We start from the raw sequence: 57,671 nt of genomic DNA on the forward strand, positions 1-57,671 counted from the left end.
TCAAACATTTCAGTAGCAATCATTCCAATTAAATGTAAATCGTTAGGTACGGCGTCAAATTTACCAACGGTCAGTAAATCGATATTATTTTCTTCGCCGTATTGTTTTAATATAAGCGCCTGTTTCATAACAGATTCTGCATAACCACCCGCTTTATTTTCCCAAAGCCAAAGCCAGGTTTCAGAAGAATGCGAAAAAGATCCTAAAACCTGCATTGGAAATGTAAGATTCTCTCCAAAAGTTATTTCTTCACTGTCCATATTCACATTCCAGGAAAGTCCGCCGGTTACATCATAAAGATTTCTTTGTTTTTCTAAAGCCAAAGCGCCATATTTTTCTAAAAAATCATTCTCAGAAGTAAAGTGTTTGCTGTTATTTTGTTGATTAGTAGTTGAAGCTGTATTTTCTTCTTTCTTTTTAAAAAGATTGTTGAATAGTCCCATTTTGTTATGATTTTTTAGAATTTTAAAATTGATGTTTTCAAATATAAGACTTTTGAAATAAGTGAGAAAAATAGTAGTTAAATATAAAAGTTGTATAACAGACTATTTTTTAAAAATGAACTCCTGATGCCATTTCAAATATTCAATTTTAGGAGAATTTTGTAATGGTTTTCTAAAAGAAAGATCTGAAGTATGACATTTTACACTTTGTTTTAGTTTTTTAGAAACCAGAACATCGTTTTCGTTTAGGGTTATAAAACCTTTATCAAAGAGCTTATCATGCATAATGCACAAAAGAATACAATTTTCTAACTCTAAACGTTTTGTTTTGTCAACACTCCAGGGAACAATATGACTCGCAATTAATAATTCGGGTTGATCAATTTCGCAAAAAGCACATTTATGATTGTAATTTTCCAGCAAATATTCTTTTAAAACATCCTGATATACTCTTACTTTAACCGTTGCATTTTTGTCAGTATCCTTTTTATTCGGATTTATTGGTTTTCTTTCAATCAGATTTTTAGCTTCACGTATGGTTTCGATAAAATTTTCAATAAGTTGTCTTGCCTTTTCATCTAAAACCGAAATGTTATCGTAGTTTTTACCAAGCAAACCTTTGTGTTCGTTTCTGATATTAAAATGATGCAGAATATCCATCGTAACATATCCGCCTCCGTTTGCGTTTGCAGGAATACCCAAAATCTCCCTTTGTATGGATCTGTGGCTTTGTTTGTTGACCAAATAAGCATACAAAACTTTAAAGAGGGTATAATCGTCAATATTTTTATTTCTCATTATCCGGGTTTGATTGTTACTGAAGTTTTCAAATATATGATTTTTGGAATAAGTAAGAAAAGTATTAAGTGTAATTTGTTTTGCTTTTGGATAAAAAATGAATTGCGTCCAGCTTTAGCTGGATGATAAAATTTTAAGAAAGAAAAAGGCTTTAGCCAAATCTGTGAAAGTTTGGCTAAAGCCTTTTTCAATTCGTACTTTGTTCCCCTGGCTAAAGCCAGGGGCTATTGAAATTACTTTGAGATTTGTTAGAAACAAGATTTTATTTAAGCTCATTGTAATTTTCTATAAAACTAGAAAGTCTTGTTTCGTCGATTGAAAAATCTTCTTTAATGATATTATATTTAGCGAAGACAAAAATTAAATCATTTCGTCCTATAATTTTTTTGTTTGAAAATTGTTTCCCGGATGGAAGGAAAGTTATAATACTAGAGAATTTTCCATCTCCAATGGAAGTAATTTCACCTTTTATAATTTCTTTATTGCTTAAGTTTAAAATTATAAAGTTATTTCCCTCTTTGGTATAATTGTATGCGTGTTTATTATTTAAAACAATTTTATTCGTTTCAAAAGCAATGGCTTGTATTATTTGTTCTTCATTTTTTTGAGCAAATAATGTACTGTTAGAAAATATAATCGTTAGAAAAAGAATGATAAGTTTTAGAATTTTCATAATTGGTTTTTATTAGATCGTATTTTGTTTTAGTTAATTTTCGAGAAAGTTCGGCACACAAAGCTTTGCGTTCTTATCAGAAGCCAAACCCAATCAAATCCAAAAAAATCTTAGCGTTCTTTGCGTTAAAAAATATGCGCTATCAAAAAAACTAAAGCAATCGATAAACAGGATACTGCATATGCGCCTTTTCATAATAAACAGAATGTTTGTAAATCCAATCCAACTGCGCTTCGGCGTTTGTCGCGAAAGCAGAATCATTTTGTTTTTTAGCTTCTAATTCTGCTTTCAAAGATGGGTTTTCTTTTAAAAGTTGTCCAGCCGTATCTTCAAAAATATATTCAGAATAATGTTCTTTTTGCTGTAAAATAGGATCGAAGAAATTCCAGTTAAAAAACGAATCAACGCCTTCTGGTTCAAAAGCTTCTAGAAGATATTTTACACCTTTTTGGTTGGTTGGAATAATGTAATCTCCTTTGGCGAAAGCCATTTTAATGATTTTAGACGTTACTGTTGTATTTCTATGTAAATAATGTCCTTCGTATGCAGACGGAACCGTTTTAAAATCCGCAATTCTGTAGCTTTCAACTTCTATAATGGTGTCGTTTTTAATTTGTTTAAGCGAGATATTATTGTTTTTCAAAAGCTCAATAATATTCCAATAACCTCTTGGAATAATATACGCCGTTGGAATCACCACTTCTTTAGCCGATTTAAATTCTTTAATGTACGGAACGTCTTTTTTATAAGGTTTTGTTCTGTCATAATACAAACGATTTCCGGTTGTAGCTTCGCTTTTTTTGTAACCTGCTTCATATCCTAAAAACGAAAAAGTAGTTGCTTTTGTACTGTCTAATTCCCATTTTAAAGTATAGGATTTTTTAGGCTGATACTGCTCTAAATTCTTTACTCTTAAATCCTTTAGCTTTTGGTAATTCGAATCGGTAAAATCCAAAGTCGATTTCATGTATTCATAAGTCATTTTTACACGTTCGGCATATTTTTTCAGCATGTGGGTTTCAACTACAAAACCAATCGTATTAAACAGCGAAGTATAACCCGTTGTATATCGTGGACTGTCTACAAACTGACCGAAACCTTTGTCGGGAGTATCTTTAAACGAATCGACATAAGGTGTAGTTTCAATTTTCTTTTTCTGAAGATCTTTTACCAAAGCTGGCATCATTTCGTTATTCATAAAATCGCCTAAAACTTTCCCTAGTTTATTGTGCTCTGTCATGATATAAGTCAGTTTGTATTGGTAATCAGAACCATTACTCACATGATTGTCAATAAAAACATCAGCATTTATTTTTTGGAAAATCTCAATAAAACTTTTAGTATTTCGCGTATCCGATTTCATCATATCACGATTCAAATCATAGTTTCTCGCATTTCCTCTAAAACCATAAATTTCTGGACCGTCCTGATTGGCGCGCGTTGTCGAATTTCGGTTTAAAGCCCCGCCAATATTGTAGACAGGAATCGTAACCAAAACAGTGTTTTTTGGCGCTTTCATTTTCCCTGTCACTAAATCTCTGTAAAATTGCATTGTAGCGTCGATTCCATCTGGTTCTCCTGCGTGGATTCCGTTATTTACAAATAGAACCGCTTTGGTTTCCTGAATTTTGTCAAAATCGAATTCCTTATCAGGATTAAAGGTAATCATGTGCAAAGGTTCGCCGGAATCCGTCAGTCCCATTTCTTTTATTTGAATCGTCGGAAAATCATTCGCCAGCATTTTCCAATAAGCAATCGTTTCCTGATAAGAAGCCGATTGATTACCATTTCCTTTCTCAAAAAACGTATCGTATTTTTTATTGTTTTGCGCAGTAATAGTTATAGTTAGAAGTGAGAAGAGAAATGTAAAAAGTTTCATGGTTTTGGTTTTTAAAGGAATCAAATATAGAGAAATTTAGATTTAAAAAGTTAGCCACGAATTTCACGAATTAACACGAATTGATTAGTGGAAATTTGTGCAATTTGTGGCAAAAAACATTTTCTCGCGACTGAAAACTGTAACTGTGACTGTAAACTGAATACTAAAAACTCTACACTGCCAACTATTTTATCTACTTTTGCAAAATGAACAAAAAACACCATTCCAACGATATACTTTCCAATTTAGGAATCGAAAACCTAAACGAAATGCAGGAAACTGCAAAAGAGGTCATTCTTCACGATAATAACACTTTATTGCTTTCTCCAACAGGATCTGGAAAAACACTGGCGTTTTTGCTTCCTGTTTTGGAATTATTGCAGCCTGAGATTTTATCGGTACAGTGTTTAATTTTGGTTCCGTCACGTGAATTGGGGCTTCAGATTGAGCAGGTTTGGAAAAAAATGGGAACGCCATACAAAGTCAATATTTGTTACGGCGGACATTCAATTGACACTGAAATTAAAAATTTAAGCAATCCTCCCGCAGTTTTAATTGGAACACCTGGAAGAATTGCAGATCATATTGACAGAGAAACTTTCAGAACAGATAAAATTCAGACTTTGATTTTAGATGAGTTTGATAAATCGCTTCAATTGGGATTTCATGAGCAGATGTCTTTTATCATCGGGAGATTACCGAAAGTCAATAAAAGAGTTTTAGTTTCTGCTACATCCGATATTGAGATTCCGAAATACACCAAAGTTGTAAATCCGACTGTTTTAGATTTTATTCCAGAAGAAGAGGAAAAAGAAAACCTTTCGATGAAAATGGTGCTTTCGCCAGCTAAAGATAAATTACAGAGTTTGTTCAATTTAATTTGTTCATTGAAATCAGAATCGGCTATTATTTTCTGTAACCATCGTGATGCTGCAGAGCGTATTAGTGATACTTTAAACGAAAAAGGAATCTATTCTGTGTATTATCATGGTGGTATGGATCAGGAAGAGCGGGAGCGTGCTTTAATTCAGTTTAGAAACGGAAGTGTAACCTATTTAGTGACAACCGATTTGGCAGCCAGAGGTTTGGATATTCCGGAAATGAAACACGTTATTCATTATCACTTACCTTTAAAAGAAGACGAATTTACGCATAGAAACGGACGTACAGCTCGTATGCAGGCAACGGGAACTGCATATATTATCATTCATGAAAGTGAAAAACAATTGGACTACATTGATTATGAAATGGATGTTTTGGATGTTGAAGGAAATATTTCGCTGCCAAAACCACCACAATTTCAGACTATCTACATCAGTGGCGGGAAGAAAACAAAACTGAATAAATTCGATATTGTTGGTTTCTTTTCTCAAAAAGGAAAACTGGAAAAAGACGATTTAGGTTTAATTGAAGTAAAAGATTTTGTTTCGTTTGCGGCAGTTAAATACAATAAAGTAAAAGACCTTTTGAAAAATATCAAGGACGAAAAGATGAAAGGCAAGAAGTTTAAAATTGAAGTTGCCCGAAATGTCATCAAAAAAGTAGAAGAAGAGAAAAGAGCTAAGTATTGATTTTAGATAATTAAGAGGATAGATACGAGAAGCAAGATGTAGTATGAAGATTGGAATTTGTAATTTTAATTTTTGTTGTTTATTTTATTGTATTTCAATAGTTTAGAGTTGTGTGGCTAAGTTTTACAATTTTATGTTAAAAAAATAACGAATTGATAGGTGTTTTTTCAATATTTCTATGTTTTTTTGTGTTCGTAAAATTGTAACCCCAAATACTATATGAAAAAGATTATTACTCTTGCCGCATTGTTTTTTACTTTTATTTCGTTTGCACAGGTTAAGGTACTAGAAACAGTTCCTGTAGAAAAATTAGGAAAAGTAAATAATAATTACATTCAGAAAATTGGTGACGAATACACTGTGTATTACACTATCGTTCAAAGTGATGATGATTCGACTTTGAGAAAATTTTCATTCAAAAACATCGATAATGCTTATAACTCTTTATACAACATTATCATGGGCGGATTTACAGCTTCTCCGTTGTACGATATCAAATTAGAGTTACCTAACAACTACATTTGGTTACACTACACAGGAAATGTTGTTCCGGACAAGGCTACAGTTCAGTTTATGGTTTCTGGTAAAGAAAGAGATGCTGCAACAAACAACGTTTCTGAGCCATTCGTAAAAGATCAAATCAATAAATTATTCCAAAAATAATTTTCTAAGAGAATAATATTTAAAAAGCCCGTTCATAAACTGAACGGGCTTTTTTTGTGTTTCAAGTCTCAGGTTTTAAGTTGATAAACTTTGTCTTTAAATTTTACCGCAAAGGGCGCTAAGTTTTTTTATTTGTGAGGCTTTTAAAAAGCGCAAAGTTCGCAAAGCTTTGCGCTAACAAAACCCTTGCGAACTTCGCGTAAATCTTTGCGTGCTTTGCGGTTAAGACTAAAATCTTAGAATCTTAGTAACTTAGAACCTCAGCATCTTTTAAATTAAATCTTTTTCACATACTGTGTAATAATCACAATTTGCTGTCCATCAACTTTTCCCTCAATATATTCAGCGTTTTCGTGGTCTAAACGAATGTTTCTCACAGCGGTTCCTTGTTTGGCAACCATGCTCGATCCTTTTACTTTAAGATCTTTGATTAAAACAACAGAATCTCCGTGTTGTAGTACTACGCCGTTACTGTCACGGTGAACCAGTTTATTTTCGTCATCTTCACCTTCTCCGGTTGCTTTTGCCCATTCGAGAATATCTTCTTCCAGATACATCATGTCTAATAATTCCTGAGGCCATCCGGCAGCGCGCATACGGCTTAACATTCTCCAGGCCACAACCTGAACCGGAATATTTTCGTTCCACATGCTGTCATTAAGGCATCTCCAGTGATTTAAATCGACGTTGTCCGGATTTTCAATTTGGTCAATACAGGTATTACAGGCTAATATAGCTTCATCAATTCCGCCTTTTTTTGTTGGCAGTACCTGATAAACTTTTAAATTCTCTTCAGCACCACAAAGCTCGCATTTACCGCCACTTCGTTTGCTCAATTCTCTTTCGATACTCATTTTTTGGTGTTTATTTTAAAAATGCGAAATTACTTATAATTTACTTCGCTTGCAAGTTTATGCTCAGGTTTAAAAATTATTGGAACCGTTGGATAATTGTAATTTTTTGAAGCACAAATCTATGTATTTCAAGAACCTTTTTTTTAGGTTATTTTTCTTTTACTCTAACGGCTTTCGGAACCAATTGTTCATATTCTCCTCCATGACGCAATACATCACGGACAATGCTTGAACTGATAAAAGAGGTACTTGCAGCAGTCAACAAGAAAACGGTTTCTATTTTCGAGAGTTTTCTGTTGGTGTGTGCAATGGCTTTTTCGAATTCGAAATCAGCCGGGTTGCGAAGACCTCTTAAAATGAAATTGGCTTTTTCTTTTTTAGCTAAATCAATTGTTAATCCTTCATAAGTAATCACCGAAACTTTTGGTTCGTCTTTGAAAGTTTCTTCAATAAAACGTTTTCTTTCTTCTAATGAAAACATGTATTTTTTTTCGGCATTGACACCAATTGCAATTACAATTTCATCAAATAAAGGAATTCCTCTTTTGATAATGTCTTCGTGTCCAAGTGTAATAGGGTCAAATGATCCCGGGAATATAGCTTTTCGCATTTTATTTTCTTTTTAAGGTTCAAAGCTACAAAGACGCAAAGGCGCAAAGTTTTTAGAAATTAATCGAAGCTTTGTTTGAGGTTTATATGTTAGGTTATTCTTTTGGTGTTGATTGCTTCTACCCATTCATCTTTTTTGCAGATTTCACAGTTTGCTGTTCCTATTGTTACTTCTTGCGTATGACCACAGAAAGAACAGGCATAGATTCCATCAGCGGGAATAAATTTGCTTTTTGCGTTAAATAAGGAAGGTAAAATGGGTAAGCCGTGTTTTACTTTTTCGTCCGGATAATAAAAGACACTGATTTCGCCGCTGGTTTCTATAAAAGCGTGTTTTACCTGTCCTAAATGCTCAATTGATTTGATACGCAGTTCTGCAAAAAACTCATCTTGTGCTAAGCTTTCTTTCCTAAAACTGGATATTGAGAATTTCCCATCATTAATTAAACATTCGGTCTTGCCTTCTATAAATTCTTCAAACTTTTTGCTTTTGCCTGTCAGCCAGGTTACGGTTCTGTACAAAATAATAATTACTGTAAAAACAATGGCAGCAGGGACTATCCCGACATCTTCATAAAACATTGGATCGCCCGCAGCAGAGCCTAATGCAATAATAATTACAGTTTCAAAAATTGACAATTGTTTGACACCTCTTTTTCCTGCCAGTTTTAAAGTCAGTAATAAAATCGTAAACATTACTGTTGAACGGAATATTACTTCCAGAATAAACGTTTCCGGTAAGCTGTTAAAAAAGAGTCTGTCCCATTCAAAGATTTGTTTCATTTTTTTTCTTTAGAGGTTCAAAAGTGCAGAGTTACAAAGGTTCAAAGGTTATTATCAGATCGCTAAATCTGACAGTTGTAAAAAATAAGGTGCTAAAACCTTAGAATCTTAGCACCTTAGTATCTTAGTGACTTATTTTAAAGCTAACTCAATTGCGTTTGTAAACAAATCTTCCAGAGAAATCCCTGCTGCTTTTGCTTGCTGCGGAATCAAACTTTCTGTTGTTAAACCTGGAATAGTATTCATTTCAAGCATATGAGGTTCGTCATTTACGATAATGAATTCGCTTCTTGAGAACCCTTTCATTTTTAAAACTTCGTAAGCACGTTTTGCTGTATCTGCTACTTTTTTAGTTAGTTCGTCAGAGATTCTTGCTGGCGTGATTTCTTGTGATTTTCCTTCGTATTTTGCTTCGTAATCAAAGAAATCATTGTCTGAAACGATTTCTGTAATTGGAAGAACTTTAATTTCGCCTTGGTAATTGATTACACCTACAGAAACCTCAGTTCCGTCAAGGAAACTCTCGATGATGATTTCGTTGTCTTCTTTGTAAGCTACTTCAATTGCAATTGGAAGTTCAGCCTCAGTTTTTACTTTTGAAATTCCGAAACTTGAACCTGCTTTGTTTGGTTTTACGAAACATGGCAATCCTACTTTTTTAACGATTTCAGCTGTATTGATTTCGTCTCCTTTGTTCAAATAGTAAGAAACCGCAGTTTTGATTCCGTATGGTTTTAAAACTGATAATAAATCTCTTTTATTGAATGTCAGAGCCGATTGATAATAATCGCAAGAAGATTGTGGCATGCCGATTAATTCAAAATAAGCCTGCATTAATCCGTCTTCACCAGGAGTTCCGTGTATAGCATTGAAAACACAGTCAAAAGTGATTTTTTCGCCGTTTACCGTTACAGAAAAGTCATTTCGATCAATTGGGAATTCGGCATCTTTATCGTCTACATAAACCCATTTTTCTTTAAAAATATGGATTCGGAATCCGTTGTATTTTGTTTTATCAAGATATTGATACACGACATTCCCGCTGATTAATGATATTTTGTATTCGCTGGAATAGCCGCCCATGATGATGGCAATGTTTTTCATGTTTTTGTTTCAGGTTTTAATTTGTTTCAAGTTTCAGGTTTAGCGAAAAATCGTTTAAATCTGTTTTGAAACTTTATTTGATATATGATTTTTAAATAAATAACGTTCTTATGAAACCGAGAGTTCTAGCCCTGATAGAAGCGGCATCCTTTTGTGCCGGGGTTCGGCGCAAAAGATACAGCGGATAGCAGGAAACAGCTCCAGAAAATTGAAATGAGGAATTTAAAAAAATCCATATTCCAAAGTTCTTTGTTTTAAACAAAATTATCATTTTTTTTGAAACGAAATACTTTATCTTTGTCGCTATTAAAAATAAATTTATGAGTTTACGAAAGTATTTAACAAGCCGAGTTTTTTTCTTGCAATTGCTTGCGGCCGCAGCCATTATCGCGGCAATTGGTTATTTATTTATGCATTGGTTGACTTTTACGACCGATCATGGACACGAAATCGAGGTTCCGAATTTGTCTAAATTAACTGAGGAGCAAGTTGAAAATAAATTGGACGAATTGGATTTGGACTACGTTCTATTGGATAGTGTTGATTACAGAAGTGAATACCCAAAATATAGTGTTGTAGAGCAGGATCCGCTTCCTGGAACAATGGTAAAAGTGGGAAGAAAGATTTATATTAAGATTAATGCGTCAGGTTTTTCTTCTGTTAAAATTCCTGATTTAATTGAAAAAACATATCGTGAAGCGGTACCAACGTTAAAAGCGTTAGGACTTGAGCCGGGAACAATTACGTATATTCCGAACCTTGGAAAAGATATGGTTTTGGAAATGCGTTTAAAAGGCAGAAATTTAAAAGTAGGAGACCGTGTTTTGAAAGCGTCTAAAATCGATTTGGTTTTAGGTGACGGAAAAGCAAGTTATGTAGATGATAGCCAGGCAGACAGTACTGCAGTGCCTGTAGAAACCCCACAAGATGAACAATAATATTGAAGAAAATTTAGATCTGGAAGACGAATTATTTGAGCATTACAGATTTGAAGTTCCAAAAGGTCAGGCGTTTTTGCGTATTGACAAATATTTAATGTATTTGATTCCGAATGCCACGCGAAATAAAATTCAGAATGCGGCAACGAACGGAAATATCTTTGTCAATGATATTCCGGTAAAATCAAATTATAAAGTAAAACCTTTTGATGTGATAACCGTGATGTTGTCGCATCCTCCATTTGAAAACCATATTCTTCCTGAGGATATTCCGTTGAATATTGTTTATGAAGATGATGCTCTTTTATTGATTAATAAAGAACCAGGAATGGTTGTGCATCCAGGTCACGGAAATTATACCGGAACTTTGGTAAATGCTTTGGCGCATCATTTTGATAATTTGCCAATGAATAGCAGCGAACGTCCAGGTTTGGTGCACCGAATTGATAAAGATACTTCCGGACTTTTGGTTGTTGCCAAAACGGAAGCTGCTATGACGCATTTGGCAAAACAGTTTGAAGCTAAAACCACCGAAAGAGAATATATTGCTTTGGTTTGGGGAAATGTTGCTCAAGAAAGTGGTACAATTGAAGGAAACCTTGCCAGACATTTAAAAGACCGTATGCAAATGGCAGTTTTTGATGATCCTGAAATTGGAAAACCTGCTATTACGCATTATAAAGTTTTGGAACGTTTTGGTTATGTGACTTTGATTTCTTGTAAACTGGAAACTGGAAGAACACATCAGATTCGTGCACACATGAAGCATATTGGTCATCCGTTATTTAATGATGAACGTTATGGTGGTCATTTGATTTTGAAAGGAACGACTTTTACGAAATACAAACAGTTTATCGAAAATTGTTTTAAAGCTTTACCTCGTCAGGCACTTCATGCGAAAACGCTTGGATTTGTTCACCCAAATACGGGAGAAATGATGCGTTTTGATACGGAATTGCCAGACGATTTTAAAGAGTGTATCGAAAAATGGCGTAATTATGTGAAATCGCATAATACTGACGATGAGAATTAATTTTTTAGAAAATAGAGAATAGATTAAAGAATATAGAAAAAGCTCCTTTTTTGGAGCTTTTTTGTTTTTACCATAATTTTTCGTTGCAATTTTCTGTAGAGACGCACCGCAGTGCGTCTAACGTATTGTGAATATTCGTTGCGGAGACGCACTGCAGTGCGCCTCTACGGATATGCTTTGTGTTAGAATATTAACAAGGGATATTTTGTCCCTATTAATTTAATTATTATAGTGATTTGATTGCTAAATCGGTTATTTTAACTTCTCCGTTGGTTATGAAACCTAGTTTTCCTTTTTGGCTTAGATTGCTTTTTTCAAGAGAACATTCTAACGTTGTTTTATTATCTACAGAAAAGAATAATTGATTGTTTAAGACTTTAATTTTTACATTATACCATTTGTTGTTTTCTAATTGCATTGGTTTTCTAAACAATGTTTTCCCACCTCTTTTGCCATACGAATCGTCTTTTTTATCATAGACACCGTCTCCAATTACTATGTTCTGGTCAATTTGGTATAAGTAAGTTCTAATGTATTTTCCTTTATTTAAATTGAGCATGATTTCAAATAAGGATTCTTCAATCATGTTGACTTTAAAATCGATTTCATAATTTTTGGGAAGTCGTTTTTTAGATTCCATTACTCCCCAATGCAACGGTACTCCATGTCCGATTAAGGTATCTTTTTTCAGAAACCATTCATTTAAATCGCAATGTGATTTGAATTGAGAAGCTTTGGTGATTTTATATTCTTTTTTTGCTGTTGAAATGGCGCTGGAACATGAAATCAAGATTAGTTGTAAAAGAAGAAATACTGTAAATTTTGTTTTCATTTAATTTAATTCGGAATGATATTTTATTTGTCCAGTTGAGCCTGTTTCAGATGGTAGAAGTTCGAATACTGAAGTAGGAGCAAGGCCTTGTTCAATTCTATGTGAAACATACAGAATAGAAACGTTTGTTTCTTGTTTAATAGTATTGATTAACTGAATTACCAAATCTACATTTTCGTCGTCTAAGCCTTCTACGGGTTCGTCTAAAATTAATAATGGCGGGTGTTTTAAAACGGCACGAACAATTAATCCAACTCTTTGCTGACCGATTGAAAGATCAATGAAACGTTTTTTACGCAAATGTGTCATTTCGATTACTTCCAGCCATTGCGTCACGATATTTTTTTGGTGTGTTGTAGGTTCTGTATAAAGTCCGATTTGGTCAAAGAAACCTGAAAGAATCATTTGTTCCAAAGTATGACCTTTCTGAAACAAATCCATCATGGCAGTCGTATAAATGCCGATTTGTTTTTTGATGTCCCAAACGCTTTCTCCGGTTCCTTTTTTTCTTCCGAATAAAAATAAATTTTGTCCAAAACCTTTTGGGTTATCTCCTGTAATTAAGGATAAAATAGTGCTTTTTCCGGAACCGTTTGGACCAATTAACTGCCAGAATTCTCCTTGTTTGATGGTCCATGAAATGTTGTCGAGAATTTTTCTATCGTCATAACTTACCGAAACATTTTCCATTCTGATTAATTCATTGTCAGGAAAAGTATGGACTTCGGTTGCTTTTGGAATTGCAGTTGTATTTAAGGTTTTGAAATGATTTTCGCTTTTTACGAATGGATGCAGTTCAAATGTATTGTCTTTGATCTGTGCTTTGTTGGGAACAAATTCTAATACATCAACTGTACGGTTTAAAAGCTGAATAATGGCAATATCATTCGTCAGATCTTTTAATGAGTCGGCTAAAATTACTCTTGACGCCTGATCTAAATGGTCGAACGGATTATCGAAAATGATAAAATCCGGTTTTTGATTGATACAGTATTTTAAAAACTCTTTTTTGCGTTCGCCTGAAGAAAACGTTCTGAGTTGTCTGTTTGAAGTAGTTGAAGCTTCTACGCTGTCGTATTGAAATTCTTTTTCGATGAATTTTTCGATTGCAATATCAGAAAACAGTATTCCTTTTTGAGTGTTAAAAATGGCTAATTCTCCATTTGCTTCGCCGTTTAATATGTTGTCTATTAGCTTTTTTTTATTTACCTGATTAGATAAAAGTATATCCCAGTGTTGCATTGTAATTTTTATTTATATTATTTTTTTGCCACAGATTTCACAGATTAAAGTGATTTTTTTAGCCACGAATTTTCACAAATTTTCACAAATTTTTTATTAATTATAATTCGTGAAAATTTGTGTAATTCGTGGCAACGCATTTTTTTAATCTATTAATCCCGATAGACATCGGGAGTGGCTAAATATTATTTTATTCTAATTTTTTTGTTACCATTTCGCGGTCATTTCTGGACCATTCGCTCCACGATCCGACATATAATTTCGGAATTGGAAGTCTTGCATAATCCATTGCTAATAGGGTGTGACAAGCTGTAACTCCAGATCCGCAATGTACGATTATGTTTTCGTCTTTTTTATCTCCAATTACGGATTTGTATTTTTGAGCTAATTCTTCAGCAGATTTAAAGAATCCGTTTTCATCCAAATTTTCAGTTAGCGGAACATTTATTGCGCCGGGAATATGTCCGGCGATTAAATCCAGCGGTTCTGTCAGTCCATCAAACCTGTTTTTATCCCGAACATCAATGACAAGATTTTGATCGTTTTTACGTGCTTTTTCGACTTCTTCAATATCAGCTAGTGGTAATTGCCATTCTTTAATCGGGTAAGTTGTTTTTGAGAATGTTTCAGTCCCCGAATTAGTTGGAAAGCCATTTTGTAATGCTGTTTGATAACCACCATTTAATACCTGAATTCTTTCGTGTCCTACAGCACGCATCATCCACCAGAATCGTGCAGCGAAATTAGAACCATTTTTATCATCATAAACAATGATATGCTCAGATGGCAAAATTCCCAAATTTGAAAGAGTTTCTGCAAATTGCTCTATAGTTGGTAACGGATGTCTTCCTCCATTTGCAGGATTTTCTGGAACTAAAGCCAAATCCAGATTTAAATCTACAAAACGGGCGCCTTTTAGATGTTCTTTCTGATAAACGTCAAAAGCATTCGAACCCCCTCTGGCATCAATTAAAATGATTTCAGAAAGATTTAGCTTGTATAATTCTTCAGCAGAAATTATTGGAGAAATAGAAGTTGACATTTTATTGTTTTTTTGAATTACCGAGCCAAAGCAATGCATTCAGAATCATTTGACTTTGTGTTTTGTTTTCAAAGGTGTACGATAATGTTTTGTTGGTTTTGCCTTCATAATCAATATCATTGTGTCCCATGTTTACGTACAACATTTTGTATTTTTTATTAGCCCACACAACCGGATAATAACCACTGTGCCAGATTTCATGTTGTTTTGGTCCTGTTCCTAAGGGAAAACTGGATTCGTCGATAGCTAGTAAAATCTCGATATCAGGATTTTTAGTTAAATCATTAGACCAGCGATACCATTCGTTTGGAGCGGAACTGAAAGTCTTTGGCAGATTTTTAGTAACAGGATGCTGATTTTCCACTCGTAAAACTGCCGAAGTAGGTCTCCAGGTATTACTGCCATATTCGCCGGATCCCAAAAAAGTATTGTGGTACCAGTTCCAATCCTGATTGTAACTTGAGTTATTCAAAGCAAAAGCAGCAAAATGAAATCCGATAAAACCACCGCCATTTTCCATATATTTCTGAAAAGCTTCGCGCTGTTCTTTCTTTTCAGGACGTGTGTCCAGAAATAAAACGACTTTGTATTGGGCTAAAAATTTCGCGTTTAGATTATCCCAATTGCTGGTTGAATCGTATTGAAAATGATTTTCTTCTGCCAGTTTGGGAAACCATTTATTGGCTTCGTGAACAAAGCTGATGTGTGCCTGATCGTTTTTGGCGGTATAAAAAGCAATAACTTTAAATTTTGGTTTTTCGTTTTTATTTTGAGAAAAGCCAAAGAAAGAAATGGCTAACATAAAAATGAAAATAATTCTCTTGATAGTGGTTTGAAGGTTTTGGTTAGAAATAGTCATCAAAGTAATACAGATTAGCTTGGAATTTTTTCGATCAAAATTTCATTTTCAGCTTTGTCAAAATAAGTGCAGGTCATTTCGACAATATCTACACGCCATTTTGCAATTCCACATTGTGCGCAATGATTACAGAAAGTCATATAATCGGTTTCGCCATGCTGATGTTTTACCAGATTTTCTATAAAAAGTTCTTTATTTGGAAAATTGGCTACTTTTATTTCAGGGTATTTTTCTTCGGCTTCAGCGGTATAATTATTTAAGCCGTAATAAACAACACTTCCATCGTGAACATAAGTGTCATATCCTTTAACGCCTAAAATGATTAAGTCCTGAATATAATTTGGAAAATCTGCTCCAGTTTTTACTTTAGCATGTGCTTCTTTTATTTGATCTATTGTAAACATATTTATATAGTTTTAGGTTAGGTTTTTTTGCCATTAATTACTCGAATTTCCACGAATTAAACTTTTGCCACAGATTAAAAAGATTAAAATGATTTAATCTGTGTTAATCTTTTTAATCTGTGGCAAAATCAAAAAGAAATTCGTGCAAATTCGTGTAATTCGTGGCAAACAAAAAAAATATTATTTCAAAAATACGATTAATGATTTTATAAACGGATCAAAAGATTCAATATGTGGTAAATGTCCGGTATTTGGAATTTCTACCAGTTTTGAATTCGGAATTGCCTTTTGTGTTTTTTTGCCCAATTCGGCATAATTCCCCATTGTTTTCTTAATTTCTGCTGAAACTAAAGGTTTTCCTAAAGCCGTTTTGTCTCTTGTTCCAATGATTAAAAGCGTCGGACTTTTAATATTTTTAAATTCATATAAAACAGGCTGCGTAAAAATCATATCATACAAAAGAGCAGAGTTCCATGCCACACGATCATAATTCGGAGCAGTTGTCCAGCCTGCTCCTAGTTCTGCCCATTTTTGATAATCGGCATTCCATTTTCCGTCATAATAATTGGCCATTTGGTATTTTTTGATGCCCTCGTAATTTTGTTTCAATTCCGATTCGTACCACCAGTCAACAGGTTTGTACGGAACAATTAGTTTCCAGTCTTCCAAACCAATTGGGTTTTCTAAAACTAATTTTTCTGTAGTTTCAGGATATAATAATGCAAAACGCGTTGCGAGCATTCCACCCATTGAATGACCTAAAACAGTCGTTTTTTGGATTCCTAAATGATCTAAAAGCTGTTTGGTGTTTTGGGCTAACTGCTGAAAAGTATATTGGAAATTATCCGGTTTTGTCGATTTTCCAAAACCAATCTGATCCGGAACAATGACACGAAATCCTTCTTTTGTTAAGGCTTTTATCGTCGTTTCCCAATAAGCGCCATTGAAATTTTTTCCGTGAAGCAGTACAATATTTTTATTATTGTAATTGCTTGGTTTGATATCCATATAAGCCATTTTAAGTGCTTGGCGCTGATTGCTTAACTCTAAAAACTGGACAGGAAAAGGATATTCGTAATTGGTTAAATTAATGTCTAATTGCTTGATTTTCTGTTCTTGTGCCAAACAAAAAACGGGCAATAAAAGTATGAAGAGTTTTAAGTTTTTCATTTCAAAACGGTTTTTTATTAAGAGATATAAAATTACCGCTATGCATTTTTAAAACCAAAAAATACATTCTTAAAGTTATTACAAAAAAGCGATTGAGTTAATAATTAAGCCATTACAGCAATAATGTTGAGGGCAACTCTTCCGAGGTCTTTATCTCCCGTAATTTCTACTTTTTCAAGCACATCAATTGGTGACATTCCTTTAGAAAATAAAAGCCATGCATCCTGCGGATTAATTTTTACCGTTGCAGTCGTTTCGCCTTCAAAAGAATTAATAAATTCCCAGTTGTTTTCTTTTTTAATGATGTTCCATTCCCCGCCAATTTCTGATGTAACAATCAGTTTCACAATTGTGTTTATTGGAGCTTTTGTATTCCTGTAAGTATGCGGTAACGCCTGCATAAAGATCTCGATAAATGGATGGAATAATTCTTTAGTCATTAAAGCTGGTTTTCCAACCGCATCTCTAATTTGTTGCTGATGCAGAAATTTTTCGGTGTATTCTCTAGCAATATGAAACCAGTTTAACGAAGTTTCCTGTCCCGCCCAAGCCACAGAAAATATCGCATCTTCAAACGGATTTAATGTTTGTAAATGTTCCGAATATTCTTTTCCGGTGCTCTCCAGTAAACTAATTAATACGGTTGGACTTAGTCTTTTTGTAGCGTTCGTCCAAGTCATATTCAGCTGATTTAGGAAATCGACCAAATCTTGGTATGAAGTAATGTTTTCTGGATTTTCTCCAAAATACCGATCTCTGGAAATCGATAATCCTCTTAAATTTCCATCTAATAAATGAGATGCAACATCTTTAACTTTCCATTTTTTTGCTACAGTTTGGGCACTCCATTCTTCTTCTGTTAATGATTTTAAAAGATCGATTAATAAAGTATCCAGAATAGGGAAGAGGTGTAAAGTCTGAATTGGAATTATTTCTGAAGATTTCATTTATTTTATTTTTGATCAGGGATTTTGAAATCGCTATTTTTTAAAGTTACAACGCGCTGTGGGTATGGAATATCAATATTATTTTCGTCAAATCTTTTTTTGATGCTTTGCAGTAAATCACAATACATTACAAAACCGTCTGTAGAATTTTTTGCCCAAGCCCAAGCTTTTAGATTGACGCTTGAATCGGCTAAAGCCACTACGCGTGCAACTACCAAAGGAGTTTTTTCTTTTTTGGCTTCAGCAGTTCGGGTATCAATAAAAAGGGGATGTTTGGCTATTTCATCTTTCATTATCTCCAATGCTTTTTCCATGTCAGAATCGTAACCGATCCCAATTTCGATTATTTTACAGCATTTGGTATCATGCATATTGGTATTGACAATAATCTGTGCACTGATTACAGAATTCGGGATTATAATTCGGTTGTTTTCGGCATCTTTCAAAACAACCTGTCGCAGATTTATATCTTCAACGGTTCCAACAAAATTATTGATAGTAATTTTATCATTGATTTTAAAAGGTTTAAAAATCACTAAAAAAATACCGCTTACAATGTTACTCAAAGCTTGTTGAGAAGCCAGACCGGCAACAAGAGAAATAACACCGGCACCCGCTAAAAAGGAATGCCCAATGATTTTAAATTCAGGAATCTGAATCAACGCAAAAGCAAATCCCAGAATGTAAATTATCGTTATAATTAAATGTTTTAGGAACTTGAAACCAGTCGCATCATACTCTTTATTGGTTTCTTTTTTATATAAAAAATAACGAAGTACACGATCTGTAATTGCGCCAAGAATGATTGTAATTATTGCAATTATTGCTATAAAAATACCTATTCTGAAATCTTTTATATAATCAATCATAATTTCTGATTTTGAGAAAAAAAATCCAAAAAACAAATGATAGAATATTGCTTTTTGGATTTTATAAAGTTAAGATAAAAATCTACCTGTTGTGTGAAATTAATTGAAACACATAGAGACATAGATTTTTGCATTCACCAAAGGCATTTCACTCCTAATAAAACACATAGCTATGTGTTAGAAACTAGTTTCTTTTGATTTCCTTTTTTAGATAAAAACAGAACTATGTTTCTATGTGTTTAATTAACCGCCATCAAATTAAAAATATTAGTGTTTTAGAGCCCTACAAAATCATCGCTTTTAGGGAAAATACTCAATGCCTGAATCGCAATTTCAGGAGTTGGAGAAGCCAGTTTACGCAGTTTAGTGTCCATCCAGGCTCCGTCAACCGTAATAGTTGCACAAAGTGTATCGTCTTCTCTTCTAAACTCATGAATTATTGACCAGCGCGAAGCATCGGCTTTCATTTTTGAGGTTTTGGTGTGAATGAAGATTTTATCCGAAAGTTTTAATTCTTTTCTAAAAACACATTCTTCTCTAAATAAAACAGGTCCAAAACCTTGTGTCTGCATTACTTTTAAAGTTAATCCTAATTCCTCAAGGATTTCGATACGATGCTGTGCACCAAAATCGTAATATGCACTGTGACGAACGTGAAAATTAGGGTCAAGATCTGACCAGCGAAAAGATATTTCTTTTGTAAATGAAGCCATTTTGTAATTGTAATTTTAATTTGAAACCGAAATTACGAATAAAAATCAATCGTTTTTTCAATTGATTATTTTTTTGATTTTTTAATGATTTTAAAATTATTTATGAAATGTAATTTTAGATGGTCAGCTTCGATTGAATTTTCTTTTGTTTTGAAAGAACAAGTAAAGAATCCGCAATTGTTTTTGTTTCTTGGGGTGAAAAATTTGGGCTAAAATATTTAATGTAAGAAAGTAATTCGTCTAGACCTAGGATTTTTACAAATTGGAATTGTTCCTTTGGAGAAATGTTTGTAAAAACAATAATATTTTTGAGAGGTATTTTTCTATTGCCCCAGTGTTGTCTCGTTAAATTCCAAGCTGATTTGTTCATTTGGCTTTCGAGTAATTTGTATAAACCGAAGTTAGTTCTAAGAATTTGTGCAACAGGAGATCTTAAATCTAAATTTTCTATAGAATCATTGCTCCAATTTTTTGTTTCAATTATAAAAATACCAAAAGAAGAAATCAAAAGGTGGTCAATTTGAATGGATTTAATAAAATCTCCTTTGTTTTTTAAAGGAACTTCAAATGTGTAGCAAAAATCATTTATTAATACGTAGTCATCAGATAGTTTCTTAAGGATATTTTCTACTTTATGTTCACCAATTGCTCCGTAAATTGTATTATTTAATTTTTTAATGGTTTCGGTTTTTCTTTCCAGTTTTTGTAAATCTTGAAAACTACTTTGATCTACGACATTTTGAAAGTTTTCTGAAATGTAATTCAGATGTTCTTTCTTTTTTGAAAAGTATTTTTTTTGCTTGATATTTAAAGATTTTAATTTTGATAGGAAAAACAAATTGAACAAACCAAAATTGTGCATTAATTATAAGATTGTTCAAATAGTCTTTTATAGTAGGAATTATTTTGTTGTTGGTTTTTGGAAGCTCCTCAATTTCTCGATTTAAATCATCAAGTTTTTGTCTTAATTGTTGTTTATAATTAATGACTTTTTGTGGTATAGAAATTTCTAATTCTGAAAGTTCATTTTCTAAACAATTAATTTCATCAGTTACTATCTTTTTATGCTCTGATACGATTTTTTGTTTTTTGAAATTATAATTTTTTTGGAAATCGATTAATTCATTTAAAGAACTAAATTCATCAATATTGTTATTGATTAATTCGAATTGTATATTATACAGGCATCCAATTGTATTATAAGTTAGACACATATTTTTTAGATTAATTACAATTTCATCTTTGATAATTCAATCTCTAGTTTGTCAAAATTTTCTTCATTTTTATCTACAACATAAGGTTTAAGTTTTTGACATTCTTCCTTTGTTTCAAAAAGCATTTTAAAAACGACTTTTGTCTCATTTTCAGAAAGAGCATCAAAGGTTGCTAATATTTGAAAAAGTGGTTTAGAATGGCGTTTCCAGGCAATAAGATTCGGTTTTTCTATTTTGATGAATTCGACATCGTTTTCATAGTTTCCTTTTTCAGAACCGTGCATAGTGAATTTCCATATTCCGCCTTCGCGAAAGTCAAACTCATGAAAAGTATTGGTGAAACCATTCGGTCCCCACCAATTTTTTAAATGTTTAGGCTCGCTCCAGGCTTTAAAAACAAGTTCTTGCGAAAAATTTAAAACTCGTGTCGTAACAATTTCTGAATCTGGCGTTGTGGAAAGGATTTCTGAAGTCATTTTTTTATTCTTGAGGTTCTTCAAAGTTGTCGTAATAGGTAAAATCCTTGGCGATTTTTCCGTTTTCAATTGTAAAAATGGTGCAGATCGGCAATTCAAATTTGGATTTATCGGGAGCAGTTCCGGTAGAAACAAACTCTACGATAATATGTTTTTCGCCCGAAAGATAAATTTGCAGGATTTTATCATGAACATCCGGAAACATATCACTCAGTTCTGTATATTTTGTGATGATTTGCTGATGCGATTGTTTTACAATTCCGTTTCCGAGAGAAGGATCTTTAAAATCGGCATTTTCAACATACATTTCTGCCATTTCTTTCCATTTGTGCTGATTAAAAAGCTTGAAATATTCTTTAACTAGTTTTTCATTTTCGGATGAAGATACTGGATTCATTTTTTCAGATTTTGCATTATTACAGGAGTAAAAGGAGATGAAAATAATAAGAACGATAAAACTGTTTTTCATATCAGTTATTTTTAGAATAATAGAAAACTAATTTAGTAATTGTTTTTCAATTTGTTGATTTTCAGTGTCTTTTTTCTGTTTTTCTTTTTTATTTAATGTTCTGACAATCCACGGAAGTGTAAGTCCTTGTCCAATTAGAGTAAAAAGAACAACAGCAACAGAAATAAAAATTATGGCATTTCTTTCCGGAAACGGAGTTCCGTCTTTAAGAAATCTGGGAAGTCCAATAGCGATCGCAAGCGATACAATACCGCGCATTCCTGACCAGCCTAAGATGATACTATTTTTGAAATCGAGAAGCGCATCTTCGCTGATTTTTCTTTTTCCTTTTCTAATTTTTTCAAAACCTTTCTGAAGATTAATTCTCTGAAGAAATATTCTAACAAATCGAATCAGTAAAGCGACAATCGTAATGATGAAGGCATAACCAATGTAAGGAACTAACATATCATTTTCAATATCTTTCAGTACATATCTAAAATTAAGTCCGATTAAAATAAAGATCAATCCGTTTAATAAAAAGATAATAATGTCCCAAAGGTTTCGTGAGCTGTTTTTTAAGCTTTCAGGAAAGATTTTTTTGCTAAAACGAGCGATCGCCAGACCAGAAATCACTACCGCTATTACTCCTGAAACATGAAGATGTTCTGCAATTAAATAAGTAACAAAAGGCATTAAAAGCATAAAACTAATCGTGACATTTGAATTTTTATGTACTTTTTTCAAAATGACAGCCAGAATTTTTGACATCACAAAACCGACTAAAAATCCGCCTCCCAATAATAAAATAAACTGCAATGTTGCCTGCCAGATTACAAAAGCAGATCCCATTACGGCCGCAACTGCAAACCGATAAGCAACCAGAGCGGAAGCATCGTTTATCAAACTTTCGCCTTCCAATATTGTTATGGTTTTATGCGAAATATCAAGTCCTTTTGTAATGCTTATTGCAGCAACAGCATCGGTTGCAGAAAGAATTGCTCCCAAGACAAAGGCGAGAGGCCAGGTTATATTCGGGATTAAATAATGGGCGACAACAGCAATCCAAAAGGTGGTAAGAAAAACCAATGTAATTGCTAAAGTGCTGATGGTGCTGATGTTTGTTTTAAAATCTTTGGGCGAAATATTAAACGAAGCATCATACAATAACGGAGGAAGGAAAAGAAGAAAAATAATTTCAGGATTAATTTCTATTTCATTCATTGTTGGAATAAAACCAATTCCAACTCCTACAATTACAAGCAGAATAGGATATGGTAATTTGGCTTTATCAGCAAAGGCAGATAATCCGATAACAATGGTGAGTATAAATATAATGATGCTGTAGTTTTCCATTTTAAAGTAGGAAGATTCTTAAGATGGATTATTGTCTTCATTAAAAAACTCAGTAATAGCAGTATTTTCAAATGAATGTATTTTCTTTTTTGTTGGAGTAGTGGAAGATGTTGTAGGTTCATCTTCTTTCATGGTATTGGTTTCGGTTTCGGTTATTTCTCCTTTTTCAAAATCATAGGTAAGTCCGGAGCGACCTCCGGCGCCGCTATAGTAAGCCTCCATATAACTCAAAACAAGATCTTTTCCAACATATTTAAATGTAGTTAATAGAGTGCCACTTGGCCCCATTCCGTATAGATTTATAAGCAGTTTGCCTTTTTCAATACTTATGTCTTCTGTGTCATAGAGTTTAAAATCGTATTCATTGTATTCTGAAGGCATGACTACATCAGAAACTTTGTCTAAACGATAGGACTTGTCTGTATTTTGCAAAAGAATCAACATTGGTCTTTTGGCAGTTTTTACATCTTTATGTTTCAATACTATAGCAATGTCTTCTAATCCATCGTTGTTTAAATCTCCTTGAGCATCATACTCAATTTCATAAATACCAAGTTTTGGAAGAAAATCTTCTGCTTTTTTTCCGGTTTCAGGATAGGTTATATCTGCTTCTTCGGGATCATTTTCTTCATATTCTTCGCCATTTTCTTCAAATTCTTTATTTGCCGGAAGACTGTCGATAACAACAACATTGTCTGATGTAGTTTTAGCATCTTTTTTACAAGATTGTATTGTAAAAACAAGGAAAAGAGATAGCGTATATAAGATTCTGTTTTTCATTAATATGGGCTTTTAGTATTTTTCAAATATAAATTATTCCTGTAAGATTTATAAGAGTAAATGTCTATTAGTTTTCAGTTAGCTGTTTTTCTAAATTTTGAATATCAGAACCACCGCTAAGTTTTTTATTTAAGACAGTTCCGTTTTCATCAACAAGAAAATGCCACGGAATGGCAAGTGACTGACTGCCGAATATATTTCGTAAATCGTCGTCTAATTTTTTATTAGCTCTTACATGATATCCTTCTAAGTTGTAAAAATGTGCCATATCACGCCATTGTTTATCCTTGCTTTCTTTGTCTATTGAAATGTAAACCATGGTAATGTTTTTGGATTTCAACAATTCATATAATTTCGGATTGTCTTTAAATTCTTCTTTACAGGGACCACACCAGGTTGCCCAAACGTCAATATAAAATGGTTTTCCGTTTAGATTTTTTACCAAATCTTTTACGGAGTTTATTTCGGCAGTATTTTCTACAAATTTTACCTTCTCATTTAAAGGTTCTTCTTTTTTCTTGTGGAAAGAAATAATCGGAATAATTACGGGTTCAAGAAAATGAGTGTAAGAACTGGAAGGATATTCTTTTTTGAATTGTTCAAAAAGTTTTATTAGTTCCTGTTCGTAGTTATTATTGATTGCTTCGTAATAAATATAAGCTGCGAAATAATATTCTAACTGCAAGCCGGATAAATGTTTTTTTGCATTATCAATATTATGTGTATGAATTTGTCCTTGTTTATGGAATTCTGAAAGGATTGCGGTATTTATATTATCCAGAATTAATTCATTATATCGTAAATAATTTTCTGTATAAAAATAAAACCACGGAGATTTTAAAAGTTCAGGATTGATTACCGGATTAGATTTGAAAATTGCCGACCAGAGTTCTGTGTATTGCGTTTTATTTAAAGTATTCTTATTTTGAGATTCATTTAAATAATTAATAAAAGCCAGACTTCCCTGCGCTCCTTTATAGAAATAATTTCTGTCTGTTTCAACGAGACGATAGAAATCTTTGGAAATAATCTTCTCTTTCAAAAGATTTTTAAATCCTTGTAGTTCATTTATTCTGCTTTCTTCCAGTTTTTGTTTGATTACAGTTGGAACACTGTCTTTGCTGTATTTTCTGGATTCGAGTTCAAAATGTCCTCCCACTATCATGCTTCTGTTTGGAATCTGATTGTATAATAGCTGCCCTTTTGCATTTTTAGATTCGACAGTAAATGGATTTTTAGCATCTTCAGTGTTAATATGAACTTTATAAGTCATGCCGGGCTCAATTATTAAAGTTCCGTATGATTTGTATTTATAAGATAAATCAATAAAACAGGTTTGATTCAGTTTGATATTGATTTGAAAATTGCCTGAAGAATCCGGCTGGACAGAATCTGTAAAACCGAAATAATCAATTCCGCCGATTGGCAAAGTATATTCTAATACTTCAGGAATTTTTCCGTTAATACTTCCTAAGATTTGAATACTGTTTTTTGTCTGGCACATAACCAATTTTGGAAACAGAAGAAATAAAACTAAAGGGAACCATTTCATTTTTTTTCAATTTTAACGATTTTTAAAGTATCTCAAATATATATTTTTTGTGAGAAATTAAGAAGTATAATTGGGTTAATAAGTAAATAATGACATGTAAAACAGCTATATGCCAAGAATGTCAGGTTCTAAAAATGTCATGTTGGCAGATGAATTTTAGGCCCAGACCGTAAAACTGACAAATTACTTTGGTTTTTTATATTGGCACAAAGATTGACTTATGCCACCTGAGTTATAAAATTAAATCAAAAATTAAATATATAAAAAATGGGTAAAATAATCGGAATTGACTTAGGTACGACGAACTCTTGTGTTTCTGTAATGGAAGGTAACGAAGCAGTTGTTATCCCTAACGCAGAAGGAAAAAGAACTACACCATCTATCATCGCTTTTGTTGAAGGTGGAGAAATTAAAGTAGGTGATCCTGCAAAAAGACAAGCAGTAACGAATCCTACAAAAACGATTGCTTCTATTAAACGTTTTATGGGACACACTTTTGCTGAAACTCAAGATGAGGCAAAAAGAGTTCCTTACAGTGTTGTAAAAGGTGACAACAATACGCCACGTGTGGATATTGACGGTCGTTTATACACTGCTCAAGAATTGTCTGCTATGACACTTCAAAAAATGAAAAAAACTGCTGAAGACTATTTAGGTCAAACAGTAACTGAGGCAGTTATTACTGTTCCTGCATACTTTAACGATGCTCAGCGTCAAGCTACTAAAGAAGCTGGAGAAATCGCTGGTCTTAAAGTTATGCGTATCATCAACGAGCCAACTGCTGCTGCACTTGCTTACGGATTAGATAAAAAAGGAACTGATCAAAAAATTGCTGTTTACGATTTAGGTGGAGGTACTTTTGATATCTCTGTTCTTGAATTAGGAGACGGTGTATTTGAAGTATTATCTACAAATGGTGATACTCACTTAGGTGGTGATGATTTTGACCAAGTTATTATTGACTGGTTAGCTGACGAATTCAAAACTGAAGAAGGTATTGATTTACGTTTAGATCCAATGTCATTACAGCGTTTGAAAGAAGCTGCTGAAAAAGCTAAGATTGAATTATCATCTTCTGCTGAAACTGAAATCAACTTGCCTTACGTAACTGCTACTGCTTCTGGACCAAAACACTTAGTGAAAAAATTATCTAGAGCTAAATTTGAGCAATTATCTGTTTCTTTAGTAAAACGTTCTATGGAGCCAGTTGCTAAAGCATTAAAAGATGCAGGTTTATCTACATCTGATATCGACGAAGTAATCCTTGTTGGAGGTTCTACTCGTATGCCAAGAATCGCTGACGAAGTTGAAAAATTCTTCGGTAAAAAAGCTTCTAAAGGTGTTAACCCTGATGAGGTTGTTGCTATTGGAGCTGCTATTCAAGGTGGAGTTTTATCTGGAGATGTAAAAGATGTATTGTTACTTGACGTAACTCCTCTTTCTTTAGGTATCGAAACTATGGGTGGTGTATTGACTAAATTAATCGAGTCTAACACAACTATCCCAACTAAAAAATCTCAAGTATTCTCTACTGCTGCTGATTCTCAACCATCTGTTGAAATCCACGTATTACAAGGAGAAAGAGCAATGGCTGCTGATAACAAAACTATCGGTCGTTTCCACTTAGATGGTATTCCACCAGCACCAAGAGGAGTTCCTCAAATCGAAGTAACTTTCGATATCGATGCTAATGGTATCATCAAAGTTTCTGCAACTGATAAAGGAACTGGAAAATCTCACGATATCCGTATCGAAGCTTCTTCTGGATTAACAGCTGAAGAAATCGAAAAAATGAAAAAAGATGCTGAAGCTAACGCTGATGCTGACAGAATTGCAAAAGAAAGAGCTGAGAAATTGAACGAAGCTGACAGTACTATTTTCCAAACTGAATCTCAATTGAAAGAGTTAGGAGATAAATTGACAGACGATCAAAAAACAGCTATCGAATACGCTTTAACTGAATTGAGAATGGCTCACCAATCTCAGGATCTTGACGCAATCCAAAAAGGATTAGACAATGTTAATGCAGCTTGGAAAACAGCTACAGAAGCAATGTACGCTCAAGGTGGTGAAGGACAACAAGCTGCTCCACAACAAGAGCAGTCTTCTGGAGACAATGTTGAAGACGTTGAATTCGAAGAGGTAAAATAATTCTTTAGTATTAAGTACTTAGTACAAAGTATTAAGATAGAAAACCGAGTCATTTCTGACTCGGTTTTTTTATGGATATTATTTATATTATTAAACCCGACAGATTTTCAAAACCTGTCGGGTTTAATTTAGTATAAATGCAGTAAAAGATTACTTTTTAATATCAGGACATTTTGTTAAATCTTTCTGAGCAAAATGATAAATGTCATTTCTTCTTCGAATTCTTTTTCGTAATATTACTATTGTAAAATTTCCAGAATGAGAAAGATCAAATACAAGAAAGGACGCAAGCTGCAACACATTACATTAGAGTATACAGGAACACACAAAGAGCACGAAACCGAAATGCAGCTTTTTGTATATGACGATAATGATGTTGTTGAATATGACAAGTTTACGGTTTTAGCTTTAAATTCTTGTTTTGATTATACTAAAAACAATTGGTTAAATGTTCATGGCTTAAATGATATTGGATTGCTTAAAACAATTGGAGCACATTTTAAGTTTGATGACTTTCTTTTAGCGGATATCTTAAATACGACTAAAAGAACCAAATTAGAAGAACAGCAAAACATTTTATTTTTCAATATAAAATCCCTTTTACCTTCTGAATATTCAGATAATATCAGCGTTGAGCAGATCAGTTTTATTCTGAAAGAAGGAATTCTGATTTCGTTTCAGGAAAAGCGAAGTGATTTCTTTACGCACATTCGCGAGCGCCTTCGTACACATGCCGGAATTGTGCGAACTAAAAAAGTAGATTACCTCTTGTATTTACTTTTAGATGCCGTTATGGAAAATTTCTATATCACATTGGAAGATGAAGAAGACAAGGTAGAAGAATTAATCAATCAGACCAAAAAAGATGCTAAACCAATTATTTTAGAGAAAATTGAAAATCATCGCGATAATTTAAATTTCCTTAAACGTTCCATTGTTCCACTTAGAGATTCACTTTATTATTTGAAAACCAAGAAAGATGATGATGACGAAAATGGTTTAATTCAGAAAGAAACCTTCAATTTTTTTATAAGACTTCACCAAAAAAGTTTAGAGCTTTTAGAGCAGATAGAATCGGATATGAGTGCGTTGGAAAGTGCTTCTAATTTCTATTTTTCAGAACAAAGCCGAAAAATGAATGAAATTATGAAAACGCTGACCATAATTTCGGCCATCTTTATTCCGCTTACCTTTATTGTCGGAGTTTACGGAATGAACTTTGAATACATGCCGGAACTCAAAATGAGAAATGGCTATTTTGTGGTTATGGGCATTATGTTTTTACTGGTCATAGCCTTGATTGTTTATTTCAAAAAAAGACGCTGGTTTTAACGTTTATTTCAGTGAAGGAAGCAATGATTTCTATTAAATTTGTTATTTAGAATAAATATAAATAATTATGAGTAAAGCAATATATATAGCCACTAGTGATCACAATAGTGGTAAGTCAATTATTACACTCGGTTTAATGAGTATCTTAATTGGTAAAACAGCCAAAGTAGGATATTTTAGACCTATAATTGAAGATTTTGTTGATGGTGAAGTAGACAATCATATTGAGACTGTTTTGTCGTATTTTAATCTTGATATTCAATTTGAAGACGCTTATGCGATTACTAAAAGCCGATTAATCAAAAAAAAGAATAAAGGAAAAATAGGTGAGGTCCTGGATTTGATTATTGAAAAATATAAAAAGCTCGAAGAACGTTTTGATTTCGTTTTAGTTGAAGGAACGAGTTTCACGGGAGAAGGAACTTCCATTGAATTGGATCTGAATGTTTTAATTGCTAAAAATCTGGGAATTCCAACAATTATTATCGGTTCAGGAGTTGGAAAAACTTTAGAAGAATTGTTGGACAGCTTATATTTGGTTTACGACTCATTTAAAGTAAAAGAGGTGGAGGTTTTATCGGTTTTTGCCAATAAGGTTCAACCGGAAAATATAGAACTGGTAACTAAAAGCCTGCAAAAAAGCCTTCCGCCAAATGTTTTAATTAATACCATTCCGCTCATATCAAGTTTGAATAATCCAACGATGCAGGAAATTGTAAACGAATTGGATGCAAAAGTTCTGTTTGGAGAAAATTATCTGAATAACGAAATCGGTCATTACAGTGTGGGAGCGATGCAGTTGCATAATTATTTGGTTCATCTGCATAATAATGCTTTAGTTATTACTCCTGGAGATCGCTCAGATATCATTTTGGGAGCTTTACAGGCTAATGAATCGGCTAATTATCCAACGATTTCAGGAATTATCCTAACCGGAAATATAGTTCCCGAAGAAAGTATTTTAAAGCTTATTGAAGGACTTTCTGCCATTGTGCCGATTATTGCTGTAGATGGTGGGACTTATCATATTACAAACAAAATTGGATCTATTAAATCAGAGATTTATGCCAACAACACGCATAAGATTGAAACCTCAATAACTACTTTCGAGAAATATGTTAACAATGATGCCTTATCGGAAAGATTAATCACTTTCCAGGCGGAAGGTATGACGCCGAAAATGTTTCAGTACAACATGGTTAAAAGAGCCAAACAGCACCGAAAACATATTGTACTGCCGGAAGGAAATGACGATCGAATTATTACGGCCGCGTCAAGATTATTGGACATGGATGTAGTCGATATTTCGATTATTGGAGATAAAAAACAAATAGAAAATAAGGTTGTAGAACTTGGAATTACATTTGATTTTTCTAAAGTAAATATCATCAATCCGATAGAATCTGAATTTTATGAGGATTATGCGAATACGTATTATGAGCTCAGAAAAGCCAAAAACGTTAGTATCACTATGGCAAGGGATTTAATGGAAGATGTATCGTATTTTGGAACGATGATGGTGTACAAAGGCCACGCAGACGGAATGGTTTCGGGAGCGGCTCATACGACACAGCATACAATTTTACCAGCGCTTCAATTCATTAAAACCAAACCAAACTCATCTGTAGTTTCTTCCGTTTTCTTTATGTGTTTAGAAGATCGTGTTTCTGTTTTTGGAGATTGCGCTATTAATCCAAACCCAACTGCAGAACAATTGGCAGAAATCGCCATTTCATCAGCAGAATCAAGTGCTGCTTTTGGAATTGAACCAAAAATTGCTATGCTTTCTTACTCTTCAGGAGCTTCTGGAAAAGGAGATGAAGTAGATAAAGTGAGAACAGCAACAGCTATCGTAAAAGAAAAAAGACCTGATTTAAAGATTGAAGGCCCAATTCAATATGATGCAGCAGTAGATTTGAGTGTTGGAAAAAGCAAAATGCCGGATTCTGAAGTGGCAGGGCAGGCAAGTGTATTAATTTTCCCTGATTTAAATACCGGAAATAATACTTATAAAGCTGTTCAGAGAGAAACCGGAGCTTTGGCAATCGGCCCAATGCTTCAAGGTTTAAACAAACCTGTAAACGATTTAAGCCGTGGTTGTACTGTAGATGATATTATCAATACAGTAGTAATTACAGCAATTCAGGCGCAAGGAATGTAAATTCAATTAAAAATTAAAAAACAGAACGCGGATGAGACAGATTTGCTATCACGAAAACGCAGATTTATACAGATTTTATTTTGATGAAATGAAAAATCCTTTTTTAATCCGGGTTTTTATCAAGTAAATCCGGGTCATCAGCGTACTAATCTCAATAATAAAAAATTAAAGATTTCTGTTTTCAAGATTAAAACAAAACTTAGTGACTTAGCGCCTTTGTGGCAAAAACATAAAAAATGAAAATACTTATAATAAACTCAGGAAGTTCCTCAATTAAATATCAATTAATGGTTATGCCGACAAACGAAGTAATTTGCAGTGGTATGATTGACAGAATTGGTTTAGAAACTTCAAATATAACTTTTAAAACAGCTTCAAATTCATTTGAAGAAATATTGCCAATTCCAACGCATAAGGTAGGTTTGCAGAAAGTCTCGGATTTACTTTTAGATCCTGAAAAAGGAGTAATCAAAACAACTTCAGAAATTGCTGCAGTTGGACACAGAGTAGTTCACGGAGGAAGTTATTTTTCTGATACAACAATTATTACCGAAGAAGTAAAAGACAAAATCAAAGAGCTTTCAGAATTAGCTCCTTTACATAATCCGGCACATTTGGTCGGAATAAATGTGGCTGAGGAAATCTTTTCAGATGCCAAGCAAGTCGCTGTTTTTGATACCGCTTTTCATCAGACCATTCCGGTTGAAGCACATAAATATGCGATCCCTAATTTTCTTTTAACAGAACATAAAGTCCGTGTTTATGGTTTTCATGGAACAAGTCATAAATACGTCTCAGAAAAAGCAATTAGCTATTTAGAAAAGAATTCAAAAATCATTACCATTCATTTAGGAAACGGATGTAGTATGAGCGCTGTAAAAGACGGAAAAAGTATTGATACCACAATGGGATTTTCGCCTTCAAACGGCTTAATTATGGGAACTCGCGCAGGAGATATTGATCAGTCGGTTATCTTTTATATGGTAAAAAGTTTAGGATATACGCCAGATGAGGTGAATTCAATTCTATTGAAACAAAGTGGTATGCTTGGTTTAACAGGTTACAGCGATTTAAGAGATATTGAATCGAAAGCGCAGGAAGGAAACAAAGATTGTGAGTTGGCCTTATTGATGAATGCTTACAGAATCAGAAAAACAATTGGTGCTTATGCAGCTGCTTTAAACGGATTGGATGCCATTATTTTTACTGCAGGAATTGGAGAGAATTCTTCTTTCATGCGTAATTTAATTTGTACCGATATGGATTATTTCGGAATTCAAATTGACAAGGAAAAAAATCAAATTCGCTCTAAAGAATTGAGAGAAATCAATACAGAAAAATCTGTTGTAAAAGTTTTGGTTGTGCCAACAGATGAAGAGTATGAAATTGCAAATCAGGTTTTTCAATTGCTGGAGAATTAGTAAAACTTTGACCAAATCATAATTTAAATATTTTAAAAAAAGCTTTCCATTAGATGGCAATAACAAAAATTGCGCTTACAAAAGAAGATATTCAATTAGTAAAAAATAAAATAAAAGCTAATTCTGCCATTAGAATTTCAATTTCAGGCTTTTCGCTTTTGGTTCTTCTAATTATTTATTTAGCTGTTGATTGTGATACGTCAAATTCAACTTTTTATCATTTCCGGATTGCAATAATTGTAATAAACGCTTTTCTTCTTTTAGGTTCGCTTAGAGATGCTAATTTATACAACGATTTAAGAGAAAAACAGAAATATGCAGGAACTGTAAAAGTGAAGAAAAAAGTGTATTCCTATGATAGAGAAAACAATTATGAAAATTATCAGATTTATTTTGATGAATGGAAGATTGGAGATAAATCGTTTAAAAAAGAATTTTGGAACGATATAGAGGAAGGCGATGAATTTTATGTTGAACAAGCGGCAAACTCTGCCTTGGTTTTAAAACTTGATAAAGAGAATATAGATTTTAGAATAGGATTAGTCTTGTAAATATTACGTAACTATTTTATTTCTAGTTGATAGTAAGAAAAAGCTTCCCGCACGGAAGCTTTTTTAGTTTTCGGTAATTAAATTTTTGTGAGTATCTTTGAATATAAATCCGAACATCTTGAAATCGATACTTTTTAAATCCTTTTTCTTCTTTTTCATCGCTTTACAACTTCAGGCACAAGAATTACTTCCATTTGTAGAAAATTACAGCAAATCTGATTATCAGGGTGATAATCAAATCTGGAATGTTGCTCAGGGTAATGATGATGCCATGTATTTTGCCAATAACCATTATTTGCTTCGTTACGATGGCGTAAAATGGGAAAAATATACACTTCCAAACAAAACCATTATTCGCTCTATTTTGATTGAGGGCGACAAAATCTATTCCGGATCTTATAAAGAATTTGGCTATTGGTACAGAAAAGACGGAACGATGCATTATGTTTCAATCACCAAAAATCTGAGATTATTTGATGAAAGAGATAATGAAGAGATCTGGAAAATTTTCAGGTTTAACGGTTCGCTTTATTTCCAATCTTTCAACGATGTTTTTATTTATAACGGAAAAACAATCAAGAAAATTAAATTCCCATTTCTTATTTCGTACTGTTTTGCAGTAGATAAAAATCTGTATGTCGCTTCTGTTCAGGATGGAATTTTTAAAATGAATGATAAATACATTTCAAATCCAAAAGGATGGAATGTTCTTAAAAAAACAGTCGTTCATGCCATAGAAAAGTACCAAAATAAGACCTATATATTTACCCAGAAAAAAGGTGTTTTTGTTGTGGACCAAAATGGTCTTAAAAGTTGGGACAATCCGATAAACGAAACTTTAAAATCGGCTACGATAAATGTGGCTAAATTTATAAAAGGAGAAAAATTAGTCATTGGAACCGGAAACCGGGGCATTATTATTTTAGACCTAAAAAACAATTCCTATAAAAATATTGAACGTGACAATGTTTTAATGAATAATTCAGTCCTGAGTTTAGGATTTGATAAGGAAAATGATCTTTGGGTTGGTTTAGATAACGGAATTGCACATGTTGAGGTCAATTCGCCAATTTCTTTCTTTTATGATAATTCAGGACTTTTAGGTTCAGTTTATTCTGTAGCAACTATTAATAAAGGGTATTTAATTGCGTCCAATCATGGAATTTTTGAATACAGTTCGGGGAAATTTAATATGATGCCCAATACGCAAGGGCAGGGCTGGAATATTTCTTTAATAGACGGGAAATATATTATTGGTCATAATGACGGGACTTTCTCATATGAAAATGGTTTGCTGACAAAAATAAACGGAGTCAGTGGAGGCTGGAATATGTCAAAAAGCAGTATTAATGATACTTATTTTCAATCGACCTACAGTGGAATTTTAGTTTACAATAATCCGTCTGATCTTTCCCATTATAAAATTATTAAAGATCTGGCGAAACCTATAAAATATGTAGCGCAGAATAAAAAGAATGAAATTTGGGCTGCAGATAATTACCGTGGATTATATCGTGTTGTATTAGACGATAATTATAATACTTTGAAAGTTGAAAATGTCACGCAGCAAAGTAAAATAATAAACGATTTTGGTATCAAGATTTTTGAGTTCAAAAAGGAAATCCTTTTTCTGATTAATAATGTTTGGTACACTTATAATTCGATTGCGGGTAAACTGGAAGAAAACGAATTGTTTAATGAAAGTTTTAAAAACGTAACGGATATTATTTCTATAGATGAAGACCATTTTATGGTTTTACAAAATGGAATCTTGTACCATATTTATGTTGAAGGAAATAAATTCATCTGGAACATCATTCAGGAGAAATATTATAAAGGGAAACTCATCAATGAAAATTTAAGAATTTTTAAAAAAGACAATTATTACTTGTTTAATCTGGATGACGGATTTATTTCGCTTAAACTAAAATATGAGAATAAACAAAATTCTAAAATAGAAATAGAAGCATTTAGCAATGATGTCTTAGTTCCAAATGAATCGAAAATTAAATTCAATACCGAATTAAGAATAAATGCCATTTCCGGAATTTACGGAGCCAGTAAACCAAATCTGTTTTATAAACTGGATAAAGGAAAAGATTTTATTCCGATTTCTGACGGATTGATAATTCTCAATAATTTAAGCAGCGGTAATCATACTGTAGAAATCTTTAAACATGACGGGGCAACATATGAAAAAGTTTCTCATTATAAATTTAAAGTTGCAGAACCCTGGTATTTCTCATTTTGGATGATTCTGCTTTATTTATTTGTAATTGCAGCAGTTTTATTTTTTTATTACAGATGGAATAAATTTCGATACACGCAAAAATTAAAATTACAGGCTGAAGAATTAAAACATCAGAGAGAAATTCTGGAAATGGAATTGAAAAAAGAAAACGAACTTAATCTTCAGGAATACGAAAAACATATTTTAGAATTAGAACTGCAAAGTAAATCTTCTGAAGTGGCCGGCAAATCTTTGTCTATTGCGAAGCAGACAGAAATGATTGATAAAATTCAGGGAATTCTGGAAACAGAAAAAGATTTTTCTAAACTGAAAAGTGAAATCAGGAAAGCGATTAAGATTAATGAAGTAAATAAACACGAATGGGAAATATTTGAAACCAATTTAAATCAGATCCACAATGAGTTTATTATAAATCTTTCTAAAAAATATCCGCACTTAACTCCAAAAGATATCAAGCTGTGTGTTTATCTTAAAATGAACCTTTCTTCTAAGGAAATTGCTCCTATGATGAACATCTCTTTTAGAGGTGTAGAACTGCACAGATATCGTCTAAGAAAGAAGTTAAACCTTAATCAGGACGAAAACCTGTCAAAGTTTTTATTAAGTCTGTAAGATTTGATTTTATTTTTTGCAGATATTATATTTTTGGATATCTATTATTACATAATTCTAATACATCATTACTACATCATAACGTTATGTTAAAGAAAATTTGGTAATGCTTATTTTGTTGATAATCAATTGTATAATCTTAAAATTTAACATAATGATGTAGCTGTGTTGTAGTGGTATTTGATGTACTACAACGTTGTAATTGTTTAATTTGGCTCTACTAACTTAAACGATTACGTACTGTATGAAAAATTTTATTTTTAGCTTTTTAGCACTCTTGTTGCTGCCTACATATATGGTGGGGCAGGCACAAGCAATTAAAGGGAAAGTAGTAGACAGTAGCGGAATGGGAGTTCCTGGAGCCATTATTAGTGCTTCAGAATCCAGAGCTTCTGCTGATGCTGACTTCGATGGTAATTTTACCATTAATGCTAAAGTTGGGGAAATCTTAAAAATCTCTATGCTTGGTTTTGATGCTGTTTCTGTTCCGGCAACAGCAGGTCAAATGACTATTACATTAAAAGAAGCAGGTGATACTGCTTTAAAAGAAGTAGTTGTTATTGGTTATGGTACCAGAAAGAAAATTGATAATACTTCAGCAATTACTTCATTAAAAGCAGAAGATGTTACAAGAACTAAGGTCTTAAATGCTTCTCAGGCTATTCAGGGTAAAGCAGCAGGGGTTCAGGTAACTTCTTCAGATGCTCCGGGAAGTACTCCTTCTGTAGTTATTAGAGGTTTAGGTACTGCATTAGGAGGAAGAAATCCTCTGTATATTGTTGATGGTATGCCAACGGAAAACATCAATAATATTAATACTAATGATATTACTTCTTATGAAATCCTTAAAGATGCTTCTTCTCTTGCCATTTATGGTACCAGAGCAGCAAACGGGGTTATCATTATTACTACTAAAAAAGGTAAAGGAGACAAAGTTTCTGTAGAAGTTGAAAGCTTTGGCGGTATCAGAACGCCACTTAAAAAAGTGAAAATGGCTGATGCTAATCAATATGCAAGCTATACTAACGCAGCTTTAGGAACAAACAGATTTTCTACAAACCAGCCTGTTAATACAAATTGGTTTGATGAAATTACAAGAACGGGTACTTATACTCAAAATAATATTTCTATTTCTGGGGCTACAGAAAATGTGAAATACTTCTTTAGTGCAGGTAACTATCAGGAAAAAGCGATTTTGAACGGTTTGGATTACAGCCGTACAAGTTTTAGAAATAACAATGAGTTTAAACTTTCTAAAAAAATCACTTTAAACCAGAACTTTAGCTTTACAGCAGCTAATTCTACACCAAAACCATTAAGTGCCTTTACAAATGCTTACAAACAGTCCTCAATTGTTCCTGTGCATTTTGCAAATGGTCAGTATGGTGCGCCTTTTGCAGATGCAAGCGGAGTAGCAAGTCCAACAGGTACTTCATTCAACAATGTTGGTAATCCTGTAGCACAATTAGATTTTTATGATGAACAACAAAGAAGTATCACACTTCAGGGTGGTTTAAAATTAGATTATGAAATCTTAGAAGGTTTAAAGTTCACTTCACAATTTAATGGTGAATACTACACCTGGAAAAACTACAATTTCGAGGATACTAAAAATGTTTGGTTAGCGGCTAATCCAACTCGTAAAGATGGAGATTATTCAAGTACAGATCCTATCAATTTATTGACTAGAGGTAGAGAGCAGTATTTTAACTGGAACTTATCTAACTATTTAACTTACAATAAAGTATTTGCTAAAATTCATGATGTGGAGTTAACTGCAGGTATTGAAACTTCTGTTAAAGGTCCAAGAGAAAAACTAGTAATTACAAGAAAAAATGTAAGTCCTGATTCTAACTATTGGTCTCTATATAATTCTACAGAATCAAAAGGTGTAGATTATTCTGGTACAGTTACAAACTTACAGGATATTGTGTTCAATGAGAGTAAATTAGCTTCTTATTTTGGACGTTTACAATACAAATTAATGGACAGATACTTAGTAACCGGTACTATTAGACGTGACGGATCTTCAAACTTTGCAAAAGATTACCGTTGGGGAACTTTCCCATCTGTAGGTCTTGGATGGATTATGACTAAAGAAAGTTTCTTGTCAGATATTAAAGGAGTTGATTTAATTAAATTAAGAGGTAGCTGGGGTAAATTAGGAAACCAAAATGTACCATTAAACAGCCAGAGTTATAATTCTGGATTAAACAGTTATTTAGGAGGTTCAATTTTATATGAAGGATCAAGCATTACCTCTCAAATTGATCCAGCTTTAACATGGGAAATTACAGAAGAGTCTTCTGCGGGTATTGATTTCGAATTTTTAGACAGCAGGTTAAAAGGATCATTTGATGTTTATAACAAAAACACAGACAATGTAATTTTATATGTAAAACCTTATCCAACTTCAGGAATCACAACAGCTTCTCCTTCTCACGTGGGTGAAGTTTCAAACAAAGGTTATGAAATCTCTTTACGTTGGGATGATAAAATTACTGAAGATTTAAGCTACTGGGTTGGAGGTAACTTCTCTCACAACAAAAATGAACTTACTAGTTTAAAAGATGTTTCGTTATCTCAAGTTATTGGAGGTAATTTAGGAAATGGTCAGGATACTAAATTGTTATACAACAACTCTGTTGGTCAGCCATTAGGTAGTTTTTACCTTTATGAATATGCAGGTGTAGATCCAGCAAATGGAAATATGCTTTATTATAATGCTGCAGGAAATAAAGTAACTCAGGATGCTTTATCTGCAACAGAAGATAAAAAATATGTAGGTTCGATTTTACCAAAAGTAAACTATGGAGTTTCTTTAGGATTAGTTTACAAAAACATTGATTTCTCTGTTGATGGATATGGTACTGGTGGAGCTAAAGTTTACAATGGTAAAAAAGCACAGCGTTTTGGAGGTGAAAACATCGAAGCTTCTATGACAAGCAATTATTGGACACCAACAAATACAACAGCACCAAATCCAAGACCATTTAATACTGTTCCTGTTGCTTCAACTTATTATATGGAGTCAGGTGATTTCTTTAGAATCAACAACATTACTGTAGGATATAAACTTCCTTTAAGCGGTGATCAATTTATTAGTTCTTGCAGAATTTATCTTAATGCAATCAACCCATTCATTACACAGAAATTTTCTGGATTCTCTCCTGAGCTAAATGCAGATGGAGATCCTTATAAACTTCAAGGTATTGAATTGGATGCTTATCCAACATTAAGATCATTTGTAATTGGTGCTAATTTAAAATTTTAATATTATGAAAAAGATATATATATCAATCTTCGTTTTAGCAGCATTTACTTTTACTGGATGTGCTGATGATTACCTAGATGTTAAACAAACAGAAACTATTTCTACAGATGATATCGAATTGTTTAACAATGACAACGGAGCAAAAACTTTTGTGACTTCAATCTACAGTAAGTTCTTAGACTGGGATATGAGCTCATTTGGATGGATTGGATTAGCAAGTATTACTTCTGATGATGCCGATAAAGGTTCAACTCCAAGTGATACCGGTACAGATAAAGATGTTTTGGATGCCTTAACTTATAACGCTTCTAATCCATCTGCAGAAAGTACTTTTAATGCAAATTATGATGGAATCAACAGATGCAATCAAGCATTAGAAATTTTACCTAAACTAGATAAAGCTGATCCTGCTTTAAGAGAAAGATTAATGGCAGAAGCTAAATTCTTAAGAGCTTTCATGTATTTTACTTTAGTAAAATGTTATGGAGGTGTGCCAATTGTAGATCACATTTCAAAAATTCCATTATCAGCAGAAGATAAAGCAATGCAGTTAACTCGTAAAACAGCTGCTGAGGTTTATGCTTTTATTGAAAAAGATTTAACTGAAGCTGCTGCAGTTTTACCAAATAAATCGCAGTATGCTGATGCTGAAAAAGCAAGAGCATCAAAAGGAGCGGCTTATGCTTTATTAGCAAAAGTGAGTTTATATCAGAAAAAATGGCAGGCTGTTGTAGATAACTGTAATCTGGTTACAGGATATATCATTTCTCCTGATTATGCTAAAATGTTCAGATTAGAAGGAGAAAATGATGGAGAATCTATTTTTGAAATCAATGGTGTTGGTTCAGTTCCAGCTCGTGGAATTCAGGGATATTCTAATACTCAGGGTGTTCGTGATGCATGGGGATGGGGATTCAATCAGCCTTCTCAAAGTTTAGTAGATGCTTACGAAGCTGGAGATGTTAGAAAAGATGCGACTATCATTTTTAGAGGTACAACTTTATATGATGGAAGAGTAATTCCAGTGATTAGTGCAGATGACCCTAATCCTAGATACAACTTTAAAGCCTATTCTTCTGCTTATACAAGTGCTTGGGAAACAGATGCTAATATTAAATACTTAAGATATGCTGAGGTATTATTAATGAAAGCGGAAGCCTTAAATGAATTAGGTCAGACTTCAGAAGCAATTCCGTTGTTAAACGTAATCAGACACAGAGCAGGTTTAGGCGATACTCCGGCAACTTCTCAGGCAGCAGTTCGAACTGCAATCTGGAAAGAAAGAAGAGTGGAATTGGCTTTTGAATTTGACAGATTCTTTGATTTGGTTAGAACGGGTCAGGCAAAAGATGCTTTTGCAGCCGATAAGAGCACGTTCTTCCCTAACGGAAGAGTATTTACGGTAGGTAAAAACGAATTATTCCCAATTCCGGCATCATTTATTTTAGTTGCTGAGGGAATGTCTTCTCAAAATCCTGGATATAATTAATATTCTTAAAATCACTTCCTTCTGGTTTCCAGGAGGAAGTGATTATTTATTACAATCTCAAAATCTTAATAATGATTAGAATTTCAGTTTTATTTTTAGCTTTTACTTTTTTTGGTTGTGGCAATACAGATAAATCAAAAAAGGATGTACAGGGAAATACTTCTGTTGTTGCTGCATTAACAGATGAACAACTTTTAGATGTTGTTCAAAAACAAACTTTTAAATACTTCTGGGATTATGCTGAACCCAATTCGGGATTAGCCAGAGAACGTTATCATCCGGACGGAAATTATCCAGAAAATGATTCTAATATTGTTACAACAGGAGGTTCTGGTTTTGGTTTAATGGCACTTGTCTCGGGAATGTCTCAAGGATACATTACAAAAGAGCAAGGAGTTGAAAGATTGAACAAAATTGCAGATTTTTTAGGCAAAGCAGATCGTTTTCATGGAGCATGGTCACATTGGATTGACGGAAATACAGGAAAAGTAAAACCTTTTGGAACCAAGGATAACGGCGGTGATTTGGTCGAAACCTCATTTTTGGTTGCAGGAATGATTACAGTTCGTGAATATCTTAAAGATGGTTCTGAAAGTGAAAAAGCAGTTGCTCAAAAATTTGATGCACTTTGGAAAGGAGTAGACTGGCAATGGTACACAAATAACAAAAATGTTTTATATTGGCACTGGTCTCCAAGTTATGCCTGGCAGATGGACTTTCCTCTCCAAGGATATAATGAATGCCTGATTACTTATGTAATGGCGGCATCTTCGCCAACTCATGCAATTGATGCCAAAGCGTATCATGAAGGATGGGCAAGAGGTGGCGAAATAGTTTCTTCAAAAATAAAATACAATCTGCCTTTAATTTTAAAGCATAATGGGGCAGAAGAATTTGGTGGCCCATTATTCTGGGCGCATTATTCTTATGTTGGTTTAGATCCAAATCAATTAAGCGATAAATATGCTAACTATTGGGATTTAAATGTAAATCAGACCAAAATCAATTATCAGTATTGTGTTGAAAACCCTAATAAAATTCCAGGATATGGTCCGGAATATTGGGGATTAACAGCTTCTTATTCCAGAAATCCTGACGGTTCTATTGGATATAATGCCCACATGCCAAGTAATGATCAGGGTGTGATTTCGCCTACTGCAGCAATTAGCTCGATTGTTTATACGCCAAAAGAGTCTATGACTTTTATTCGCAATTTATACGAAAATCATAAAAAAGAAGCCTGGGGCGATGCAGGATTCTATGATGCACTTAGTTTAGGAAATAAATGGGTTGCAAAACGTTATCTGGCAATTGATCAGGGACCTGAAGTGGTTATGATCGAAAATTACAGAACAGGTTTATTATGGAAATTATTCATGAATGCCCCTGAAGTAAAACAAGGTTTAACAAAACTTGGATTTAAATCAGGGAAATACGGGATTTAATAAATAACATGAAATACAAATTAGCCTTTTTATCTCTTTTGATTTCTCTGCTTGGCTTTAGCCAAAGTGAAACTACAGGAAAAATTAACACAGTCATAATGGCGAAGTACGAGCTCGGTTATGTCTTGCATAAACCTGCGAATACAAAAGAAAAAAAGCCCTTGATTGTTTTTATTTCCGGAGATGGAGAAAAAGGGACTGACCTTGAAAAAGTGAAAATCAATGGTCCTTTAAAATATTTAAAGACCCATCAGTTAGATGCATACGTCCTGGCTCCGCAATGTAAGTCAGATGAAGATTGGGATATCGAATCGATTTACCAGCTGATTGTAAAAGTTCAGAAGGAAAACAAAATTGATTCAGAAAGAATATATGTTACTGGTTTGAGCTCAGGAGGTTGGGCTTCTTGGAAATTGGCTTTTACACATCCGGATCTATTTGCAGCAAACGTACCTGTCGCTGGTTTTGTAGATTTAATTCAGTTAGAGCACGCTTGTGAAATAGCCAATATTCCAACCAGAATCTACCACGGATTGTTAGACGATGTGGTAAATGTTGATTATGCAATCACGATTTACAAAGAATTGAAAAAGTGCAATGCAAAAGATGTAAAGCTGACCATTTTTGATGATGCGAATCACGACAGCTGGACAAGAGTTTACGATAATCAGGAAATCTACGACTGGATGTTTCAGCAGAAAAAACGAATACAAACAAATAAATAAATTAGAATGAAAAACAAATTAGTCTTACTTTTTTTAGGATGCGCTGTTTTGGGTTATGCTCAAAAAAAGCCAGCTAAAAATACAGTGAAAATTAAACCAAAGTCTGAATTTGTAGCAGAGTTAATGTCAAAAATGACTTTAGACGAGAAATTGGGTCAGTTAAACTTGCCAACATCTGGTGATATTACCACAGGGCAGGCAAACAGCTCAAATGTGGCAAAAAATATTGCTGAAGGTAAAGTGGGCGGTTTGTTCAACATTAAATCAGTTCAAAAAATTAAAGAAGTACAGAAAATTGCGGTTGAAAAAAGCCGTTTAAAAATTCCGTTGCTTTTTGGTATGGACGTTATTCACGGTTACGAAACAACATTCCCAATTCCGTTAGGATTGTCTTGTACCTGGGATATGGCTTTAATTGAAAGAAGTGCGCAAATTGCTGCTAAAGAAGCAAGTGCAGACGGAATCAACTGGACATTTTCTCCAATGGTTGATATTTCTCGTGATCCACGTTGGGGAAGAGTTTCTGAAGGTTCAGGAGAAGATCCGTACTTAGGAAGCCAAATTGCAAAAGCAATGGTTAACGGATATCAACAACATGACCTTTCTAAAAACAATTCAATCTTAGCTTGTGTTAAGCACTTCGCATTATATGGAGCTCCGGAAGCTGGACGTGATTACAACACCGTTGATATGAGTCATATCAGAATGTTCAACGACTATTTTCCTCCTTACAAAGCGGCAGTTGATGCAGGTGTAGGTTCGGTAATGGCTTCTTTCAACGAAGTGGACGGAATCCCTGCAACTGGAAACAAATGGTTAATGACAGATGTTTTAAGAAAACAATGGGGTTTTAAAGGTTTTGTTGTAACCGATTTTACAGGAATTCCTGAAATGATCGAACACGGAATGGGAAATCTTCAAGATGTTTCTGCTTTGGCATTGAACGCTGGAGTTGAAATGGATATGGTTGGAGAAGGTTTCTTAGGAACTTTGAAAAAATCTTTGGATGAAAAAAGAGTTTCTATGGAAACAATCGACAACGCTGTAAAATTGATTTTAGAAGCAAAATATGATTTAGGATTATTCCAGGATCCATATAAATATTGTGACGAGAAAAGAGCAAAAACGGAGATTTTTACAATAGACAGCAGAAAAGAAGCACGTCAAATTGCTTCACAATCATTGGTATTGTTGAAAAACCAAAACCAATTATTGCCACTTAAAAAATCAGGTACAATTGGTTTAATTGGACCATTAGCAGATGCGAAAGAAAACATGCCGGGAACCTGGAGCGTGGCTACAAAAATGGAAAATGCTGTTTCATTATTAAGAGGAATTAAAGAAGTTGCCGGAGCAGGAACGAAAGTTTTATATGCAAAAGGAAGTAACTTAGATTACGATGAAACTTTTGAAACAAACGCAACTATGTTCGGGAAAACATTACATCGTGATGCTCGTTCAAAAGAGGAAATGTTAGCAGAAGCTTTAAAAGTAGCAGAACAGTCAGATGTAATTGTGGCAGCTTTAGGAGAATCTGCAGAAATGAGCGGAGAATCAAGCAGCCGTACAAACTTAGAAATTCCACAAGCTCAAAAAGATTTATTAAACGCTTTATTGAAAACAGGAAAACCGGTTGTATTAGTTTTATTTGACGGACGTCCGTTAGTAATTACAGACGAAGAAAAAACAGTTCCAGCAATTTTAAATGCTTGGTTCGCAGGTACAGAAGCAGGTTACGCTATCGCTGATGTTTTATTTGGAGATGTAAATCCATCTGGAAAATTGACTTCAACTTTCCCAAGAAGCGTTGGACAATTGCCAATTTACTACGCACACAAAAATACTGGAAGACCACTTTCTAATACAGAAGGGAAATTCGAAAAATTCAGATCAAATTATATTGACGAAAGAAATGAGCCTTTATTCCCATTCGGATTTGGTTTAAGCTACACCACTTTTGATTATTCAAACTTGAAAATTTCTTCAGATAAAATGAATTCGACTGGAAAATTAAAAGTAACAGTTGATGTAACGAATACTGGAAATTTTGACGGAAAAGAAACGGTTCAATTATACATTAGAGACTTAGTTGGTTCTGTAACAAGACCAGTGAGAGAATTGAAAGGTTTCCAAAAAATAGCGCTTAAAAAAGGCGAAAAACAAACAGTAAGTTTTGATATTACTGTAGAGGATTTAAAGTTTTATAACTCTGATTTACAATTTGTAGCAGAGCCTGGGCAGTTTGATATTTTCATTGGAGGTAATTCAAATGCCGATAAGAAAGTTAGTTTTGAGTTAACTAAATAGTTGGTTTATTGATTAGTAATTAGCCCTTCGCGTGTTTGGTTAGCGAAGGGCTTTTTTTCTGAAATAAAAAATCAATTTTAAAAAAGGAATGAAATGAAGAATTTTAAAATAGTAAGTTCATTAGTTTTTGTACTTGTTTTTTCTTTGTGTAATGCACAGAAAAATGCCATTGTAGCACATCGTGGTGCATGGAAAAAGAATAATCTCCCGGAAAATTCTATTGCATCATTAAGACATGCAATTGACTTAAAATTGCCAGGTTCCGAATTTGATGTTTGGAGAACCGCTGATGATTCGCTTGTAATCAATCATGATGCACATTACAATAAACTGCTTATTGAAGAAACGAATTACGCAGATTTGATAAAATTTAAACTTTCAAACGGAGAAAAACTTCCAACGCTGCACGAATATATTTCAGAAGGAAAAAGAAATAATAAACATACACTTTTAGTCTGCGAAATAAAACCATCAGAAATCAGTAAAGAAAGAGGACAAAAAACGGGTGTAGCAGCAGTCGAAACCATTAAAAAATTAAAAGCCAATAAAAATACCTGCTACATCAGTTTTGATTATGATATTCTAAAAGCAATTAGAAAAGTAGATGCTAAAACTTCATTGCAATATTTAGAAGGAAATAAATCTCCAAAAGAAGTTAAAGCAGATTATATCAATGGTGTCGATTATCATTATTCAGTCTTTCAAAAACATCCGGAATGGATTCAGGAAGCAAAGGATAATAAAGTCCTTCTGAATGCCTGGACTGTAAATGAAGCCGCAGATATGGATTGGATTATAGACCACAAATTCAATTACATTACGACAAACGAGCCCGAACTTTTAAGTGAAAGATTAAAAATAAAAAAATAATCCACAGCTTGCTAACATCAATCAAACAATGAAAAAAAGATATAAACTGTCTGCATTGCCAATTTTATTTGTGATTCTTTTTAGTCACAGTCTTTTGGCACAAAAATTAGGTAAAACAGAATGGTTTGATCCTAATAAACCTGCAACTACGTATTGTAATCCAATTAATATTGGTTACAATTATACCACTCACAATCACAATGGAATTCCGGAATCACGTCGTTCAAGCGCCGATCCGGTTATTATAACTTACAAAGGAGAATATTATTTATTTGCGACGAATCAGGCAGGTTTTTTTTGGAGCAAAGACATGTCAGACTGGAATTTTGTTTACGGAAGTTTTCAAAGACAGCCCGGAGACGACGACCAATGTGCGCCAGCAGCATGGGTTGTAAATGACACCTTATTTTACGTTGGTTCAACCTGGAAAAGAGATCATCCAATCTGGAAAACAGCCGATCCAAAATCAGGAAGATGGACACGTCATGTAGACAAAGCAATGCTTCCAACCTGGGATCCAGCGATTTTTCAGGATGATGACAAAAAAGTATATATGTATTATGGTTCAAGCGGAAAGCTTCCTTTAGTAGGTGTTGAGGTGGATTATAACACATGGCTTCCAAAAGGGAATCAGACTGATTATGCTACATTATATAAAGCTACAGAAGTAGAAGATATTCAAAAACCGTATGGTCAAATTAAAGAAGTTGCCATTTTAGATCCTTCTTCTCACGGTTGGGAGCGTTTTGGACCAAATAATGATATGGAACCTGCGCCTTGGGGTAATTTCATTGAAGGAGCCTGGATGACGAAACACAATGGGAAGTATTATATGCAATATGGAGCGCCGGCAACCGAATTTAAAGGTTATGCAAATGGAGTTCACGTAGGAGATAATCCATTAGGGCCTTTTACCTATCAAAAACATAATCCAATGTCTTATAAACCGGGCGGATTTGTAATTGGTGCGGGACACGGAAACACTTTCGCAGATAACTATGGAAATTATTGGAACACCGGAACTTGTAAAATATCAATCAAAGATCGTTTTGAACGTCGTATCGATATGTTTCCTGCCGGATTTGATAAAGATGATGTGATGTATTCTATAACTTCTTACGGAGATTTTCCAATTGTATTGCCAACAAGTAATCGCGATCAGACAAAAGGCGCTTCATCCGGATGGATGTTGCTTTCATATAAAAAGCCTGTAACGGTTTCTTCTTCTGAAGAATGTATGGAAGTGGAAACGCATAGAATGGATAACGGAGGCAAAAAAGTGTACGAGAAATTCTGTTACGGACCAGAAAACCTTACAGATGAAAATATTCAGACGTATTGGTCAGCTAAAACCAGTAATCCGGGCGAATGGCTTCAAATGGATTTAGGAAGATCAATGGAAATAAAGGCGCTGCAGATTAATTACGCAGATCATAAAGCGACGCAGTACAACAAAGCAATGGATATTTATTATCAGTATAAAATATTCATGTCTGATGATGCACAAAACTGGACTTTGGTAGTCGATAAATCAAAAAACGATAAAGATGCGCCTCATGATTATGTAGAATTGACAAAGCCATTTAAAGCGCGTTATATTAAAATGGAAAATATCCACAACGCTTCAGGTTTATTTGCCATTTCAGATTTCAGAGTTTTTGGAAACGGATTAGCTTCAAAACCAAAAGCTGTAACTTCATTTAAAGTAGACAGAAACAAAGCAGATTCCAGAAATGCTATGATTTCCTGGAAAAAGCAAAATGATGCAATAGGCTATAACATTTACTACGGAATTACTCCTGATAAACTATACAACAGTATTATGGTTTATGGCGACAATACATACGATTTTAGAGGTTTAGATAAAGGAACAAAATATTATTTCACAATTGAGCCATTTAATGAAAATGGTATTGGTACAAAAAATAAGATTATCGAAGTAAAATAGTTTTTATTTTATAATAATTTAAAAGCTCCGATTACAAATTACTGAATTTGTAATCGGAGCTTTTTTTTGAGAAAAGGTTGAAGAAAATATCCTTTTCCTGTAAAGAATTTTGTTCCTTTGTGAATATGCCAAAGGCAGAATAAACTCCAAAATTACTATAGAAACTATGAAAAAAACGATTCTTTTAACTGCTCTAGTTTTAAACGGATTGCTGTCATCTGCCCAGACAAATGACGAAAAAAACATCAAATTATTTTACAAAAAAGCTTTAACAGAAGCAAAATGTTACACCTGGCTAGAATATTTATCCAATGATATTGGAGCTCGTTTATCTGGTTCAAAAGGTGCTGCAGAAGCAGTAGAATATACCAAAAGACAATTAGAAGCATTAGGTTTAGATAAAGTTTATCTTCAGGAAGTAATGGTTCCGCACTGGGTTCGAGGCGAAAAAGAAACAGCATATATTCTGGATGGAAAAGTAAAAACTACTGTGCCAATCTGTGCTTTAGGAGCTTCTATTGCGACTCCAAAAACCGGTATTACAGCTGAAGTAATCGAAGTTCAGGGAATAAAAGAATTAAACGAATTGGGTGCTGATAAAGTAAAAGGCAAAATTGTTTTTTACAATAGACCAATGAACCCTGAAAACATTGAAACTTTTACCTCTTACGGAGCTTGTGTCGATCAAAGATACGCAGGAGCTAAAGAAGCAGCTAAATTAGGAGCAGTAGGATCAATAGTGCGTTCAATGGGACTTCGTTTAGACGATTTTCCTCATACTGGAAACCAAAGCTATGGCGATTTACCAAAAGAACAATATATTCCAACAGCGGCAATCAGTACAAATGGAGCGGAATTATTGAGTAAATCTTTAAAAGCAAATCCGACTTTAAAATTTTATTTCAAACAATCATGTGAGACTTTACCAGATGCTTTGTCTTATAATGTAATTGGAGAATTAACAGGAACTGTAAATCCTGACAACATTATGGTTGTTGGAGGACACTTAGATTCCTGGGATTTAGCTGATGGTTCTCATGACGATGGGGCAGGAGTAGTGCAGAGTATGGAGGTAATCAGAATTCTTAAGAATTTAAATTACAAACCTAAAAATACGATTAGAGTTGTTTTATTTATGAATGAAGAAAACGGCGGAAGAGGCGGTGCTAAATATGAAGAAGTTTCAAAACAAAAGAACGAAAACCACATTTTTGCTTTAGAAAGTGATTCAGGCGGATTTTCTCCAAGAGGATTTTCTATTGAGGCAGACGATGCAAACTTGAAAAAAATACAAGGATTTAAAGACTTTTTTGAGCCTTATTTAGTACATAGTTTTACAATCGGCCATGCTGGTTCAGATATCAGTCATTTAACGTCTAAAGCGATTGTAAAAGCAGGTTTAAAACCAGATTCACAACGTTATTTTGATTACCACCACGCAGCAAATGATAAATTTGATGCTATCAACAAAAGAGAGTTAGAATTGGGTGCTGCAACGATGACTTCTTTGATGTATTTAATTGACCAAAACGGAATCGAATTGCCAAAAGCAAATTAAGATTTTTGGAATCGATATAGAAATAGGCTGTCATTTTTTGACAGCCTATTTTTTTATAAAAAAGATGAAACGTTGTTTGTATAAAAATTCCGTAGGAATGATTCATATTGTAGCAACGGATTTCAATCCATTGTGAGATTATGTAGGTTACAAAAAGTTCCATAGGAACGATCCATATAATAATCAATTTTTCATCACAATTAAATAATACAAATAGGTTATTGGAATATTAGAAAGCAATAATAAAATCTTAATTCCAATTTCTTTTCGCTGTTTTGGTAAATGAATGAATCTATCGCTCAAATGAACAAACATGATGAGGTTTACAATTATTGCAAATAAAGCAAACGGCCATGCAATAACAAGAACATTGGAACTTTCATTCGAAATAATATATAAACTAAACAATGCAGTTGTAATTACAAAAGAACCAATAGCAAGTTCAATAGATTGATTTTCTTTGAATGATTTATTATCAATTGTTTTCATAGAAATTAAATTTTAAAAGTTTGCTGAATAGACTGAACCGGAACTAAAAGCATTTTCGAAAAGTCCAGATAATGAAACGAAAGTGCTTTTTTTCCTTTTTTATATTGTTGAATAAAGTATTTCATACGTTTAGGATAAAAAATAGTTCCGGTTAAAATAACCATATACAAATACAAACTTCTTTTTCCGTTTCCGAAGAGGTAATACTGCATTCCGATTTCTTCATAAACCGAAACACCTGTATTAGTCAAAACATGAATAATGTCGTGATCTTCCAGTTTTTCCTGAATATCAAAATGATTGTTATAAAGAAAATTTCCCAAACCTAGTCCTAAACTTTCTTGCGGATAATCCAACAATTTAGTTTTATCAATTTTCCAAGGTTCATTTTTCTTGAAATATTTTTGATACGGTTTTTTAGAAGATTCATAAAGTTTTTCAATCAAATAATCTCTCATACATTATATTTTAAAAAGTTCTTTGAAATTCAAAGTTAATTGATAAATAAAAAGGCCAGCAATAATAAATCAACTGGCTTTTGTGATTTAGTATGTGTCTATGACAGTTTTTAATAAACTGGAATCGGCAAGGTCAGAAGGGGCAACGACTTTCTCATCCAGCGGAATATCATTACCATAACGTTCTTTTAATATTTTTTGGACTCTTGAATCTGTCAAATTAAAATCCTTTAATTCCCTTAGTTTTGATAATTCAATACCGGCAGCATTTTTATAAATCTTCCAAACCAGTTCAGAACAATAAATTCGATTATCTGTCCATTCAAAATAAGCATCATATTCTTTGCCATCAAACTGCTGGCTGTAGTCTTTCATTTTTTGCAAAACTTCCGGTTTTAAAACAGCATCATTTTTTAATCTTTTAACCACATATTTATTGTCTCTTCCATGTTTGATCCAATCTTCAAGCGGTGTTAGTTTCACAGGCTGAACGGCTTCAAAAACAAACCATTTTCCGTCAATATCATAAATAATGCCGCAATGCGAAAACTTAGAATTCGTTGCAATACGAACCGCCTCACATTGTTTAGATTCAGAAGTCTGAAAAATTACATCACCATCTTTGTATTTACTAACCACTGGCTTTTCCTGTTTAATTCCAGTAAACGGATTATTTGGAAAAACTTTTAGACTAATAAACAAAGCACACCCAAAACTGATGACGAATGTGATCAACGGAAATAAAAATTTCTTACTTTTCATAACATGATAATTAAAGTACTTTGAGTTACAAAGTAAATGATAAAAAAAATAGCTGCCAAATAAAATGACAGCTATTTTTCTAAATATATTTTTCAACAGCAATTAGATTCTGAAAATACCTCCAACAGCAATAATTCGTTGAAAATAAGTAAAGTGCTGAGACGCTTTATCTTCGTTGCTTATTGTAGTTTTAATATCCGGCATGTTAATGTAACCACCTTTTAACTCTCCCTGTACATAGAAGTGTTTGAAAAAAGTGATGTTAAGACCCGCTTTTGCAGAAACACCATAACCGGAAACATGAAAATCATCGTGACGTTCTTTACCTAAAATCGTAGTATTAGTTTTTGGATATAAAACACCGGCACCAATACCTTCGGTTAAGTTAATCTGTACTTTATCAATATTTGGTAAGCCAAACCATTTAGAAATATCATCAAATCTGGCAACTTCAGTATTAATGTAGTTCAAACCATCTGTATGCTCATACATCAAAAAAGCAGGACCGTTTGTATTTATTTCACCATTACCATAACCACCTTCTTTAGCTCCTCCCTGAGACATATCCACAGGAGTATTGTTGTAATTACCATTGTAAATTGATGCAGGATCATCTGAAGGCAAATTAATGTTTCCAGTAACATTTGCAATCTGATTTTGCGACATTACATATTTCATATGGTCTACACCAATGGTTACACTGTAATGATCACTAAAAAAGTAACCCAATCTCAGGTTAGTCTGAGGAATTGTCATATTTGCAGGATTGATATAATCAACATGCCATCCTTTCGGTTTGTCATGCGCTCTCATATCTTCAACTGTAAAGTCGTAACCATTACCTCTGAAACGTACATCAGATTTGGAGTAACTTTCTCTGTTTCCGCCCCACATTACAAAGAATTTCCCTTTGTTGTGTGCAGCGTATTTTTGTACCGGTATTTCTTCCTGAGCAAATGTGTTTAATGAAACACAAGCTAGTAAGAAAAATAAAATTTTTGTTTTCAAAGAACTTAATGTATTATAAAATTAAAATGCGTTAATTGTTTTTCTAATAGCCACCAACTTGTTCATTAAACCTTCAAAATAGTCTAAGTGTAACATGTTAGCGCCATCACTTTTTGCATTTGCAGGATCAAAATGCGTTTCAATAAAGATTCCGTCCACACCAACTGCAATACCGGCTTTAGCGACTGTTTCAATCATATCAGGTCTTCCGCCTGTAACACCGGCAGTCTGATTAGGTTGTTGTAAAGAATGTGTAACATCCAAAACCGTAGAAGCATATTGCTGCATAGTAGGAATACCTCTAAAATCAACAATCATATCCTGATAGCCAAACATAGTACCGCGATCTGTAACCATAACATTTTCGTTATTACAGTCTAATACTTTTTGAACCGCGTGTTTCATACTTTCCGGACTCATAAATTGCCCTTTTTTCAAGTTTACCGTTTTTCCTGTATTAGCAGCTGCCACAACAAGATCAGTTTGACGCACTAAGAAAGCAGGAATTTGAAGAACATCTACATATTGAGCTGCCATATCAGCATCTTCGTTAGTATGAATATCGGTAACAGTCGGAACATGAAAAGTTTCTGAAACTTTTCTTAAGATTTTTAAAGCCTTTTCGTCACCAATTCCGGAGAAACTGTCAATTCTGGAACGGTTTGCTTTTTTGAAAGATCCTTTAAAGACATAAGGAATCTGAAGATTGTCGGTAATACCAACTAATTTTTCAGCAATTCTAAGCGCCATCTCTTCTCCTTCAATAGCGCAAGGTCCCGCCAATAAAAAGAAATTCCCGCTGTCAGTATGCTTAATTTGTGGAATATGTTGTATGTTCATAATATGATTTTTTGACAGTGCAAAGGTAGTCATGATTTATGAGTTTGAGATTAAGATTTAAGATTATTTTATGAAGCTATTCCTGCTATCCGCTTCAAACAAGGTTCACTGAACTCCGCTTAAAATAAATTACTTGTGAGGAAATCATTTTTCTCTAAAACTTTTTTTCCAATGTCTGTTCAGGAGCTTCCTTCGGTCGCTCTGCCCAGCCAGGAAAAAATAAGTTTTAGAGAAAAATGATTTCCGCTTCTATCAGGGCTAGGCTTTTGTGGAATTACGAAAATGAATCTAAAATCATAGCTGTTTATTCGGCGACAATATTAGGATATCAAAAGAAAGAAGTAAATGACATTTATCATGTTTTATGATTTTCCATTATAACTGATTAGGAGTTATTACTTTTAATAGAATTTAGAAAAATTAAGTTAAATTGTTAATCTCAGAAGATCTTTTGGATAGAATATAAACCCTCCAAAAATAGATTTGGCCAATAAAAAACAAAATATTCAAACAAATATTGATAAAAACTACAACTCGGATACGATTTATAATATCTTCAGAGCTGAATGAAATTAGCTCATAAAGACTAATTCTTCCAATAAATAGTACAGGAATTGTAAATAAAAGATAAATAGCAAAACTCTTTAAAGCAATCTGATTCTGGATTTTATAAAGTTTCCATGAACAAATTACAGTTGCAATAAGGGCAAGAAACTTAATTGAATTAGAAAGTATTTGTCCGGGAATAATAGTAGTATGCCAACCAGGAATTATTGATGATGAAAAATCAGAATTAATGCAGAGAACAGCAATATGATATGGAAAAAAAAAGAGGCATAAAAGGATCATAATTTTAAAAGTAGCCTTAGTTCTCATCATAATTAATTATTTATAATAGATTTTGCTGACTTTTCGTTTTTTAGTTTGATAATTTTTTCAAATGTTAAATCATTCAAAGCAAGTTCTTTTTCAATTCTAAGGATTTCATATTTATTTTGTCTAATAAAGTCGCATAAATCCAGCGTATCGTTTTGTTTTGTTATGACATTTGATCTTCTCCAGTTTTTCGAAATTATACCGAATGTTTGATTTTGTTTATTTATGATTAAATCTCCATTTTGAGATTCAAAGTAAGCTTCTTGCAAATCACCATAGTGATCTTCAATTTCCATTAAATACAATCCCAACGTGATGAATCCTGCACAGAAAAGTAATAGCATTGAAAAGATAAGGAATGTTTTTCTTAACATGTTTATTGTTTCAGTCTCAATCCCATAGGAACCATCAAAATCCCTTTTTCATAAACATTCAAATAAAGTTTAACAGGCTTTTTTTGTCCTTCCCATTTCAATTCGTAAACATTTAAAAATCCAGCGCCCATATTGCTTCTTTTGGTCGGAAACGGACAACAGGTTTCTAATTTTGTATACGTAATTTTTTCACCGCCCGGTCCGGCAAGAGCATTTAGAAAACGGGTTTCATTTAATGTTTCACTGTTTGTATTCTGGAAAAAGATGTTTACAGGATAATCCGGATCGTAACCATATTTTTTGTCTTTGGCAAACTGAGTAATCACAAATGTATTGTCTTTTTTCAGAACCAAATCAGGAGCGCTATCATCTACATTTTTTAAGGTTGATTTTGTGCTAACGCAGGAAGAAAAGGTAATTAATAAAACAATAAAAAGAGTTATTTTTTTCATGATAATGCTATAAACTTATGATTCTTTTATTTTTTTTGGGTTTAGTTTTAAAATACCAAGTACAATCAGATATTGTGCCAGAAGGTAGGTTAGCATTATAAAAAAGGAACTTTTTGGAATTGGATCATAAAATTTATTTACAGCCAAAATACTATCTGAAACAACAAAGAAAAAAGCTCCTAAACAGACTAATATATTTCCGGGTCTTTGCCAAACCAACAATCCGTTAAAAGCAAATAAAAGCATAATTGAAATTACAGTCGCGTAAATAGAAACCGGAATTTCAAGATCGCCTAAATGTGGCATTAAAACCGAAACCATTCCGATTAAGTAAGTTGCAATTAAAACACTTCCAATTACAAAAAAGGTTTTGTTTTGTTTTTTTCGAACTCTGTTTTGTTTGTTAAACAAAATGCAATACAGAATATGCGCCATTAAAAAAGATACCAGGCCTATTATAAAATAAATTTCTCCAAGGTCAGTAAAAAGCAGAATAACATCTCCAATCCAGGAAAATAAAAGTGCAATCAATAAAGTATTCTGCGTTGGAAATTTTCTGTAGAAATAAGCTCCAAAACCAAGAATTGGTATTAAAATGGGTTTCAAAAAAAGGTCGAAACGTTCATAACCAAACGCGAGAATGGCCAGATACATAAGGCTGAACGCTATGTAAATTTTAAAAAATGAAGAGTTTCTCATAATAGGGGATTATGAATTATATATGGGTTTTGGTTGGTTTTTAAATTCAAAACTAACAAAATATACTGTTGCTATAAATGATAGTATTAAATATGTAAAAATAATATAATTACCAATTGGAATTACATTATTTAAGCCAAACCAGTCTCCAGAATAGCTTATAATGCAGATTACGATTCCCAATCGTAAAATCTCCCACAAAACAGAAAACCTGCTTTTATCCATTAATTCGGTGTAACTGTATATGGTTACAAAAATAAAAAAGCCATAGACAAAGATATTTGGCAGCCCGATTTTAGCGATATTATCAAACAAAAAACTTACGAATAATAAAGTAATCAACATCTGTATAACAGACCAGTAAATCAATCTCTGAGAATTCTGCCTTCCATATTTTTCAAAATCAAAAACATTTTCAATTTTATTGACCGGATATTTTTCATCAAAGTTTTCAGGACGCCATCCTGTTGGTTTAAACCAAATGGTTAATTTATCTTTCCATTTTGGAGCACGCCAGGCATCTTTTATCAATAAAGTTAAATGCTGAAAATTAATCTTAATTGGATTCCAGGTATTGGCAGGTCTTGTGATTCCAAAAACTGGCGGAACATCATCCAATTCTTCCTGAAAAGTGCCAAAAAGTTTATCCCAAAAAATAAAAATCTGTGAATGGTTTTTATCCAGATATTCCGGATTAATGGCATGATGTACGCGATGATGTGATGGAGTAACGAGAATATGCTCCACAAATCCCATTTTTTTAATATGCTTGGTATGATACCAAAATTGCAGAAATAAATGAATAGGAAGTGTTATCGCAATTACCGAAGCCGGAACACCTAGTAAAGCAGCCGGAATCAACAGAAAAGTAAATAAATTAACCAAACTCGCAATAGGCTGACGCAGTGCACAGGCCAAGTTAAATTCTTCACTGCTGTGATGAATAGCATGTTTGTTCCAAAGAAAATTAATTTGATGTGCTAATCGATGACTCCAATAACCATAGAAATCAATTACAAAAAAAGCAATAAAGTAGGAGAGGACATTAACCTCTAAATGTTGTAGCGCGATTTTTGAAACCAGCCATTCGTAGGAAAGAAAAGTAATACTGAGACCCAAAACATCTTTTACAGAATTAGTAATTCCGGAACTAATACTGGATACACTGTCAATAAGAGGTGCCGTATCATTTTTAGTGTAGATGCCGTATATTTTTTCGATGATAATTAAAGTCAAAAAAACAGGCATTGCAATAATCAATATCTTTCCATATTCCTCCATAAAAAAAGCATTCTATTTCATTCAAATATAGAATAAAATAGAATGCTTTTTAAAATATTTTCAATTAGACAATTTCAGCGCTAAGTCCGGCTTCTAAAAGTTGCGTACATTGCGGTTTCAATTTGTCAATAGGTCCTGTTTTTACGGTACATTTCCCGTTGTAATGAACAATTAAAGAACATTGCTCAGCTTGTTCGGCTGTGTGGCTGCAAACGCGCATAAGAGTGTCAATTACGTGATCAAAAGTGTTTACATCATCGTTGTAAACGATAATTTCGTTATTGAAACCCGTTGCTTCTTTCTCGCGAATTCTTTCTCTAACTTTTTCTTTAGTACTCATTTTGTTTAAGTTTTTGTACTGATTTGATTATCAATATCTAATTTACGTATTTTAATGATACCCAGTTGTTTCTCTGAAGCTTTTTAACATAAGTTAAACCTTTCTCAACGCATGAAGCATCAATAAACGGAATGTCTTCTTCGTAAAAACCGCTGAATAATATAATTCCTTTTGGGTTCAAAGCATCAACATAAGTCTGCATATCGTTCAACAAAATATTTCTGTTGATGTTAGCGATAATTAAATCGTATTTTTTACCTGTCAATAAAGCAGCATCGCCTTCATAAACGCTAATGTGTTTGCAATTATTGCGTTCTGCATTTTCAATAGAATTCAGATAACACCAGTTATCAATATCAATAGCGTCAATAGGTTCAGCACCTTTCATTTCAGCTAAAATTGCCAAAATCGCAGTGCCACATCCCATATCAAGAGTTTTAAGACCTTTAACATCCATTTCCAGTAAATGCTGAATCATCATGTGAGTAGTTTCATGATGTCCGGTTCCAAAACTCATTTTTGGTTCAATTACAATATCAAATTCAGCATCAGTTTTTTCATGAAAAGGAGCGCGAACATGGCATTTTCCGTCAACATCAATCGGTTCAAAATTCTTTTCCCATTCCTCGTTCCAGTTTACCTGATCGATTTCTTCAATAGTATATTCAATTTTAAACTCTTCTGATTGTAAAATATAAATATCATCCAGAATATTCTCATCCCATAAATCTTTCTTCACAAAAGC

Annotated in this window: 52 protein-coding genes (2 of these 52 only partly in view); 18 read left to right on the forward strand and 34 right to left on the reverse strand. The window is 33.4% G+C overall.

Annotated features, from left to right (window positions below):
• From HYN56_RS14245 to HYN56_RS14265, 4 genes are all read right to left on the reverse strand, one after another.
• Positions 1 to 443 carry the 5' portion of a DUF6882 domain-containing protein gene (locus HYN56_RS14245; protein ID WP_109192787.1) on the reverse strand. Its footprint begins 301 nt before the window's first position, so 443 of the gene's 744 nt are visible here — the first part of the coding sequence; the start codon lies at positions 441 to 443; its stop codon lies off the left edge, out of view.
• Positions 444 to 545: 102 nt separating this feature from the next.
• On the reverse strand, positions 546 to 1,241 hold the full coding sequence (locus HYN56_RS14250) for an HNH endonuclease (protein ID WP_109192788.1): 696 nt from the start codon (positions 1,239 to 1,241) through the stop codon (positions 546 to 548).
• 262 nt (positions 1,242 to 1,503) lie between these two features.
• Positions 1,504 to 1,914 carry a hypothetical protein gene (locus tag HYN56_RS14260; protein WP_109192790.1) on the reverse strand — a complete coding sequence of 137 codons (411 nt, stop codon included), beginning with the start codon at positions 1,912 to 1,914 and terminating at the stop codon, positions 1,504 to 1,506.
• Positions 1,915 to 2,065: 151 nt separating this feature from the next.
• A complete protein-coding gene (locus HYN56_RS14265) occupies positions 2,066 to 3,793 on the reverse strand; it encodes a M14 family metallopeptidase (protein WP_109194809.1) in 1,728 nt (575 codons plus the stop codon).
• 206 nt (positions 3,794 to 3,999) lie between these two features.
• Here HYN56_RS14265 and HYN56_RS14270 point away from each other — a divergent pair, with 206 nt between their 5' ends.
• Both HYN56_RS14270 and HYN56_RS14275 read left to right on the forward strand, forming a co-directional pair.
• Positions 4,000 to 5,364 carry a DEAD/DEAH box helicase gene (locus HYN56_RS14270; RefSeq protein ID WP_109192791.1) on the forward strand — a complete coding sequence of 455 codons (1,365 nt, stop codon included), beginning with the start codon at positions 4,000 to 4,002 and terminating at the stop codon, positions 5,362 to 5,364.
• Between the two features lie 219 nt (positions 5,365 to 5,583).
• On the forward strand, positions 5,584 to 6,027 hold the full coding sequence (locus tag HYN56_RS14275; protein WP_109192792.1) for a hypothetical protein: 444 nt from the start codon (positions 5,584 to 5,586) through the stop codon (positions 6,025 to 6,027).
• 275 nt (positions 6,028 to 6,302) lie between these two features.
• Here the strand turns inward: HYN56_RS14275 and HYN56_RS14280 are convergent, their stop codons facing one another.
• From HYN56_RS14280 to HYN56_RS14295, 4 genes are all read right to left on the reverse strand, one after another.
• Entirely contained in the window at positions 6,303 to 6,881 is a 579-nt protein-coding gene (locus HYN56_RS14280) for a PhnA domain-containing protein (RefSeq protein ID WP_109192793.1), read from the reverse strand.
• A 148-nt stretch (positions 6,882 to 7,029) separates the two neighbouring features.
• Positions 7,030 to 7,491 carry a pantetheine-phosphate adenylyltransferase gene (coaD, locus tag HYN56_RS14285; RefSeq protein ID WP_091491061.1) on the reverse strand — a complete coding sequence of 154 codons (462 nt, stop codon included), beginning with the start codon at positions 7,489 to 7,491 and terminating at the stop codon, positions 7,030 to 7,032.
• Between the two features lie 89 nt (positions 7,492 to 7,580).
• The gene (locus HYN56_RS14290) at positions 7,581 to 8,273 is read right to left on the reverse strand and encodes a DUF421 domain-containing protein (RefSeq protein WP_109192794.1); all 693 of its coding nucleotides are present in this window, start codon (positions 8,271 to 8,273) and stop codon (positions 7,581 to 7,583) included.
• A gap of 132 nt (positions 8,274 to 8,405) precedes the next feature.
• Positions 8,406 to 9,377: a D-alanine--D-alanine ligase gene (locus HYN56_RS14295; RefSeq protein WP_091491056.1), complete on the reverse strand. Its 972-nt coding sequence runs from the start codon at positions 9,375 to 9,377 to the stop codon at positions 8,406 to 8,408.
• A gap of 320 nt (positions 9,378 to 9,697) precedes the next feature.
• Between HYN56_RS14295 and HYN56_RS14300 the strand changes: the two genes are divergently transcribed.
• Entirely contained in the window at positions 9,698 to 10,315 is a 618-nt protein-coding gene (locus tag HYN56_RS14300; RefSeq protein WP_109192795.1) for a PASTA domain-containing protein, read from the forward strand.
• The gene (locus tag HYN56_RS14305; protein WP_109192796.1) at positions 10,305 to 11,348 is read left to right on the forward strand and encodes an RluA family pseudouridine synthase; all 1,044 of its coding nucleotides are present in this window, start codon (positions 10,305 to 10,307) and stop codon (positions 11,346 to 11,348) included. Before HYN56_RS14300 ends, HYN56_RS14305 begins: the two co-directional genes overlap by 11 nt.
• A 226-nt stretch (positions 11,349 to 11,574) precedes the next feature.
• On the opposite strand, the gene HYN56_RS14310 is transcribed toward HYN56_RS14305, so the two are convergent.
• The 15 genes from HYN56_RS14310 to HYN56_RS14380 form a co-directional block, all read right to left on the reverse strand.
• Positions 11,575 to 12,180, reverse strand: a complete 606-nt coding sequence (locus HYN56_RS14310; protein ID WP_109192797.1) for a hypothetical protein — start codon at positions 12,178 to 12,180, stop codon at positions 11,575 to 11,577.
• Positions 12,181 to 13,422 (reverse strand): ATP-binding cassette domain-containing protein, encoded by a 1,242-nt coding sequence (locus HYN56_RS14315; protein ID WP_109192798.1) that lies wholly within the window; start codon positions 13,420 to 13,422, stop codon positions 12,181 to 12,183. It abuts the gene before it with no gap.
• Positions 13,423 to 13,612: 190 nt separating this feature from the next.
• Positions 13,613 to 14,464, reverse strand: coding sequence for a sulfurtransferase (locus tag HYN56_RS14320; RefSeq protein WP_109194810.1), 852 nt, complete (start codon positions 14,462 to 14,464; stop codon positions 13,613 to 13,615).
• Position 14,465: 1 nt separating this feature from the next.
• Positions 14,466 to 15,323 carry a ThuA domain-containing protein gene (locus HYN56_RS14325; RefSeq protein WP_109192799.1) on the reverse strand — a complete coding sequence of 286 codons (858 nt, stop codon included), beginning with the start codon at positions 15,321 to 15,323 and terminating at the stop codon, positions 14,466 to 14,468.
• A 14-nt stretch (positions 15,324 to 15,337) separates the two neighbouring features.
• Positions 15,338 to 15,727, reverse strand: a complete 390-nt coding sequence (locus HYN56_RS14330) for a DUF1398 domain-containing protein (protein WP_109192800.1) — start codon at positions 15,725 to 15,727, stop codon at positions 15,338 to 15,340.
• Between the two features lie 180 nt (positions 15,728 to 15,907).
• Positions 15,908 to 16,897, reverse strand: coding sequence for an alpha/beta fold hydrolase (locus HYN56_RS14335; protein ID WP_109192801.1), 990 nt, complete (start codon positions 16,895 to 16,897; stop codon positions 15,908 to 15,910).
• Between the two features lie 104 nt (positions 16,898 to 17,001).
• The gene (locus HYN56_RS14340; RefSeq protein ID WP_109192802.1) at positions 17,002 to 17,844 is read right to left on the reverse strand and encodes a maleylpyruvate isomerase N-terminal domain-containing protein; all 843 of its coding nucleotides are present in this window, start codon (positions 17,842 to 17,844) and stop codon (positions 17,002 to 17,004) included.
• A gap of 5 nt (positions 17,845 to 17,849) precedes the next feature.
• Positions 17,850 to 18,713 (reverse strand): mechanosensitive ion channel family protein, encoded by an 864-nt coding sequence (locus HYN56_RS14345; RefSeq protein WP_109192803.1) that lies wholly within the window; start codon positions 18,711 to 18,713, stop codon positions 17,850 to 17,852.
• A gap of 275 nt (positions 18,714 to 18,988) precedes the next feature.
• On the reverse strand, positions 18,989 to 19,426 hold the full coding sequence (locus HYN56_RS14350) for an acyl-CoA thioesterase (protein ID WP_057122622.1): 438 nt from the start codon (positions 19,424 to 19,426) through the stop codon (positions 18,989 to 18,991).
• A gap of 115 nt (positions 19,427 to 19,541) precedes the next feature.
• The gene (locus tag HYN56_RS14355; RefSeq protein ID WP_109192804.1) at positions 19,542 to 20,288 is read right to left on the reverse strand and encodes a nuclease-related domain-containing protein; all 747 of its coding nucleotides are present in this window, start codon (positions 20,286 to 20,288) and stop codon (positions 19,542 to 19,544) included.
• Positions 20,289 to 20,654: 366 nt separating this feature from the next.
• A complete protein-coding gene (locus HYN56_RS14360) occupies positions 20,655 to 21,116 on the reverse strand; it encodes an SRPBCC family protein (protein ID WP_109192805.1) in 462 nt (153 codons plus the stop codon).
• Positions 21,117 to 21,120: 4 nt separating this feature from the next.
• Entirely contained in the window at positions 21,121 to 21,513 is a 393-nt protein-coding gene (locus HYN56_RS14365) for a nuclear transport factor 2 family protein (RefSeq protein ID WP_109194811.1), read from the reverse strand.
• 99 nt (positions 21,514 to 21,612) lie between these two features.
• Complete coding sequence (locus tag HYN56_RS14370) at positions 21,613 to 22,920, reverse strand: Na+/H+ antiporter (protein WP_109192806.1); 1,308 nt, start codon at positions 22,918 to 22,920, stop codon at positions 21,613 to 21,615.
• Positions 22,921 to 22,938: 18 nt separating this feature from the next.
• Positions 22,939 to 23,700 carry a hypothetical protein gene (locus HYN56_RS14375; protein WP_109192807.1) on the reverse strand — a complete coding sequence of 254 codons (762 nt, stop codon included), beginning with the start codon at positions 23,698 to 23,700 and terminating at the stop codon, positions 22,939 to 22,941.
• 67 nt (positions 23,701 to 23,767) lie between these two features.
• Positions 23,768 to 25,252 (reverse strand): TlpA family protein disulfide reductase, encoded by a 1,485-nt coding sequence (locus tag HYN56_RS14380; protein ID WP_109192808.1) that lies wholly within the window; start codon positions 25,250 to 25,252, stop codon positions 23,768 to 23,770.
• Positions 25,253 to 25,519: 267 nt separating this feature from the next.
• On the opposite strand from HYN56_RS14380, the gene dnaK reads away from it, so the two are divergent.
• The 14 genes from dnaK (at position 25,520) to HYN56_RS14450 (ending at position 49,347) form a co-directional block, all read left to right on the forward strand.
• Positions 25,520 to 27,403, forward strand: coding sequence for a molecular chaperone DnaK (dnaK, locus tag HYN56_RS14385; protein WP_109192809.1), 1,884 nt, complete (start codon positions 25,520 to 25,522; stop codon positions 27,401 to 27,403).
• Positions 27,404 to 27,661: 258 nt separating this feature from the next.
• Positions 27,662 to 28,735, forward strand: coding sequence for a magnesium/cobalt transporter CorA (corA, locus tag HYN56_RS14390; RefSeq protein ID WP_109192810.1), 1,074 nt, complete (start codon positions 27,662 to 27,664; stop codon positions 28,733 to 28,735).
• Between the two features lie 67 nt (positions 28,736 to 28,802).
• A complete protein-coding gene (pta, locus tag HYN56_RS14395; RefSeq protein ID WP_109192811.1) occupies positions 28,803 to 30,896 on the forward strand; it encodes a phosphate acetyltransferase in 2,094 nt (697 codons plus the stop codon).
• 236 nt (positions 30,897 to 31,132) lie between these two features.
• Positions 31,133 to 32,317 (forward strand): acetate/propionate family kinase, encoded by a 1,185-nt coding sequence (locus HYN56_RS14400; protein ID WP_109192812.1) that lies wholly within the window; start codon positions 31,133 to 31,135, stop codon positions 32,315 to 32,317.
• A gap of 53 nt (positions 32,318 to 32,370) precedes the next feature.
• Positions 32,371 to 32,868, forward strand: a complete 498-nt coding sequence (locus HYN56_RS14405) for a hypothetical protein (RefSeq protein WP_109192813.1) — start codon at positions 32,371 to 32,373, stop codon at positions 32,866 to 32,868.
• 118 nt (positions 32,869 to 32,986) lie between these two features.
• Positions 32,987 to 35,731 (forward strand): helix-turn-helix and ligand-binding sensor domain-containing protein, encoded by a 2,745-nt coding sequence (locus HYN56_RS14410; RefSeq protein ID WP_109192814.1) that lies wholly within the window; start codon positions 32,987 to 32,989, stop codon positions 35,729 to 35,731.
• Between the two features lie 244 nt (positions 35,732 to 35,975).
• Entirely contained in the window at positions 35,976 to 39,005 is a 3,030-nt protein-coding gene (locus tag HYN56_RS14415) for a SusC/RagA family TonB-linked outer membrane protein (protein ID WP_109192815.1), read from the forward strand.
• A 4-nt stretch (positions 39,006 to 39,009) separates the two neighbouring features.
• A complete protein-coding gene (locus HYN56_RS14420; protein WP_109192816.1) occupies positions 39,010 to 40,494 on the forward strand; it encodes a RagB/SusD family nutrient uptake outer membrane protein in 1,485 nt (494 codons plus the stop codon).
• 71 nt (positions 40,495 to 40,565) lie between these two features.
• The gene (locus HYN56_RS14425) at positions 40,566 to 41,939 is read left to right on the forward strand and encodes a glucoamylase family protein (protein WP_109192817.1); all 1,374 of its coding nucleotides are present in this window, start codon (positions 40,566 to 40,568) and stop codon (positions 41,937 to 41,939) included.
• Between the two features lie 8 nt (positions 41,940 to 41,947).
• Entirely contained in the window at positions 41,948 to 42,664 is a 717-nt protein-coding gene (locus HYN56_RS14430; RefSeq protein ID WP_109192818.1) for a carboxylesterase family protein, read from the forward strand.
• A 6-nt stretch (positions 42,665 to 42,670) separates the two neighbouring features.
• Positions 42,671 to 44,971 (forward strand): beta-glucosidase BglX, encoded by a 2,301-nt coding sequence (gene bglX, locus HYN56_RS14435; protein WP_109192819.1) that lies wholly within the window; start codon positions 42,671 to 42,673, stop codon positions 44,969 to 44,971.
• Positions 44,972 to 45,064: 93 nt separating this feature from the next.
• The gene (locus HYN56_RS14440) at positions 45,065 to 45,841 is read left to right on the forward strand and encodes a glycerophosphodiester phosphodiesterase family protein (protein ID WP_109192820.1); all 777 of its coding nucleotides are present in this window, start codon (positions 45,065 to 45,067) and stop codon (positions 45,839 to 45,841) included.
• Between the two features lie 28 nt (positions 45,842 to 45,869).
• Complete coding sequence (locus tag HYN56_RS14445) at positions 45,870 to 47,789, forward strand: discoidin domain-containing protein (RefSeq protein ID WP_109192821.1); 1,920 nt, start codon at positions 45,870 to 45,872, stop codon at positions 47,787 to 47,789.
• 166 nt (positions 47,790 to 47,955) lie between these two features.
• Positions 47,956 to 49,347, forward strand: coding sequence for a M20/M25/M40 family metallo-hydrolase (locus HYN56_RS14450; RefSeq protein ID WP_109194812.1), 1,392 nt, complete (start codon positions 47,956 to 47,958; stop codon positions 49,345 to 49,347).
• Between the two features lie 183 nt (positions 49,348 to 49,530).
• Here the strand turns inward: HYN56_RS14450 and HYN56_RS14455 are convergent, their stop codons facing one another.
• From HYN56_RS14455 to prmA, 11 genes are all read right to left on the reverse strand, one after another.
• The gene (locus HYN56_RS14455) at positions 49,531 to 49,836 is read right to left on the reverse strand and encodes a hypothetical protein (protein ID WP_109192822.1); all 306 of its coding nucleotides are present in this window, start codon (positions 49,834 to 49,836) and stop codon (positions 49,531 to 49,533) included.
• 5 nt (positions 49,837 to 49,841) lie between these two features.
• Positions 49,842 to 50,294, reverse strand: a complete 453-nt coding sequence (locus HYN56_RS14460; RefSeq protein ID WP_109192823.1) for a hypothetical protein — start codon at positions 50,292 to 50,294, stop codon at positions 49,842 to 49,844.
• Between the two features lie 87 nt (positions 50,295 to 50,381).
• Entirely contained in the window at positions 50,382 to 51,056 is a 675-nt protein-coding gene (locus HYN56_RS14465) for a YiiX family permuted papain-like enzyme (RefSeq protein WP_109192824.1), read from the reverse strand.
• A gap of 102 nt (positions 51,057 to 51,158) precedes the next feature.
• Positions 51,159 to 52,064, reverse strand: coding sequence for a hypothetical protein (locus HYN56_RS14470; protein WP_109192825.1), 906 nt, complete (start codon positions 52,062 to 52,064; stop codon positions 51,159 to 51,161).
• Positions 52,065 to 52,085: 21 nt separating this feature from the next.
• Positions 52,086 to 52,904 (reverse strand): 3-deoxy-8-phosphooctulonate synthase, encoded by an 819-nt coding sequence (kdsA, locus tag HYN56_RS14475; protein WP_091497082.1) that lies wholly within the window; start codon positions 52,902 to 52,904, stop codon positions 52,086 to 52,088.
• An 881-nt stretch (positions 52,905 to 53,785) separates the two neighbouring features.
• On the reverse strand, positions 53,786 to 54,154 hold the full coding sequence (locus HYN56_RS14485; protein WP_109192827.1) for a hypothetical protein: 369 nt from the start codon (positions 54,152 to 54,154) through the stop codon (positions 53,786 to 53,788).
• A 2-nt stretch (positions 54,155 to 54,156) separates the two neighbouring features.
• Positions 54,157 to 54,606 carry a 2-dehydro-3-deoxyphosphooctonate aldolase gene (locus HYN56_RS14490; protein WP_109192828.1) on the reverse strand — a complete coding sequence of 150 codons (450 nt, stop codon included), beginning with the start codon at positions 54,604 to 54,606 and terminating at the stop codon, positions 54,157 to 54,159.
• 15 nt (positions 54,607 to 54,621) lie between these two features.
• Entirely contained in the window at positions 54,622 to 55,305 is a 684-nt protein-coding gene (locus HYN56_RS14495; RefSeq protein WP_109192829.1) for a lysoplasmalogenase, read from the reverse strand.
• Between the two features lie 9 nt (positions 55,306 to 55,314).
• Positions 55,315 to 56,586: a sterol desaturase family protein gene (locus tag HYN56_RS14500; protein WP_109192830.1), complete on the reverse strand. Its 1,272-nt coding sequence runs from the start codon at positions 56,584 to 56,586 to the stop codon at positions 55,315 to 55,317.
• A 64-nt stretch (positions 56,587 to 56,650) separates the two neighbouring features.
• Positions 56,651 to 56,926 carry an ATP-dependent Clp protease adaptor ClpS gene (locus HYN56_RS14505; protein ID WP_057118487.1) on the reverse strand — a complete coding sequence of 92 codons (276 nt, stop codon included), beginning with the start codon at positions 56,924 to 56,926 and terminating at the stop codon, positions 56,651 to 56,653.
• A gap of 37 nt (positions 56,927 to 56,963) precedes the next feature.
• On the reverse strand, positions 56,964 to 57,671 hold the 3' portion of the coding sequence (gene prmA / locus HYN56_RS14510) for a 50S ribosomal protein L11 methyltransferase (protein WP_109192831.1). 126 nt of this gene lie beyond the right edge of the window; the window shows 708 of its 834 coding nt (coding positions 127-834); the start codon falls outside the window, past its right edge; the stop codon is at positions 56,964 to 56,966.

The sequence above is a fragment of the Flavobacterium crocinum genome, from assembly GCF_003122385.1.
Taxonomy (GTDB): domain Bacteria; phylum Bacteroidota; class Bacteroidia; order Flavobacteriales; family Flavobacteriaceae; genus Flavobacterium; species Flavobacterium crocinum.

What these genes read in the sequence shown, in the direction of transcription:
- HYN56_RS14250 (WP_109192788.1), bottom strand. Translation starts at nt 1,241, where the DNA reads ATGAGAAATAAAAATATTGACGATTATACCCTCTTTAAAGTTTTGTAT.
- HYN56_RS14260 (WP_109192790.1), bottom strand. Translation starts at nt 1,914, where the DNA reads ATGAAAATTCTAAAACTTATCATTCTTTTTCTAACGATTATATTTTCT.
- HYN56_RS14265 (WP_109194809.1), bottom strand. Translation starts at nt 3,793, where the DNA reads ATGAAACTTTTTACATTTCTCTTCTCACTTCTAACTATAACTATTACT.
- HYN56_RS14270 (WP_109192791.1), top strand. Translation starts at nt 4,000, where the DNA reads ATGAACAAAAAACACCATTCCAACGATATACTTTCCAATTTAGGAATC.
- HYN56_RS14275 (WP_109192792.1), top strand. Translation starts at nt 5,584, where the DNA reads ATGAAAAAGATTATTACTCTTGCCGCATTGTTTTTTACTTTTATTTCG.
- HYN56_RS14280 (WP_109192793.1), bottom strand. Translation starts at nt 6,881, where the DNA reads ATGAGTATCGAAAGAGAATTGAGCAAACGAAGTGGCGGTAAATGCGAG.
- coaD (WP_091491061.1), bottom strand. Translation starts at nt 7,491, where the DNA reads ATGCGAAAAGCTATATTCCCGGGATCATTTGACCCTATTACACTTGGA.
- HYN56_RS14290 (WP_109192794.1), bottom strand. Translation starts at nt 8,273, where the DNA reads ATGAAACAAATCTTTGAATGGGACAGACTCTTTTTTAACAGCTTACCG.
- HYN56_RS14295 (WP_091491056.1), bottom strand. Translation starts at nt 9,377, where the DNA reads ATGAAAAACATTGCCATCATCATGGGCGGCTATTCCAGCGAATACAAA.
- HYN56_RS14300 (WP_109192795.1), top strand. Translation starts at nt 9,698, where the DNA reads ATGAGTTTACGAAAGTATTTAACAAGCCGAGTTTTTTTCTTGCAATTG.
- HYN56_RS14305 (WP_109192796.1), top strand. Translation starts at nt 10,305, where the DNA reads ATGAACAATAATATTGAAGAAAATTTAGATCTGGAAGACGAATTATTT.
- HYN56_RS14310 (WP_109192797.1), bottom strand. Translation starts at nt 12,180, where the DNA reads ATGAAAACAAAATTTACAGTATTTCTTCTTTTACAACTAATCTTGATT.
- HYN56_RS14315 (WP_109192798.1), bottom strand. Translation starts at nt 13,422, where the DNA reads ATGCAACACTGGGATATACTTTTATCTAATCAGGTAAATAAAAAAAAG.
- HYN56_RS14320 (WP_109194810.1), bottom strand. Translation starts at nt 14,464, where the DNA reads ATGTCAACTTCTATTTCTCCAATAATTTCTGCTGAAGAATTATACAAG.
- HYN56_RS14325 (WP_109192799.1), bottom strand. Translation starts at nt 15,323, where the DNA reads ATGACTATTTCTAACCAAAACCTTCAAACCACTATCAAGAGAATTATT.
- HYN56_RS14330 (WP_109192800.1), bottom strand. Translation starts at nt 15,727, where the DNA reads ATGTTTACAATAGATCAAATAAAAGAAGCACATGCTAAAGTAAAAACT.
- HYN56_RS14335 (WP_109192801.1), bottom strand. Translation starts at nt 16,897, where the DNA reads ATGAAAAACTTAAAACTCTTCATACTTTTATTGCCCGTTTTTTGTTTG.
- HYN56_RS14340 (WP_109192802.1), bottom strand. Translation starts at nt 17,844, where the DNA reads ATGAAATCTTCAGAAATAATTCCAATTCAGACTTTACACCTCTTCCCT.
- HYN56_RS14345 (WP_109192803.1), bottom strand. Translation starts at nt 18,713, where the DNA reads ATGATTGATTATATAAAAGATTTCAGAATAGGTATTTTTATAGCAATA.
- HYN56_RS14350 (WP_057122622.1), bottom strand. Translation starts at nt 19,426, where the DNA reads ATGGCTTCATTTACAAAAGAAATATCTTTTCGCTGGTCAGATCTTGAC.
- HYN56_RS14355 (WP_109192804.1), bottom strand. Translation starts at nt 20,288, where the DNA reads ATGCACAATTTTGGTTTGTTCAATTTGTTTTTCCTATCAAAATTAAAA.
- HYN56_RS14360 (WP_109192805.1), bottom strand. Translation starts at nt 21,116, where the DNA reads ATGACTTCAGAAATCCTTTCCACAACGCCAGATTCAGAAATTGTTACG.
- HYN56_RS14365 (WP_109194811.1), bottom strand. Translation starts at nt 21,513, where the DNA reads ATGAATCCAGTATCTTCATCCGAAAATGAAAAACTAGTTAAAGAATAT.
- HYN56_RS14370 (WP_109192806.1), bottom strand. Translation starts at nt 22,920, where the DNA reads ATGGAAAACTACAGCATCATTATATTTATACTCACCATTGTTATCGGA.
- HYN56_RS14375 (WP_109192807.1), bottom strand. Translation starts at nt 23,700, where the DNA reads ATGAAAAACAGAATCTTATATACGCTATCTCTTTTCCTTGTTTTTACA.
- HYN56_RS14380 (WP_109192808.1), bottom strand. Translation starts at nt 25,252, where the DNA reads ATGAAATGGTTCCCTTTAGTTTTATTTCTTCTGTTTCCAAAATTGGTT.
- dnaK (WP_109192809.1), top strand. Translation starts at nt 25,520, where the DNA reads ATGGGTAAAATAATCGGAATTGACTTAGGTACGACGAACTCTTGTGTT.
- corA (WP_109192810.1), top strand. Translation starts at nt 27,662, where the DNA reads ATGAGAAAGATCAAATACAAGAAAGGACGCAAGCTGCAACACATTACA.
- pta (WP_109192811.1), top strand. Translation starts at nt 28,803, where the DNA reads ATGAGTAAAGCAATATATATAGCCACTAGTGATCACAATAGTGGTAAG.
- HYN56_RS14400 (WP_109192812.1), top strand. Translation starts at nt 31,133, where the DNA reads ATGAAAATACTTATAATAAACTCAGGAAGTTCCTCAATTAAATATCAA.
- HYN56_RS14405 (WP_109192813.1), top strand. Translation starts at nt 32,371, where the DNA reads ATGGCAATAACAAAAATTGCGCTTACAAAAGAAGATATTCAATTAGTA.
- HYN56_RS14415 (WP_109192815.1), top strand. Translation starts at nt 35,976, where the DNA reads ATGAAAAATTTTATTTTTAGCTTTTTAGCACTCTTGTTGCTGCCTACA.
- HYN56_RS14420 (WP_109192816.1), top strand. Translation starts at nt 39,010, where the DNA reads ATGAAAAAGATATATATATCAATCTTCGTTTTAGCAGCATTTACTTTT.
- HYN56_RS14425 (WP_109192817.1), top strand. Translation starts at nt 40,566, where the DNA reads ATGATTAGAATTTCAGTTTTATTTTTAGCTTTTACTTTTTTTGGTTGT.
- HYN56_RS14430 (WP_109192818.1), top strand. Translation starts at nt 41,948, where the DNA reads ATGAAATACAAATTAGCCTTTTTATCTCTTTTGATTTCTCTGCTTGGC.
- bglX (WP_109192819.1), top strand. Translation starts at nt 42,671, where the DNA reads ATGAAAAACAAATTAGTCTTACTTTTTTTAGGATGCGCTGTTTTGGGT.
- HYN56_RS14440 (WP_109192820.1), top strand. Translation starts at nt 45,065, where the DNA reads ATGAAGAATTTTAAAATAGTAAGTTCATTAGTTTTTGTACTTGTTTTT.
- HYN56_RS14445 (WP_109192821.1), top strand. Translation starts at nt 45,870, where the DNA reads ATGAAAAAAAGATATAAACTGTCTGCATTGCCAATTTTATTTGTGATT.
- HYN56_RS14450 (WP_109194812.1), top strand. Translation starts at nt 47,956, where the DNA reads ATGAAAAAAACGATTCTTTTAACTGCTCTAGTTTTAAACGGATTGCTG.
- HYN56_RS14455 (WP_109192822.1), bottom strand. Translation starts at nt 49,836, where the DNA reads ATGAAAACAATTGATAATAAATCATTCAAAGAAAATCAATCTATTGAA.
- HYN56_RS14460 (WP_109192823.1), bottom strand. Translation starts at nt 50,294, where the DNA reads ATGAGAGATTATTTGATTGAAAAACTTTATGAATCTTCTAAAAAACCG.
- HYN56_RS14465 (WP_109192824.1), bottom strand. Translation starts at nt 51,056, where the DNA reads ATGAAAAGTAAGAAATTTTTATTTCCGTTGATCACATTCGTCATCAGT.
- kdsA (WP_091497082.1), bottom strand. Translation starts at nt 52,904, where the DNA reads ATGAACATACAACATATTCCACAAATTAAGCATACTGACAGCGGGAAT.
- HYN56_RS14485 (WP_109192827.1), bottom strand. Translation starts at nt 54,154, where the DNA reads ATGTTAAGAAAAACATTCCTTATCTTTTCAATGCTATTACTTTTCTGT.
- HYN56_RS14490 (WP_109192828.1), bottom strand. Translation starts at nt 54,606, where the DNA reads ATGAAAAAAATAACTCTTTTTATTGTTTTATTAATTACCTTTTCTTCC.
- HYN56_RS14495 (WP_109192829.1), bottom strand. Translation starts at nt 55,305, where the DNA reads ATGAGAAACTCTTCATTTTTTAAAATTTACATAGCGTTCAGCCTTATG.
- HYN56_RS14500 (WP_109192830.1), bottom strand. Translation starts at nt 56,586, where the DNA reads ATGGAGGAATATGGAAAGATATTGATTATTGCAATGCCTGTTTTTTTG.
- HYN56_RS14505 (WP_057118487.1), bottom strand. Translation starts at nt 56,926, where the DNA reads ATGAGTACTAAAGAAAAAGTTAGAGAAAGAATTCGCGAGAAAGAAGCA.